This window comes from Glaciimonas sp. GNP009, from assembly GCF_054343755.1.
In genome coordinates this window covers 230,687-277,264 of record NZ_JBTGUV010000001.1, presented here as the reverse complement: position 1 = coordinate 277,264, position 46,578 = coordinate 230,687, and the positions used below count along the sequence as shown (strand labels likewise).

General features: G+C 55.6%; 37 protein-coding genes and 4 pseudogenes. 22 read left to right on the top strand and 19 right to left on the bottom strand.

Annotated features, from left to right (window positions below; translation table 11 throughout):
* Positions 1 to 699: 699 nt before the first annotated feature.
* A complete protein-coding gene (locus tag ACXX82_RS00895) occupies positions 700 to 1,737 on the bottom strand; it encodes a nucleotidyl transferase AbiEii/AbiGii toxin family protein (protein ID WP_458562155.1) in 1,038 nt (345 codons plus the stop codon).
* Positions 1,734 to 2,291, bottom strand: coding sequence for a type IV toxin-antitoxin system AbiEi family antitoxin (abiEi, locus tag ACXX82_RS00890; protein WP_458562154.1), 558 nt, complete (start codon positions 2,289 to 2,291; stop codon positions 1,734 to 1,736). Before abiEi ends, ACXX82_RS00895 begins: the two co-directional genes overlap by 4 nt.
* 577 nt (positions 2,292 to 2,868) lie before the next feature.
* On the opposite strand from abiEi, the gene ACXX82_RS00885 reads away from it, so the two are divergent.
* On the top strand, positions 2,869 to 4,215 hold the full coding sequence (locus ACXX82_RS00885) for a DUF3422 family protein (RefSeq protein WP_458562153.1): 1,347 nt from the start codon (positions 2,869 to 2,871) through the stop codon (positions 4,213 to 4,215).
* Between the two features lie 66 nt (positions 4,216 to 4,281).
* Here the strand turns inward: ACXX82_RS00885 and ACXX82_RS00880 are convergent.
* Positions 4,282 to 5,044, bottom strand: a protein-coding gene (locus tag ACXX82_RS00880) for an IS5 family transposase (RefSeq protein WP_458562152.1) whose coding sequence is annotated in 2 segments (ribosomal slippage) — positions 4,282 to 4,699 and positions 4,698 to 5,044 — 765 coding nt in all. Because the reading frame shifts where the segments join, the coding sequence is not laid out codon by codon here.
* A gap of 336 nt (positions 5,045 to 5,380) precedes the next feature.
* On the opposite strand from ACXX82_RS00880, the pseudogene ACXX82_RS00875 reads away from it, so the two are divergent.
* Positions 5,381 to 5,713: pseudogene (locus tag ACXX82_RS00875) on the top strand (transposase); the annotation flags it as partial.
* Between the two features lie 527 nt (positions 5,714 to 6,240).
* Here ACXX82_RS00875 and ACXX82_RS00870 read toward each other — a convergent pair.
* Positions 6,241 to 6,897 (bottom strand): GntR family transcriptional regulator, encoded by a 657-nt coding sequence (locus ACXX82_RS00870; protein ID WP_458562151.1) that lies wholly within the window; start codon positions 6,895 to 6,897, stop codon positions 6,241 to 6,243.
* A 147-nt stretch (positions 6,898 to 7,044) separates the two neighbouring features.
* On the opposite strand from ACXX82_RS00870, the gene ACXX82_RS00865 reads away from it, so the two are divergent.
* Positions 7,045 to 7,431 carry a VOC family protein gene (locus ACXX82_RS00865; protein ID WP_458562150.1) on the top strand — a complete coding sequence of 129 codons (387 nt, stop codon included), beginning with the start codon at positions 7,045 to 7,047 and terminating at the stop codon, positions 7,429 to 7,431.
* Positions 7,432 to 7,541: 110 nt separating this feature from the next.
* On the opposite strand, the gene ACXX82_RS00860 is transcribed toward ACXX82_RS00865, so the two are convergent.
* The 6 genes from ACXX82_RS00860 to ACXX82_RS00835 all read right to left on the bottom strand — a co-directional run bounded on the left by ACXX82_RS00860 (position 7,542) and on the right by ACXX82_RS00835 (position 13,888).
* Positions 7,542 to 8,798 carry a maltoporin gene (locus ACXX82_RS00860; RefSeq protein WP_458562149.1) on the bottom strand — a complete coding sequence of 419 codons (1,257 nt, stop codon included), beginning with the start codon at positions 8,796 to 8,798 and terminating at the stop codon, positions 7,542 to 7,544.
* 67 nt (positions 8,799 to 8,865) lie between these two features.
* Positions 8,866 to 9,627: an HpcH/HpaI aldolase family protein gene (locus ACXX82_RS00855; RefSeq protein ID WP_458562148.1), complete on the bottom strand. Its 762-nt coding sequence runs from the start codon at positions 9,625 to 9,627 to the stop codon at positions 8,866 to 8,868.
* An 83-nt stretch (positions 9,628 to 9,710) separates the two neighbouring features.
* Complete coding sequence (locus ACXX82_RS00850) at positions 9,711 to 10,883, bottom strand: Gfo/Idh/MocA family protein (protein ID WP_458562147.1); 1,173 nt, start codon at positions 10,881 to 10,883, stop codon at positions 9,711 to 9,713.
* 31 nt (positions 10,884 to 10,914) lie between these two features.
* Positions 10,915 to 11,943 (bottom strand): ABC transporter permease, encoded by a 1,029-nt coding sequence (locus tag ACXX82_RS00845; protein ID WP_458562146.1) that lies wholly within the window; start codon positions 11,941 to 11,943, stop codon positions 10,915 to 10,917.
* Positions 11,944 to 11,950: 7 nt separating this feature from the next.
* Positions 11,951 to 12,727, bottom strand: a complete 777-nt coding sequence (locus ACXX82_RS00840) for an ATP-binding cassette domain-containing protein (protein WP_458562145.1) — start codon at positions 12,725 to 12,727, stop codon at positions 11,951 to 11,953.
* A gap of 135 nt (positions 12,728 to 12,862) precedes the next feature.
* Positions 12,863 to 13,888, bottom strand: a complete 1,026-nt coding sequence (locus ACXX82_RS00835) for a sugar ABC transporter substrate-binding protein (protein WP_458562144.1) — start codon at positions 13,886 to 13,888, stop codon at positions 12,863 to 12,865.
* A gap of 190 nt (positions 13,889 to 14,078) precedes the next feature.
* Here ACXX82_RS00835 and ACXX82_RS00830 point away from each other — a divergent pair, with 190 nt between their 5' ends.
* From ACXX82_RS00830 to otnK, 3 genes are all read left to right on the top strand, one after another.
* Positions 14,079 to 15,197 (top strand): Gfo/Idh/MocA family protein, encoded by a 1,119-nt coding sequence (locus ACXX82_RS00830; protein WP_458562143.1) that lies wholly within the window; start codon positions 14,079 to 14,081, stop codon positions 15,195 to 15,197.
* A 1-nt stretch (position 15,198) separates the two neighbouring features.
* Positions 15,199 to 16,188, top strand: a complete 990-nt coding sequence (locus ACXX82_RS00825) for a Gfo/Idh/MocA family protein (RefSeq protein WP_458562142.1) — start codon at positions 15,199 to 15,201, stop codon at positions 16,186 to 16,188.
* Between the two features lie 195 nt (positions 16,189 to 16,383).
* Positions 16,384 to 17,682, top strand: a complete 1,299-nt coding sequence (gene otnK, locus ACXX82_RS00820; RefSeq protein ID WP_458562141.1) for a 3-oxo-tetronate kinase — start codon at positions 16,384 to 16,386, stop codon at positions 17,680 to 17,682.
* Positions 17,683 to 17,756: 74 nt separating this feature from the next.
* Here otnK and ACXX82_RS00815 read toward each other — a convergent pair whose 3' ends face one another.
* Together ACXX82_RS00815 and ACXX82_RS00810 are read right to left on the bottom strand one after the other, a co-directional pair.
* Complete coding sequence (locus ACXX82_RS00815) at positions 17,757 to 18,326, bottom strand: recombinase family protein (RefSeq protein WP_458562140.1); 570 nt, start codon at positions 18,324 to 18,326, stop codon at positions 17,757 to 17,759.
* A gap of 15 nt (positions 18,327 to 18,341) precedes the next feature.
* Positions 18,342 to 19,397, bottom strand: a complete 1,056-nt coding sequence (locus ACXX82_RS00810; protein ID WP_458562160.1) for a PDDEXK nuclease domain-containing protein — start codon at positions 19,395 to 19,397, stop codon at positions 18,342 to 18,344.
* 180 nt (positions 19,398 to 19,577) lie between these two features.
* On the opposite strand from ACXX82_RS00810, the pseudogene ACXX82_RS00805 reads away from it, so the two are divergent.
* From ACXX82_RS00805 to ACXX82_RS00770, 8 genes and pseudogenes are all read left to right on the top strand, one after another.
* Positions 19,578 to 22,544: pseudogene (locus ACXX82_RS00805) on the top strand (Tn3 family transposase).
* Positions 22,545 to 22,565: 21 nt separating this feature from the next.
* Positions 22,566 to 22,754: pseudogene (locus tag ACXX82_RS00800) on the top strand (IS5/IS1182 family transposase); the annotation flags it as partial.
* 134 nt (positions 22,755 to 22,888) lie between these two features.
* The gene (locus tag ACXX82_RS00795) at positions 22,889 to 23,215 is read left to right on the top strand and encodes a hypothetical protein (protein ID WP_458562139.1); all 327 of its coding nucleotides are present in this window, start codon (positions 22,889 to 22,891) and stop codon (positions 23,213 to 23,215) included.
* Positions 23,216 to 23,250: 35 nt separating this feature from the next.
* Complete coding sequence (locus ACXX82_RS00790) at positions 23,251 to 23,670, top strand: helix-turn-helix domain-containing protein (RefSeq protein ID WP_458562138.1); 420 nt, start codon at positions 23,251 to 23,253, stop codon at positions 23,668 to 23,670.
* Between the two features lie 53 nt (positions 23,671 to 23,723).
* Positions 23,724 to 24,146 carry a transposase gene (locus ACXX82_RS00785; protein ID WP_458562137.1) on the top strand — a complete coding sequence of 141 codons (423 nt, stop codon included), beginning with the start codon at positions 23,724 to 23,726 and terminating at the stop codon, positions 24,144 to 24,146.
* Positions 24,122 to 24,472, top strand: a complete 351-nt coding sequence (gene tnpB / locus ACXX82_RS00780) for an IS66 family insertion sequence element accessory protein TnpB (protein ID WP_458562136.1) — start codon at positions 24,122 to 24,124, stop codon at positions 24,470 to 24,472. The genes ACXX82_RS00785 and tnpB overlap by 25 nt, the downstream gene beginning before the upstream one ends.
* 121 nt (positions 24,473 to 24,593) lie before the next feature.
* Positions 24,594 to 26,156 (top strand): IS66 family transposase, encoded by a 1,563-nt coding sequence (gene tnpC / locus ACXX82_RS00775; protein WP_458562135.1) that lies wholly within the window; start codon positions 24,594 to 24,596, stop codon positions 26,154 to 26,156.
* A 46-nt stretch (positions 26,157 to 26,202) separates the two neighbouring features.
* Positions 26,203 to 26,889: pseudogene (locus ACXX82_RS00770) on the top strand (transposase); the annotation flags it as partial.
* A 424-nt stretch (positions 26,890 to 27,313) separates the two neighbouring features.
* On the opposite strand, the gene ACXX82_RS00765 reads toward ACXX82_RS00770, so the two are convergent.
* The 6 genes from ACXX82_RS00765 to ACXX82_RS00740 all read right to left on the bottom strand — a co-directional run bounded on the left by ACXX82_RS00765 (position 27,314) and on the right by ACXX82_RS00740 (position 35,019).
* Positions 27,314 to 28,120 carry an enoyl-CoA hydratase/isomerase family protein gene (locus ACXX82_RS00765; RefSeq protein ID WP_458562134.1) on the bottom strand — a complete coding sequence of 269 codons (807 nt, stop codon included), beginning with the start codon at positions 28,118 to 28,120 and terminating at the stop codon, positions 27,314 to 27,316.
* Between the two features lie 60 nt (positions 28,121 to 28,180).
* A complete protein-coding gene (locus ACXX82_RS00760) occupies positions 28,181 to 29,719 on the bottom strand; it encodes an AMP-binding protein (RefSeq protein WP_458562133.1) in 1,539 nt (512 codons plus the stop codon).
* A complete protein-coding gene (locus ACXX82_RS00755; RefSeq protein ID WP_458562132.1) occupies positions 29,712 to 30,230 on the bottom strand; it encodes a (2Fe-2S)-binding protein in 519 nt (172 codons plus the stop codon). Before ACXX82_RS00755 ends, ACXX82_RS00760 begins: the two co-directional genes overlap by 8 nt.
* Positions 30,227 to 31,045: an FAD binding domain-containing protein gene (locus ACXX82_RS00750; protein ID WP_458562131.1), complete on the bottom strand. Its 819-nt coding sequence runs from the start codon at positions 31,043 to 31,045 to the stop codon at positions 30,227 to 30,229. Before ACXX82_RS00750 ends, ACXX82_RS00755 begins: the two co-directional genes overlap by 4 nt.
* The gene (locus tag ACXX82_RS00745; RefSeq protein ID WP_458562159.1) at positions 31,042 to 34,041 is read right to left on the bottom strand and encodes a xanthine dehydrogenase family protein molybdopterin-binding subunit; all 3,000 of its coding nucleotides are present in this window, start codon (positions 34,039 to 34,041) and stop codon (positions 31,042 to 31,044) included. Before ACXX82_RS00745 ends, ACXX82_RS00750 begins: the two co-directional genes overlap by 4 nt.
* A gap of 120 nt (positions 34,042 to 34,161) precedes the next feature.
* Entirely contained in the window at positions 34,162 to 35,019 is an 858-nt protein-coding gene (locus ACXX82_RS00740) for a helix-turn-helix domain-containing protein (protein ID WP_458562130.1), read from the bottom strand.
* Between the two features lie 242 nt (positions 35,020 to 35,261).
* On the opposite strand from ACXX82_RS00740, the gene ACXX82_RS00735 reads away from it, so the two are divergent.
* From ACXX82_RS00735 to ACXX82_RS00710, 6 genes are all read left to right on the top strand, one after another.
* Positions 35,262 to 37,064, top strand: a complete 1,803-nt coding sequence (locus ACXX82_RS00735; protein WP_458562129.1) for a GMC family oxidoreductase — start codon at positions 35,262 to 35,264, stop codon at positions 37,062 to 37,064.
* A 79-nt stretch (positions 37,065 to 37,143) separates the two neighbouring features.
* Entirely contained in the window at positions 37,144 to 38,481 is a 1,338-nt protein-coding gene (locus tag ACXX82_RS00730; protein WP_458562128.1) for an MFS transporter, read from the top strand.
* A gap of 71 nt (positions 38,482 to 38,552) precedes the next feature.
* The gene (locus ACXX82_RS00725) at positions 38,553 to 39,311 is read left to right on the top strand and encodes a sterol desaturase family protein (protein WP_458562127.1); all 759 of its coding nucleotides are present in this window, start codon (positions 38,553 to 38,555) and stop codon (positions 39,309 to 39,311) included.
* A 116-nt stretch (positions 39,312 to 39,427) separates the two neighbouring features.
* Complete coding sequence (locus ACXX82_RS00720) at positions 39,428 to 40,888, top strand: UbiD family decarboxylase (RefSeq protein ID WP_458562126.1); 1,461 nt, start codon at positions 39,428 to 39,430, stop codon at positions 40,886 to 40,888.
* Positions 40,885 to 41,502: a UbiX family flavin prenyltransferase gene (locus ACXX82_RS00715; RefSeq protein ID WP_458562125.1), complete on the top strand. Its 618-nt coding sequence runs from the start codon at positions 40,885 to 40,887 to the stop codon at positions 41,500 to 41,502. The genes ACXX82_RS00720 and ACXX82_RS00715 overlap by 4 nt, the downstream gene beginning before the upstream one ends.
* Positions 41,503 to 41,558: 56 nt before the next feature.
* Positions 41,559 to 43,016, top strand: coding sequence for an aldehyde dehydrogenase family protein (locus ACXX82_RS00710; protein ID WP_458562124.1), 1,458 nt, complete (start codon positions 41,559 to 41,561; stop codon positions 43,014 to 43,016).
* 13 nt (positions 43,017 to 43,029) lie between these two features.
* Here ACXX82_RS00710 and ACXX82_RS00705 read toward each other — a convergent pair whose 3' ends face one another.
* Positions 43,030 to 43,986 (bottom strand): LysR family transcriptional regulator, encoded by a 957-nt coding sequence (locus tag ACXX82_RS00705; RefSeq protein WP_458562123.1) that lies wholly within the window; start codon positions 43,984 to 43,986, stop codon positions 43,030 to 43,032.
* A gap of 192 nt (positions 43,987 to 44,178) precedes the next feature.
* Here ACXX82_RS00705 and istA point away from each other — a divergent pair, with 192 nt between their 5' ends.
* Complete coding sequence (istA, locus tag ACXX82_RS00700) at positions 44,179 to 45,714, top strand: IS21 family transposase (protein WP_458562122.1); 1,536 nt, start codon at positions 44,179 to 44,181, stop codon at positions 45,712 to 45,714.
* Positions 45,715 to 45,749: 35 nt separating this feature from the next.
* Entirely contained in the window at positions 45,750 to 46,544 is a 795-nt protein-coding gene (gene istB / locus ACXX82_RS00695; RefSeq protein ID WP_458562121.1) for an IS21-like element helper ATPase IstB, read from the top strand.
* Positions 46,545 to 46,578: the final 34 nt, after the last annotated feature.

The following is a 46,578-nucleotide window of genomic DNA, read 5'->3' as shown; positions in this document are numbered from 1 at the left end:
GCTCACGATTCAATACGTCACGCGATGCTGAAATATTTTATATTATGGGTAAAAAGCGTCCGATACCTCGGTGCCGATCGGCGACGATACCTTGGTTAGTACGTTGACGCCTCTGGTGGAATTAGCAAAGTAAGTACGAGAAGCTGAATTTGAACAAGTTCTGTTGCTGTTACAAGAATGCTTTATTAACGAACCAAAAGTTGCGTGAAGAAATTAATTCCCCCCCCAAAAAACAATGCAAATTTAATAATTAATGTGTAGGCAAATTTACCTGCCTGGCTTTCTTGCAACTGCGTGTAGATGAATTTGCCTGACAAGTTCGCCAAATCTATGAATTTAAAGAACAAATGAGGAAAATTTTTCAACTTGTACGCGTGTAGACAAATTTACCATGACGTTGTCGTGAAATTTGCCGCGGTCTACGTGAGGGGAGCCCCGCTGATACAATACCATCCGGATTCGATAAACTTTCATAATTTCATAATTTCAATGTTGCAACATTGCCAGTTTATGCTGCCAGAAATACCAGTTTATGGGTACCGCTACACTGCACTCGTCTAAGCCGGACGAGGTCGGAAATGGGGCATGAGCGAAAACGCAAGAAAGAATCGCCTTACCATGAGTTCGCTTCAGCGAGCGCATGGCAACCCGTCGCTCGCGCCCAGCCACTCGATTAAACGCTGGCCCAAGGACGTGGCCTCAACGATCCTGCCCGGCATCTAGCTTGCGCTTGGCCTTTTGAGTTGTCGCCTTGATGGGGGCTTGGGGATCGGCAACCGGCGCAGTGGCCTGCGACGCAGCCATGACGGGCATCGCATCCAGGGCGGTCTGCATCTGGCTGAACAGGCCGCCCACCGACGACGCCAGGTAGTCGTCGTAGCCGGGCGCGCCGAGTGTTTTGGCGATCGTCGAGGAATCGACGAAGCGCGTCATCTGAGCCTTGAATTCAGGGCTTTTGACGATCTGAGGGATTTGCTTGATAGCGGACGCCAACAGCCCCGGGTAATCCACCACGCCGTAATCCTTGATCTTGGCGACGACGAGTTCTGGGACCAACTGGGCGCCGCGCGTCGCTATCCAGGCGAGGTCCCAGATGTCGCGGTGGCGGATCTTGGCCGAGTCGGGACCCACTGGCTCGCCCTTGTTGTCTAAGAGCGATGTCGGGAACGCCAGGATCTTGTCCGCCATGATCTCGTCGAGCGACTCGGCGTTGACCATCACCATGGGCATGCCGCCCAAGACGTCGTAATTGGCTTTTAGCGGGACTAGCTCGCGGGTGTGGGCTGGGATGTTGGCGATCTCCAGCTTGATTTTCTGCCTTGGCATCGCGGGATTCTCCGGCGAGGTCTCGATCGAAATCCACCACTTGTCGACCCTGACATTCTGGATGCCGGCCTCGCCCACCTTCGCCGGCTTGTTGTTGACCAAGACTTTCAGGCCGAAGCGCTTCCCGATGCGCTTCTCGACGCAATCCTTGATTTTCTGCATGCTCTCGGCGGAAAAGTTTACGCCGCCCGCGAAGTCGAGATCCTCGCTGAACCGATCCGATCCGCGGCAGAGGCGTAGCGAGGTGCCGCCTTGAAACACCAGGTCTTTGAGGAGGCCTTCCGCGTCGAGAGCTTGGAATATCTCGTAATGCAGCAACTCCTTCTCCACCACGGGCCGCATCGCCGACAGGCCAGGGTTGGCCATGGCAAGGTCGACCAGCTCGCTGAAATCCTTCATGTCCTCGCTCATGCGTCTTCTCCTTGTGATTCGTCTCCAAGTTCTCGTCGATCAATCATGTTGACATTGCGTCCGACGCGCAAGAGGTCCTTGATGGCCGCCTGCTTGGTGGCGATCCGGAGAGGCCGGCCCTTGGCAAGCATCGTGCGCTTGACGATCTCCGCGACGCCCCGCTTGGTGTGCGTGAATTCGATCGTGCCGAAGGGGGTTTTGACCACACCGCTTTTCCCCGTCGTCATCACGTTCATGCGATTGATGGGAATCTGAGAGATCGCCCCATACTCGGACAGGATCGATTCCAAGCTAACGTAGGATAGGCATCCTGGACGCAGCGCCTTGGCGATCTCTTCGGCGACCCAGCGATTTTTGCTGGTTGCGGACGGGTTTAGGTACAGCCCCTTGGCCACCCGTTGCAACAGGCCGTCGGCGACCATGCGCTGCAGTGACTTCTCCATGGCTTTCTCGCCCTCTTCGGGGAAGAGCTTCTCGATGTCGCGTCGGGCCATGACATGCACGCCTCGGCGGTCAAGCTCTGAAAGCTTCCGGATCAATTCGATTTTCTTCATCAAGTAATCTCCAACCCGATTTTCAAGTAGGGAACGGGTAGACTTATTGTAGACGCGGGCAAAAGCAAAGTCAACATCAAGTATTCGATTACCCTATATATTAGTAGGAAAAGAGAGCACTTAATGGGTGTGGCAACAATTTTTGCAACCTGATCACAGTGCAAACGATCTTCATTGAGTGCAGTTAAAACCGGAGGCAACCGACCAGGTAGAGTTAGCGACATATGTGCTTCCTCACGATCGATTAAAGCGGTTGTCATGGGATGATTATTGAGGCGCGAATTGACGACGGCGTTGGCCTGGTTGCCTCCGGTTTTAACTGCACTCATTGACTGCGTACCAGCGGAAAATGGGAGTAAAAACGATTGTTGTATCCGAAATTTGTTGACCACTGCAGCTCTTGCTGATACTTTCCAGCGGCTCCTGCAAACTCTACACTTGATCGATGCCGTTAACATTGCGCAATCATGTCCGCAGGGGAAATCGCCTTTCCGGACGGTGCCCTATGCTTGTCATATCGGACGATGTTTATAGGGTAATCGTACTTTTTGATACAGATTGATACGGTTAATTTTTAATGTCTATTACTTACTCTAGTCTGAATCATCCTTTGCGTATCCACTTGGCGGCTGAAGTGCATTCGCGCCCATTCTTGCGCCTTGATGCCCCTGAAAGGCTGACGCATCTGGCTATTTATTCGCATCAGGGCAGCGACGTTAGCGAAGGCAGTGCAAGCACTCATTATGAGATGTTGTCTGCGCTCTGCGTACATTTTGGCGTGGCCCGTCCCAGTGCGGAAACAAAATATTTTTTCTATGACTTCGGCCGATTTCGCCTGAAATGGGAATGTCATACAGAATTTTCCACCTATACGTTTGCCGAAAAACACGAAACCACGTTATTGCTAACGGATGCATTTTCCCGAGTCCCCTTATCCCATCTTCCACATGAATGGCTGCTTGGCCTGCGCGGAAAAATCATCGTGGCCGCACATGTTGTGCTGGATCGAAGCGATGTCGCTACAGACGTGGCTGCTCAAGACTTGCGGCAACTGTTTGAAGGCAACATGCTGGTAGTGGGCAGCCAGGTATTGCAAGGAGGGGAAATATGGACGGATTTCCAGATTCAGTCAGACGGTTTCAGTCGCTTTGTCGTGCGCGACGTGGGTCTGCGTGAGCAGCAGGCCGGACATTTGATCCAGCGCGTGTTGGAAATCGAAACCTACCGCATGATGGCATTGCTCGGTTTGCCACATGCGCAGAAATCGGCACCCATCTTGAATGTCATCGAAGCGGAGTTGGCCATGCTGACTGCAACCATGGTGGATACTGATGCATTATCTAGTTCATCCCTTATGGAAGTGGACGATGAACAGGCATTGTTACGCCAAATCACAGGCTTGGCCGCCCGTATTGAAAAACTTTCACTGGAGAACAGTTATCGCTTCTCTGCGTCGCAAGCATACTTCCGTATAGTGCAGTCACGCATTGAAGAACTACGCGAAATCCGAATCGAAGGCGTACCTACGGTGGGTGAATTCATGGATCGCCGCTTGGCACCCGCCATGAATACCTGTACCTCCACTGCCCGCAGACAAGAAGCATTGGCTGAACGCATTGCACATACCAATGACTTATTGCGTACACGGGTCGGCATTGTTCAGGAACAGCAAAACCGAAAAATTCTGCAATCCATGAATAAACGGGCTGCCCAGCAATTGCGCCTCCAGCAGGCAGTCGAAGGCTTATCTGTGGTGGCCATCTCGTACTACTTAGCTGGCTTATTCAATTATGCGGGGAAAGCAGCGAAAGGCGCAGGCTGGCCAATCAATCCAGATATCATGACAGGTATTCTGGTTCCGATAATCGCAATCGGCGTGTGGTTGGGCTTACGAAGTCTTCATAAAAATATTCACACATTGTGATTATTACTAGGGCGTGTCCCCAATTAGCGTTATTGTAAAAAAGTTAAACTATATAAGTGTCGCTATTTACGCCAGCCAAATGACCGATGCAGCGAGGTGAATAGCGGCAAGGAGATTTCGTGCTGACTTGTCATATCTGGTTGCAATGGCTCTGAATTGCTTAAGTTTGCAAAAGAATGTTTCCACCAAATGCCGTTCTTTGTAGAGATACTTGTCATAGTCACGCGGTTGTTTCCGATTCTTCTTCGAGGGTATTACCGCGGTTCTTCCGACCGCTTTCAACGGCGTGATCATGCGGGCATCGGCATCGTAAGCTTTGTCGGCCAGCACCATTGGCGCTGTTAACTCTGAGATCAACACTTCAGCTCCCTCAAGATCGGAACATTGACCTTGTGTCAGATAAAAATTCACCGGATTGCCCAACGCATCAACGGTGGCATGAATTTTGGTGCTCAAGCCACCACTGGAGCGGCCTATCGCTTCACGGGTCTTTTTTTTGAACACCCACCATGCCAGCGCTATGCTGATGGGCGCGCACGATCGTACTGTCTATCATCGCGTACTCGTTATCTGCCGCTTGCGCTAAGTAATCAAACACCTTCTCCCACACACCGTTCACCGCCCAACGAATAAAGCGCGTATGGACTGTTTTCCACAATCCAAATCGTTCCGGCAAATCGCGCCACGGTATTCCCGCACGATAGCGGTACAGCACCGCTTCAACAAATAAACGATTGTCTTTACCGGTCGCCCCAACATCGCCTGCTTTGCCCGGCAATAGCCATTTTATTTGCTCCCATTGCTCATCGCTCAGACTGTAACGTCTCACTGTCATTTCCAGTAACCTCTTATCCAATACTGCTTAATAGCAGCTTCAGCGAGAGTTTACAAGACCGTTAATTGGGGACAGGCCCTAATGTGAGACAGTGTCCTAACCTAATAAATATAGACAGCGACTTTAATATTGTCTTTTTTATCTGTTGAAACGGACCTGTCCGGTGTCTTTCAAGAAATTTTTTGCCTGAGAGTAAGTAGTCGGTGCTGAATAAATCCAAGGCGCGGCCTCTGGCATAGGTTTTCTGCGTAAAAGTTGTTGCCGAATTTGCAGGAATAGGGAATATGGAATATTTCCATTCACTTCCTTGCAAATTTTGTCGAGGTATTTATGGGTCCGAAACCTGAGGCTGTAGCTTCCGGGCAACTTCGTGGGTTCCCGCTGCTGAACCATTTGAATCCGCGCCATCCTCTGATCGAGTTGGCCGAACTAATTGATTTGGACGCCATTGATCGCGTTGCTTCCGAGCCATTTCAATCCAGGCGCGGTCGTCCGGCTCTGCGTCTACGACTAATCGCTGGTTTGCTGTATTTACAGCATGTCTATGATTTGTCGGATGAAGAAGTGGTCTGGAGCTGGGTCGAGAATTCCTACTGGCAGGTGTTTACGGGCGAGGCGTATTTGCAGATCGAGCCGCCCATTGATCCCTTCAGTCTGGGGAGAATAGGGGAAACGGAAAAAATAGTACGTTAAGTGTGACGTCACTGTTGACGCCGACGCTAAATTAACCAGTGCGCCGGAAATTATTGACCCATCAGCAATTTCGGCTAACGTAGGCCCAGCGCGGGAGATGGTCAGCCGTGCATGGGTCAGTCAAAATCGGCAACCTAGGTCAAAAACGCATCGGCATCACCATATGGGGCTTAAAAAGTGCTGTAACTCGTTATTTTGAAAAGAAGTTTAAATTTTCTGAGCTTTGGGCGTAGCTCCCTCATATTGGAGCAACTGGCCGCTTTAGGGTGCTAGGCCCGTCATTTATGGAAACTAACTACTCATCGGTTAATCAGTCTGCCAATAGTTCTCGACCGAGACTGTGTAAAAACGCATGCAGTTAACAAACGGCGAGAGACCATTTACAATAAATCCATTTGACCTGCGAGCGTTCTCGCTACAGTTTTTAAAAACGTTCACGAAGAGCTTTCAGCAAGGTAACCCGCGTAATTGGCTGCAGCTATCATTCGCTGCTGATGTTAAGTACCAGATCGGGTACGTCCGGCATAACGTATTTCGTAAGCGCGAATATAAGCGTTAGGTGAATCCGGCAAATGTGCTTTAACTACAGCAACCAATATCTCCCTGTCCGTCCCGCTCATCGCCGCTATGATCGCCAGATGATCCTTCTCAACTTTTTTCAAATGTCCGGGTTCTGCGTATTTAACGGCACGAATCAGATGCGCCTGTTTTGCGCATTCGATGATACTTTCGACTAACTTGGTGTTGTTACATGCAGAATACTGCGCTTGATGGAATTCAATATTCAGATAGAAAACTGAACGCAGATCTCCTGCTGCAATAGCAGCCGAATGACGCGCCTGAATTTCTTCCATATTGGTCAGTATCGCTTGCGGCGCTGGTAGCGGCGTTCGCATTGCGGCGGCGACTTCCAGTATCTCGCGCACCTCATAGATTTCAATGACCTCGGTAGGAGTTAATTCCCGCACAAATGCGCCGCGATTCGGGATGCGCGTAATTAATCCTGCCGACTCCAGGTCATCTAGCACATCGCGGATCACATGACGTTTGGCGTTGAAGCGCTCGGCAAGCTCCTCTTCGACTAGCTTCTCTTTTGAGTGGAGCACGCCAAACACAATTTCCTCCTCCAACTGCTGAACCAAATTTGCACGCATGACAGACCTTATGATTTCTAGCTATTAATTAACAATATTATTTTATAGATAATACCAAAAATCGTTGAATATTATGTCATTATTATTGTTGACAATATAGTCGACAAATTATACAGTAAGAACCCTATCATATCAAGGCGGCGTATCATGAGACTTAGCAAACTCGAGCACTACAATATAGAGACCGTAAAACCGGAGCAAACAGTCAAGTTTTACACAGAGGTATTAGGACTGGAAAACGCCCCGCATAAGCGACCGGATGTCGGTCGGCCCGGAACCTGGATTTATGTAGGGGACGTGGCTGCCATTCACATCAATTTTATCGAAATCGATCAGTCTGGCAAGACTGGCGCCATCGATCATATCGCTTTTGAAGGCCATGATTATCACGATTTCTGTCGCCATATCGGCAGCCTCGGAGTCCCATTTGAAACCGTCGAGTCGCCAGCACTAAAGTTGGCACAAATCTATGTCATGGATCCAAATGGTATTCGCATCGAAATCAATATTCGAGGCGAGGAAATCAGCGGCTAAAATATCTCACCGCCTTCTGCAGGAGACATAGACTATCTCCGCAGAATGCATGTTTTACGCGAAGAGGCGCAAGACCGTCTGATGGGGTCCGGCCTCTCACCATAAAAACCCTACCACCAGGTTTCCAATTGAATGCCTACACTGGAGCCATGCAATGCATTCCCGAACTCCCCGTTTCTTGCAAGAGTGGTGCTGCTGATTGCAGCATCTTGCGCTGCTTTATTCCATTTTGCATAAGTATAAAATACGCGCAGTTCCGGGCGACTAAAAAATGATTTGCCCATCGCCAGCGTTGGTGCAATCGTGAACTTGGTCAGAGTACGGGTTGGCCCGTTGCTAGGACTGACGACGTCGTGACCGAGATCAAATTGCATCTTGAAGTGTTCAGTGATCGCATAGACCGGACGCACGCCGAGCGAGAACCAGTTCTGGTTATAGGTAGGACTGGTCCGGCGTTCGTAGATAGTGTCGAACATGCCACTAAATTGTGGAGTAATTTGCCACAGTAAACTTTCACTAAACCGCCAACGCTTTGAATTACTATCCGGGAAAATCTGATCAACAAAATTGATAGTGTCGCCGGCACCTTGCCCATACTGAATGGCAGCCTTGTTATACCCACCGAACAGTTGGTCCTGTTTATGCAGCACGGTCACCGAAAAACCGTTGTGGCCATTAGGGACGCCATCGGGCTTTTGCATCAGCGACAAACCTACTGTTAAATTACCATTTGTATTAGTCTTAAACCCATCGACCTGAAAGTCGTGACGATTCGTCAGGTTGGGCTGAAATTGATTGTCTTGGCGAAAAAACGCATAACTATACTTTAAGCCATTGATGTCGACATTGTCGATACCGGTACCCAGGCCACTTGGATTCCAATAGAAATAATCGATGGTGTGGATATCATGGCGATGGTAATAAATCCGGCCGGCCCATATGCGCGCATCTTGGTTCAATCCGGGAATATTGGTTGCCTCCAGATAAGCTTGCGGTAGCCGCACCGCCCCATTAGTACTGACGTTAAAATGCGGAAGCACATTGTTTGGATTATATAAGCTCACCATGGCATCAGCACTGACCCTCAAACCATTGGTAAAGGTGAACAGTTTCTGTTTTACTTCCAGCTCGCTATAGTCTTCACACTCATTACCAAGTCGATATTTACTGCTCGCCCCGGCCAGCTGAAAACACGGTTGCGCACCGCTACCATTTCCCCCTATCGACGCACCCGTGCCTGCCCGCACATAACCATGAAATTCAAAACCATCCACCCCGGCAAAGCCGCTGCTGCTCACACCGTCGTCGGCATAAGCAACACTCAACACGGTCGTCGAAATGACGGCACAAATTATTTCTTTACGCACTTGTGTCTCCTGATTTAGTTATTTTTGCGCTGTACCGCGCTTTTTATGACTGACTATTTTTTGATTTTTACGCGCTGATTCGCATCTCCTCTATGAGTGCTCCGGTGGCCTTACGCAATAAACCGGCATCGTTCATGACGGTGACCAGGTCACAACCATGCGCTACCATCTCTCGTGCAAAAGTAGTATCGGGACAAAAGATTCCGACCCGCAAATTGTTCGTCCGGGCTACGCTGATAATTCGCGCAATTTCTCCAGATACACGCGGGGAAAGCGGATTGGTAATGCCCCCTTCAAGCGTCATCGACAGATCGCTTGGTCCTATATACAGACCATCCAAACCTGGCACGCTGGCAATCTGCTCCAGGTTAGTCAGGGCCAGCTCAGTTTCTATCATCGCCCACGACAATACAGCGTCGTCGGCACCATCGGCATAATCAGCTCCGCCGTACAGCAGGCCGCGCGCCGGACCAAAACTTCGCTCACCCATAGGCGGGTAGCGCATCGACCGCACAAATGCTTCGCACTGCTCGCGCGTGTCGATCATCGGGCAGATAACGCCGTAGGCGCCCATATCGAGCACTTTCTGTATCAGCCATGCAGTGTTACCCGGCACACGCACCATCGGTACCGCTGCGGTGGTTGAAATCGCCTGTAACATGGTCAACGCAGTTTCGACATCAAACATTCCATGCTGCAAATCAACTGTCACCGCGTCGTAAGGCAGATGCGCAACCACCTCTGCGCTGTAACTGGAACCTATTGATAGCCATGCATTTAACGCACATCGTCCTTGCAGCCAGACGTCCTGCAATCCATTTGCTCGCATACTGTTCTCCTGATCGAAATGTTCTACATTGAGGCGCGGCTCACCTTGTCGGTGAAGCGCGCTTCACAGTTGTCCTTGCACGGTTATTCCAATGATTGCCAGTGGCCATCCTTCTGATTAGATGCGGTAGCGGCCGCTATCATGCGCATGCCGGCAAGTCCATCGGCGACGGTGGGCAAATTCGCCATGATGTCTGCGGTGTCGCCACCGGTGCGAGCGGCCACCAGCGCCAGTGCCATTTCCGCATAGATGTTGGCAAACGCCAATGGATAACCTTCCGGATGGCCAGGGCGGAAACGCGATGAACGTGCCACGAAATCGGAAGTGCCGTCTTGACCGGACCGCAGTATCATTTCCGGCGTATTTAACGGTCTGAAATGCAGGTATTCGGCATTTTCTTCGCGCCATTCCAGCGCTGCCTGATCGCCATAAATCCGAAACGACAAGCCATGCTGGGTGCCTGTTGCGACATAGCTGGCCCACAAGCGGCCGACAGCTCCTTCCTTGTAATCAAAATCAAGATAGGCGTTGTCATATACTTCACGCCGCGGTGCCAGTGTCTGCATACGCGCAGACAGGCGCTGAGGCAACATGCCAGTGATATAGCTCATTAAATGATAGCCGTGCGAGCCGACCTCGCCAAGCAGCGCTTCCTTGCCCATCGATGCGGCACGAAAGCGCCAGTGTCGTTGTGCAGGGTCCTCAGGTTCAACTGAGACACCCGGGGCACCTCCGGCAAATTCCATTTCTATCATGCGTATCCTTCCCAGCGCGCCAGATCTGACCAGATCACGGGCATGGCGCACCATCGGAAAACCGGAATAACAATGTGTGAGGACAAATAAACGCCCCGACGAAGCCACGCGTGCGGCTAGTTCTTCGGCTTCCGCGACTGTCCTGGTTAACGGTTTTTCGCAGATGACATCGATACCCGCTTCAAGAAACGCCAGCGCAACGTCCTTGTGTATTTGCGGAGGCGTGGCGATCACCACTACGTCAATCCCATCTGCGCGCGCAGCTTCGCGTTTTGCCATCTCCCTATAATCGGCATAAATACGATCGGCAGATACCAGCAACGCCGCACCTGTGGCACGGGATACTTCCTGGTCAATCGAAAAAGCGCCAGCCACCAGTTCATAGTAACCGTCGGTCTGATAAGCAATCCTGTGGGTCTCGCCAATAACAGAGTCAAAGCCGCCGCCGACCATGCCCAGCCGCAAACGACGGCCAAGTTTCGATAAAATAGTTGAGTTCATTTCGTGATTTCCAATGGTGAGAAAAAGATGATTAATGTTGCCGGGCACGCACTTTGGTGCGGCTTTCTTCGTGAGCAACGCGGATCGTGTCGAGATAAACCGCGCCGATTAGCACTACACCCACTACGATTTGTTGCAAGAATGGCTCCATACCGAAAACGTTCAGCGCAAAGCGAATGGTCGCCATGACTAATGCGCCGGTAATCGCACCGGTAACGCTGCCACGCCCACCCATCAGACTTGCCCCACCTATGACGGCAGCAGCGATAGCATCGAGCTCGTAACCGAGTCCGATACCGGGATGGGCTGAATTGATGCGGGACGAAAGTACCAGCGCGGCACAGCCGACAGCGAGTCCGGCAAACATATATATTTTTATTTTCAGCCGCTTGACGTCAACTCCGGCACGTCTGACGCTTTCTTCACTTGCGCCCATGGCAAATGCATAGCGGCCCATAGGTCGTTGGGTGAATACATAGTGAGCGAGGATTGCAAAGACGGCGACGATCCAGATAGGGAATGGAATACCTAACAAGTCGCCGTTGCCAATGTAGCCAAACCAGTTAGGAAAGCCATACATCGAATAGCCGCCGGAAAATTTTAATGCTGTTCCCTGCGCGATCCCCATCATGCCTAGCGTCACAATAAATGCGGGAAGCCGACCGTATGCAATCAGGAAGCCGTTGATCGCGCCACCCAGCACACCAAGGCCAAGGGCAACTAACAGTCCGGCTCCCATAGGTACCCCGAACATCGTGGTTGAAATCGCCATGACGACCATGGAAAGCGACATCATCGTGCCAACTGAAAGATCGATTCCGCCGGAAATGATGACTAACGTCATACCGATGGCAAGCAGTGCGCTGATTGACGCCTGCAAACCGATGGTCATCAGGTTGGCGCTAGTAAAAAAAGCTGGATGAATGATCGTGACAACCAGCAAGATGACGATTAGCAGCAGCAGCGGGCCGATCTTGTCGAACAGTCTCCATAAAGAACTGGCGAACACACCTGCATCAGAGCTCTGCGAGAGACTTTTAGTAAGAATATTTTTAGACATATTGCACCTAGACAGGAAGGGGTGATGGGGCAGCAATCGGGGGCTTCATATCACCCGTAATAATCATGTTTGCCAATTCATCTTTGCTGACCGCAGAGGTGGCAATCTCTCCAATCTTGCGGCCGTTCTTCATGATCACGCAACGATCACTAACCTCCATAACATCGTGCATGTTATGGGTGACATAAATCACCGCCATACCACGTGCGCGCAACTCTCGCACCAGCGCTAGCACCTTGCGGGTCTGGGCCACGCCTAATGCAGCCGTCGGTTCATCCATGATGATGATGCGGCAATCGGCGTTTACCGCTTTGGCAATAGCCACTGATTGCCGTTGACCGCCTGACAGATCTTTGATCTTGACGTCCACGCTGGGTAGATCGACGGCCAGCTCCTTGAGCAACTCCGTCGCCCGGTTTCGCATGCGCGCCGTATCGAAAAATGATAGGCCGGGAAAAATCGACTTGCGCAGCTCGTGTCCTAAAAAAAGGTTGGCAACGACATCTAGATTGTCGCAAAGTGCCAGATCCTGAAATACGGTCTGAATCCCCGCTTCGAGCGCCGCTTTTGGTGTTGGAAAGACGACTTTTTCGCCGCCCACAAAGAGTTCGCCCTCTTCGGGTACATAAGTACCGGAAATAACTTTGATCAGCGTTGATTTTCCAGCGCCGTTATCGCCGAGCAAGGCCACAACTTCACCTGCATTGAAATCGACTGAGACATCGTCGAGCGCAAACAGCGCGCCGAATTGCTTCCGCACATGGCGGACGGAAAGAAGTGCCATAGACCCTCCAAAATGTAGTGGTGAATAATGTGTTGATTCGATAGCAATGAAGCGACGATTCCTAGCGAATGTCGCTTTTTTACGGATGTGTTTATATAGCTGCACCCGACTTAATGTGGTTTGCTAAAAACAAGCTCATCCCTTTTGGATGCCATTCGCTTTCGCGAAAGCATCGACGTTGAGCGGTGTCACCACAATCAATCCGGCATCAATATGTTTAGAAAAATCGGATGGCTGTTTTTCACCCTTCATCAGTTGTCCCAATATCTCAACCGCTTTACCGCCCATGACATCGGGATACACCGAAATTGTGGCTGACATCTTTCCAGCCCAGATTTGCCGGACCGCTTCGGCGACACCATCGAAGCCGACAATTTTGACATCAGAAAATTTCTTGGCTTGCACCGCGTTACCGCTGGCTTCTGCCTTCTTCGCTGCACGATCAAGCACCTGACGGGCACCGATTCCCATCATGTCTGAGGCAGCGAAGATGAGGTCAAGATCAGGGTGAGCGGCAATGATTCCTTCAGTGGCTTGCACGCCACCCGGCAAGGTCCAATGCCCGGTAATGGAACTTACTAGTTGGATACCTGGGTATTTTTTGAGCGACTCATGGAAACCTTGCGTGCGCTGGGCAGCGGTTGAGCCGCCGGGTTCACCTTCCAGCATTGCCGCTTTGCCTTTTCCTGCGATCAGCTTAGCGCCGTAATCTGCCGCAGCGCCTGATGCTCTAAGATTATCGCCATCAATCAATGTGACGTACGCGTCGCCATCTGTCTTGCTGTCGACCAACACTACAAAAATGCCAGCCTGCTTCGCCTTGCGGAGTACATTGCCCAAACCACGCTCGACGACCGGCGCAAGGACAATGCCCCCAAATTCGCCGCGAGCGATAAGAGCTTCGATAGTGTTAATTTGATCCAGAATAGCGACGTCGTTACGCGATCCGAAGCGCTCGGTCGGTATACCTAATTTGGCTGCAGCACGTTCTGCCGCCTCGACAATCTTGATCTGGAAGACATCATTGATGAGCGTCTTAGGCATGATGGCAATTTTTTTACCTGAACTGGCCACGGCACCAAATACGCCGCTGCAGGTTAATACGGCGGTGGCACCTAGTAAGACCTGTCCAAAACGTCGTCGTGAAAACTCTGTACTCATGCCCGTCTCCTTTTATGAATGCGCCCTTCAAATGAGGTGCGTTATGCTTAGTATAGAACTCCCAACAACTTTGTCAACAATTTGTTTGACATTTAAACCGAAGCTCATCATGATAGAACTTGATACAAGAGGTGCAACAGACCGAGCGACTCGGACACTGCGCCATATTCAACCCTGAGGAGAAAATATAATGATTAAAATTGGCTTGATTGGCGCGGGCTTCATCGGACAAATGCATGCGCTGGCATTTCGCAATGCATCTATGGCCAGCTGGTCACCCAAGATTGATATCAGTCTGGTGGCGATAGCCGACCAAAATTTGGAACTCGCCGCGGAGGCGCAGAAACGTTATGGTTTTGAGCGCATCACTGGTGACTGGCGTGAAGTGGCGAATGCCACGGATATCGACCTGCTCATCAACTGCGGACCGAATCATCTTCATGCGGAACCAACGATTGCAGCTGCGAAAGCGGGTAAAGCAGTATTTTGTGAAAAACCCCTGGCAGGCTCCGCGGACGAGGCCTACCAGCTATGGAAAAACGTCGAGGCGACACGTGCCACCGCGATGTGCGCCTTCATGCACAGATCGATTCCGGCACTCAATCTGGCACGCGAAATGATTAAATCGGGCGAACTCGGAGAAATTCGCCATTACCGTTCGCGCTTCCTGCTCAATATGGTGACGGGCGACCCTTTATCCTGGCGTTTCAGCCGATCACAGGCTGGCCTTGGTGCGCTCGGGGACTTAGGATCACACCATGTCGATCAGGCGCGTTTCCTGGTTGGCGAAGTAACCTCTGTAGCGGCCATGACCAATACCTGGACCAAAGATCCTGCCGGCAAAATCACCGACGTCAACGACGATTCTTTTATTTGCGCCGCTCAGCTCGACAATGGCGCCAGCGCTTCTTTTGAAGCTTCACGCGTGGCCAGTGCCCATAATCTGGGAGGGTTCATTGAGGTTGATGGCACCAAACGTTCTATCGCTTTCCATATGGAGCGGCTCAACGAACTCGTTATCTATGAACCAAAACGCGGCCCGCGTACCCAGATGGTGACTCAGGCAGAGCATCCCTATAGTGATTTCTGGTTGCCAATTGGTATCCAGGGTCAGCACCCCCTCGGCTGGAACGAATGCTTTGCCCATCAGGCGCGACACATGCTGGAAGCCATCGCCGCAGGTAAGCCGGTTGCTCCTCGGGCGACTTTCGAGGACGGCTACCGGGTCGCCGAAATTGTGGAGACTATCGCCCGTTCAGCGCAGTCACGCACATTCGAAACCGTGAAATTTCGCTCGCAAGGAGTTTAAAGTGATTAACTTTGCCATTATTGGAACCGGATGGATAGGCGGCATTCACGCCCAGCGCTTGCAGCAATGCGCGGGGGCGACGCTTGCTTGCGTGTTCGACGTTAATCCTGAAGCAAGCCGGGTCTTCGCCGAACGGCACGGCTGCCAGAGTGCAGCATCTCTGGAAGAAGCTTGTGAGAGAGCGGACGCCGTCATCATCGCTTCCTCAACGACTTCCCATAAAGAAGTCGCGTTGGTATGTATCGCCGCAGGCAAGCCGTTCCTGATGGAGAAGCCGGTAGCGCATGATCTGGATTCGGCGATTATTGTCAGAGATGCGGCACATCGCGCGGGTGTTGTCGCCAGCGTCGGCTTCAATCGACGCTTTGATGCGCGATATACACGCATTCGCGAAGCGGTAGCGACGGGACAGCTGGGACGTCTTGAAAGCTTGCGCTTTACCGTTAAAACGGCAACCCCGCCGTCGCCTGAATTTCTGAAGAGCTCTGGTGGACTGTTCGGAGAGTTCGGCATTCATTTTTTCGATCTGGCACGCTGGATTTCAGGCGAGGAACCAGTGGAAGTGTTTGCCACCGGCTCCACACTGATCGATCAGGCTTATGCCGATATCGGTCAAATCGACACCGGTGCCGTAATCGTGCGCATGCAAAGCGGCGCGTTGTTCCAGCTCGATATCGGCTGGCGCGCGACGTACGGGCATGATGAGCGCCTCGACGTATTCGGTTCCAAGGGCGTATTGACTTCCGGTGACCCTGCGATCAACTTGGTTTTGGCCGATGATGCGATCTCACAAAGTAACAGTCGCACGCATTTACCAGATTGGTTTGAACGATTTGACGCGACCTATCTTACTGAGCTTTCAGCATTTGTATATGCACTCAACCATGGCATCCTGCCGTCTCCTTCGCTGCATGACGGAGTGGTTGCCCAAACGCTGGTGGAGGCAGCCTATAAATCGATCGCGATAAACGCACCAATCCGATTGGCGTGAACGTCTTCTTTGCGTTGTTTTTCTGATATTTAATTGCGGTGCAGGCGTAGATTTGGTTTCGTTAGCGAAGATGCAGTAGAACTCTGCTGATATCTATTCATGGTTCCCAAACAGCATTAAAACGTCTAGCCCGTGAGATTGCGTATTGCTGAAAGTTAACCAGACTTACTCATTGTAAAATTTCCATATAACGACATGACAAATTCCATCCTGCTCGGCTGCATCGCCGATGATTTTACCGGCGGTACCGATCTAGCTAATATGCTGGTACGCGAAGGTATGCGCACAGTGCAAACCATCGGTGTGCCTGATCTGGCACCGACAAATGTCGACGCCATTGTGATTGCACTGAAATCACGTACGATGCCAGCGCATCAGGCTGTCGCGGAATCGTTAATCGCACTGGCGTGGTTGCGAAAACAGGGATGTCGTCAAATTTTCTTTAAATACTGCTCCACTTTTGATTCGACTGCCCAGGGTAACATCGGGCAAGTCACAGATGCCCTACTCGATGCATTAGGTACGGATTTCACGATTGCTTGCCCGGCATTTCCAGAAACTGGTCGTACCTTGTATCGCGGCCGTCTGTTTATTCACGACCAGCTACTCAACGAAGCGGGGATGCAAAACCATCCCCTGACGCCGATGACTGACGCTAATCTGGTACGTGTATTACAACAACAAACCACTGCTAAAGTAGGTCTGGTTGGCTATCCGGTAGTGGCGCAAGGTAGTCCTGCAATTGGTGCTGAAATGACCTCTCTACGCAAACAGGGTGTGCGCATGGCGATCGTTGATGCACTGGAAAATTCGGATTTATATGCCATAGGCGCTGCCTGCGTAGATTTAGCTTTAGTTACTGGTGGTTCCGGCATCGCTTTAGGTCTGCCTGCTAACTTTGTCCGAGCCGGCCTGTTAAGCCCACAGCAAAGTGCTCAGGCCAGCGAATTACCTGCGATTAATGGGTGGTCCGCAGTGCTGGCTGGCAGCGCTTCAATAGCGACTAATGCGCAAGTCTCTTCATGGAAGGAAAAACATCCATCCTTTCACATTGATGCGTTAGCCGTGGCCCGGGGCGAACCGGTGGTGGCAAACGCACTGGCGTTTGCACACCAGTATCTGGCAATACAAGCACCGCTGATTTACGCCACCACTACCCCAGTTCAAGTCAAACAGGTACAGTCTGAACTCGGCGCAGAAAGGGCGGGTGCGTTAATTGAAAATACCTTAGCTGAAATTGCCATCGGTTTGCTTCATCTAGGTGTGCGGCGCTTCGTAGTGGCGGGGGGAGAAACCTCCGGCGCGGTGGTGAAGGCGCTCAATATCACGACATTGCGAATAGGCAAGCAAATTGAGCCAGGTGTACCAGCGACCGTGTCAACGGGCGGTGTACCGTTAGCACTGGCACTTAAATCGGGCAATTTTGGTTCTATAGATTTTTTTGAAAAAGCACTGCATCAACTTGGAGATACGAGAATCAAGGATCTCGCTTAAGCGCCTATAAAATTCGACTTCATTTAATGTAATTGGGTAGAACAGATGAAGCGGAAAAATAGTACGTTAAGCTTCTATGACTGCTTTTCTAGCCTATTTCGGGCCAATAGCCGAGCAATGGTGGACGGATGCACATTGAAAAGTCGAGCAGCATCAGCAGCCGTTTTTTGACTGGAGCCGACCAAGTGAAGAATTTCTTTTTGTTGTCTTGGCGTGAGCTTGGGTCTGCGACCACCGATGCGACCTTCCTCACGGGCGGCCAACAAGCCGCTACGCGTGCGCTCGCGTAGCATGGCACGCTCGAACTCAGCGAACGAACCAACGATTTGCATCATCATTCGTCCTGCCGGTGAAGTCGTGTCGATGGCTTCGGTCATGCTGAGGAAACCAGCCCCCGCCAGCTCGATTTTCTCCATCAGTGCCAGCACGTCCTTGAGCGAGCGCGACAGACGATCGAGCTTCCAGACCACCAGCACGTCATCTTTGCGCAACTGATCGAGTAGGCGGCTCAATTCGGGGCGGGCCCAGCGGCCCGCAGATGCTTTTTCTTCAAATATCCTTCCGCATCCGGCTGCATGCAACGCGGTAATCTGTGCCGCGTTGTCTTGGTCCTGGGTGGAGACTCGGGCATAACCTATTCGCATGATCTGGTCTTTTCCTTACTCATCTTCAGTCTCCGTCGGGCCGAGTCGATTCTCCAGCCGCGCCTTCGATAGCGTCACCGCTTCATGGAGCTTTTGTTCCAGCAATTGCCGAGACGGCAAGCCGGTCAGGTATTCGGCGACATGGATGCCGCTTTGGCCAAGTTCCAGCAATTCTATCTGTTCACGGTTCTTCCCCGTGCACAATATGATCCCCAGCGGCGGTGCTTCGTCGGGTTCTTGTTCATATTTGGCAAGCCAACGCAGGTAAAGCTCCATCTGGCCTTTATCAGCAGCCTTGAATTCGCCCAGTTTCAGCTCGATCGCAACCAGACGTTTCAAACGGCGGTTGTAGAACAGCAAGTCGATGTAAAAATCATTATTATCAATTTGCAGCCGTTTTTGGCGAGCGACAAAGCTGAAGCCTGCGCCCAACTCCAGCAGGAAATTTTCCAACTCACGCAGAATGGCGTCTTCGAGGTCTCTTTCAAGGTAGCGATCCTGCAACCCAAGAAAGTCCAAGACATAGGGATCTTTTAGCACAAGATTAGGGCCCAGAATTCCTTGATTTCGCAGCGTCGCCAGTTCGGTTGTCAGCAATTCGTCGGGCTTGCGCGAGAGCGCGGTGCGCTCGAACAGCATGGAATCGAGCCGGCCCTGCAAGGTGCGGGTACTCCAGCCTTCGCTGCGACACATTTCCAGATAGAACTCGCGTTTAAGGGGATCGTCAATGTAGATCAGGCTGCGAAAATGGGTCCAACTCAATTGTCTACTCAGTGCGTAGACAATTTCCTCCGCCTCGAATATTTCGGCAAAGCGCAACATGTGACGTAGATTTTTGGTGCTAAGTCCACGACCATGATCGACCTCCAACTGTCGCGCCAGCATAGCGACGATCTGCTCTCCATAGCCAGCTCGTTCACCTTGGAGTATCTCAGTGTGTATGCGTCGACCGATGCGCCAGTAGAGCATCGTTAAAGCCGAGTTAACCGTCGCCGCCAGCCCAGCCTGCGCTTCGTTGATCAGTATGCGAATGTCGGTGACCAGTCCAGTGGCCGTTTCTTTCACTTGCATGCCTTGAGAATTCACAGGGTTACTCCTCGATACGGTATGTGTCACAAACCTGTTGCCAATCGAAGCCATTATGCAATACATTTATGCACCATGCAACCGCTACAGAGATGGTGTGCGACGATCTGGTTGCATAAAGGTTCGTTTGCGCAACGCGTCCCATCCATGCTCACAGGAGCCCGCATGCCCCGCCGTTCCATCCTGTCCGCCACCGAGCGGGGAAATCTGATGGACTTGTCCGGAGAGCAAGACGATCTAATCCAACACTACAGCTTCACGGCGTCCGATTTGTCCCTGATCCGGCAGCGTCGCGGCGACGCCAACCGCATCGGCTTCGCCGTTCAGCTTTGCCTGCTACGTTATCCGGGCTACGCGCTGGCCAGCGACATGCCGGTACCGTCTCCGGTAATCCAGTGGATCGCCCGCCAGATACGAAGTAATGCCGCCGCCTGGCCGCAGTACGGCGTTCGCGATGAAACGCGACGCGAACACTTTCAAGAACTGCGCACCTACCTCAGCCTGTCCGCGTTCAGTGTGTCGGATTTCCGCAGCCTGGTGCACAGCCTTGCCGATCTCGCCATGCAGACCGATAAAGGTCTGGTGCTCGCGACTCAGGCCTTGGAGACATTGCGACAGCGACACACCATTCTGCCGGCGCTGACTGTCATTGAGCGGGCCTGCGCGGAAGCGGTGACACGTGCCAACCGGCACATTTACCGGGCACTGCTGGAACCTCTGGAGCCGCACCATCTGCGCGAATTGGACAACCTGCTCAACGTTGCGCCGGACATCAATACCACCTGGCTGGTATGGCTGTGCCAGTCGCCATTGAGGCCAAATTCCCGTTACGTGCGGGCGCACATCGAGCGCCTGAAGATATCCCAGTCGCTCGCTTTGCCGGACGGGATCGGCCGCCAGATCCACCAGAACCGACTGCTGAAAATGGCACGGGAGGGCGCACAAATGACGCCGCGAGATCTGGAAGATTTCGAGGACAAGCGGCGTTACGCAACTTTGGTCGCGCTGGTGATTGAGGGCATGGCCACCGTCATCGACGAGCTGATCGACCTGCACGACCGGATCATGGTGAAACTTTTCAACGCCGCCAAGAACAAGCATCAGCAAGCGTTCCAGAAGCAGGGCCAGGCCTTTAATGATAAGGTGCGGCTGTATTCGAAGGTTGGCCGGGCGCTGGTCGAAGCGAAAGAATCCGGCGGCGATCCGTATGCCGCGATCGAAACAGTGCTTCCGTGGAGCGAGTTCGAACGAAGCGTCACCGAAGCAGCCCAGCTCGCCCAGCCACAGACCTTCGACTATCTGCACCTAATCGGGGAACAGTACGGCACACTACGTCGGTACACCCCCGAGTTCCTGGACGTGCTCAAGCTGAAGGCGGCACCGGCAGCGCAAACGATCCTGGACGCCATCAACGTGGTACGCCAGATGAACACGACCGGATCGAGCAAAGTGCCAGAGGATACCCCGACCTCATTCGTCAAGGCGCGGTGGAAGCCGCTGGTCATCACCGATGAGGGTATCGATCGCCGTTTCTACGAAATCTGCGTTCTCTCGGAGCTGAAAAACGCCCTGCGCTCAGGGGACATCTGGGTTGAGGGTTCGCGCCAGTTCAGAGATTTCGAGGACTACTTGCTGCCGCTGGACAAATTCACGGCGCTCAGGAGGGCGCGTGCGCTGCCCATTGCAATTAACCCGGACCTTGACCAGTACCTTCTGGAACGCGTGCTCTTATTGAACCAGCAACTGGCCATGGTCAACCGGCTTGCGCTGGCCAACGCGCTGCCCGATGCGATCATCACCGACACAGGATTAAAAATCACACCACAGGATCCAGTAGTGCCAGTATCGGCGCAGACGCTGATCGACCAGGCCAGCAATCTGTTGCCACGCATCAAAATTACCGAGCTGCTGATGGACGCGGACGACTGGACCGGTTTCACCCGTCATTTCGTACATCTGAAAAGCGGCGCCCAGGTTCAGGACCGGACGCTGTTGCTTTCGGCGATCCTGGCCGATGCGATCAACCTCGGCCTGACCAAGATGGCGGAATCGAGCCCGGGAGCGAATTACTCCAAGCTGTCGTGGCTGCAGGCCTGGCACATTCGGGACGAGACGTATTCGGCCGGTCTGGCCGATCTCGTCAATGTCCAGATTCGCCACCCATTTGCCGTGCACTGGGGCGACGGCAGCACCTCGTCGTCGGATGGACAGCGTTTCCGCACCAGCGGCCGGGCCGAAAGCACCGGCCACATCAATCCGAAGTGCGGGGCCGAGCCGGGAAAGATGGTCTACACCCATATTTCGGACACGTACGCACCGTTCAGTACCAAGATGGTCAACGTCGGCACGCGCGACTCGACCTACGTGCTCGACGGGCTGCTTTACCATGAGTCGGACCTGCGTATCGAGGAACATTACACGGACACGGCCGGCTTCACCGACCACGTGTTCGCGTTGATGCACATGCATGGATTTCGCTTCGCGCCGCGCATCCGCGACCTGGGCGACACGAAGTTGTACATTCCAGGCCTAATCTCCGACTACCCGGGTTTAAAGGCCATGATCGGCGGCACTCTGAACATCAAGCATGTGCGCGCGCAGTGGGACGAGATCCTGCGCCTTGCGTCGTCTATCAAGCACGGCACCGTCACCGCATCGCTCATGCTGCGCAAGCTTGGCAGCTACCCGCGCCAGAATGGCCTAGCGATCGCGCTGCGCGAGTGGGGCCGCATCGAGCGAACGTTGTTCATCCTCGACTGGCTGTAGAACGTCGAACTGCGCCGGCGTGTGCATGCAGGGTTAAACAAGGGGGAGGCGCGCAACGCCTTGGCCAGGGCGGTCTTCATCCACCAACTTGGCGAGATCAGGGACCGGACGTTCGAGCAGCAGCGGTACCGGGCCAGCGGCCTTAATCTGGTGACGGCGGCGATTGTGCTGTGGAATACCGTTTACCTGGAACGGGCTGCTCAGGCGTTGCGCGGCGGTGGCAGTTTGAAAGACGACTCCCTGCAGCGGTACATGTCACCGCTGGGCTGGGAGCACATCAACCTGACCGGCGATTACGTTTGGCGCCAGAACCGGAAAGTCGATGAGGGGCAATTTCGATCGCTACGGACGGGGGAATATCCTTAACGTACTATTTTTTCCGTTTCCCCTATTCTCCCCAGTCTAAGCCGTTGGCGCAAGCGCCTGGGCGAAGTCGGCATGAAAGAATTGCTGGCGCAGAGCGTTGAGGTGGCCAAACGGGCTACGGTCATCAAGCCCGCCAGCGTCAAACGCGTGATTGTCGATACGACGGTCATGGAGAAAGCGATTGTCCATCCGATCGACTCGCGCTTGCTGGCCCCCCCTGTGTCAGACTAGTTGTCGCCTCCCCTTAAAGAGCAATCTCTTATAAATACCGCGACCGATGAAATCGGAGCTTAAAAGAAATCAGTGCGGAATTAAACCTTGGTTTATCGACGCTGACAAGATGGATGAGGAACGCGGCGCTAGCAGCGCCGTCATCGCCATTACAAGGTGCGCAGCGTCCACAAGATTGGACAGTGCAAGAACGCCTTGCCGCCCTTGCTGAAAGTCATCGTTTAGCTGGTGAAGAATTAAATGCGTGGTGTAGAAATCGGGGATTATTTGCCTATCATCTGAGCCAATGGAGAACCCAGTTTTGCAAGCTGAGTTGTGATGGCCTGGACACCAACGCCATCGACAATCGCACGTTGAAACAAGAAAACGTGCGCTTGCAACGCGAATTACAGCGCAAAGAAAAAGCCTTAGCGGAGGCAGCGGCGTTACTGATACTATAAAAAAAGTTCCAAGCGCTGTGGGAGGACGCGGAAAAATGACGTCCCATTCAGAGCGCGAACACATCCTAGTTTTAGTAGCAGAAGCGGTCAATTCTGGCGCACGACAGAGTCAATCTTGCGTACTCATTACCCTGTCAGAACGCACTTTGCAGCGCTGGCAAAACGATCGCATTTCAGGCACGGCGGACCGTCGTCCAGCGCGGATACAAGCGCCTAAAAACAGCTTGAGCATGTTGGAACGCCAACGGTTGTTAGCCGTTGCCAATTCGGCGCAATTTGGCCATCTGCTACCCAGCCAGATCGTGCCACGCCTAGCCGATCAAGGGCAGTATATTGCCTCAGAGTCGACCTTCTATCGGGTACTTAAAGTAGCTAATCAGTGCGAGCATCGTGGTGCAGAAAGACCTGCAAAAGCGCGCCATAAACGTAAGCGATCCATTAAGCACGTCTGGTAAAACGCATCAAGAGTAGCGAAGATGGTGTCCACGTCAACAAGAGGTGGACACCTATGGTAGAGAATCACTCAGTATTATCGTGCGCTCTGGTCATCAAGCGCTTGCGAAACGGTCGTTGTCAGTATGACCCTCGCGCCAAGCGCGAATTAGTGGAAGCCGGTTTGCGACCGGGTGTATCGGTGGCCAAACTGGCGTATCAGCACGCCCTCAATGCTAATTTGTTGCGCAAGTGGATCGTCCAGTATCAGCGCGAAGGGGGTGCGGCATCCACTACGGTGGGGTGCGTGCCAGCGATTGCCTCTGCGTTTATCCCCGTGGTGGCGGTTAGCGCCGCAGCGCCGGTGACGGTTGCGACGCTGCGTGCCAGATTACCCAACGGCGTTGAGATCGATACCAGCTGCCCGGCTTGCGATGACTTATTCTCGCTCCTTCAGATGCTCTGCCAATTGCCATGTTCCGCTTCGACCCGGGACTGAAGGTATTTCTGCACCGGGATGCAGTCGATGGCCGCAAGAGCATTAACGGACTTGCCGCATTAGTGGAGCAGGCCTTGGGGCTCAATCCGTTTGCGGCTGCGGTCTATGTCTTCTGCAACAAGCGCCGCGACCGTATCAAACTCTTGCTCTGGGATCGCACCGGATTCTGGCTTCTGTTAAAGCGCCTGGAAGCAGACCGGTTCGCATGGCCACGCGAGGTGGCAATGCTGGAACTGACGGTCGAGCAATTACACTGGCTGCTCGATGGCATTGACCTGACGGCCATGCGCAAACACCCGCACCGCAGCTATGAACGCGCCAGTTAATTTCTTTCGCTGACTAAAACAGCGTTATTTCACCCGGTTGTTGTGGGCAAACGACGGGTGATGGCATGATTTAAAAATGACGTAAACCTACGGCGTGATGAAATCCGCTATGTTAACGTTCATGACCAGTTCCCCTCTTACTGCCGAACAATCCCGTGCGCTCATTGCTGAGCTTGATGCGGTACGTGGCGAACTGCGGGTTACGCAAGTCGAGCGCGATCTGCTCAAGGAACAACTCAAAGCCTTTCAGCGCCGATTATTTGGTGCCAAGAGCGAAGCCCGCAGCGCCGATCAACGTGACCTGTTTCTCAATGAGGCAGAGGCGCTGGCCGCAAACACTGCCCTGCCATCGCAAGAGAGCGACGTAGAAATTACCGTTCCCGGTCATTTGCGCAAGAAACCGGGCCGCAAGCCGCTGGACCCGGCGTTGCCACGCGAAGTCATTCGCACCACGTTGCCAAAATCGGCCCGTGTTTGCGCGCATGATGGCGCGATACTGGTGGAAATCGGCGTGGAAGTCAGCGAGCAACTCGATATTATTCCGCAGCAAGTACGTGTGATTCGGCATGAGCGGGTGAAATATGCCTGTCCCTGCTGCGATCAAAGCATCAAAGTTACCCCGGCTCGCTTGCGCATTATTCCCAAGGGATTGTTCACCGAAGCCGCGCTGGCCTGGTTCATTACCGCCAAATTCATCGACGGCTTGCCGCTGTACCGGATTGCGGCGTTAATCAAACACTTTGGCGGCGATATCTCGCGCAATACCCTGGCCGCCAGTGTGGTGCGCATCGGGATTGCTGTTCAACCGCTGATTAATTTACTGCGCGATCATTTGCTCGACAGTGAGGTCGTATTTGGCGATGAAACGGTGGTGCAGGTACTCAAGGAGCCCGGGCGCGCAGCCCAAACCAGGAGTTATATGTGGATTCAGATGAACGGCGGCGTCGGTCCGCCGGTACGGCTATTCGGCTATGCGCCAGGACGCAGTACCCAACATGGGGCCGATCTCTGGGCCGGCGTGCGCACGGGCGCTGCGTTAATGACCGACGGCTATGCGCCGTATAACGCGATATCGGCCGTCAATGGACTTGTCCATTTAGCGTGCTGGGCGCATGTGAGAAGGTATTTTATTGAAGCCGAAGCCGTACTGCCCAGGGAAGCGCGCAGTGCGCAGCAGCCAGCCACGCAATTCATTACTCTGATCGGTAAACTGTACGCGGCAGAATCTCGTGCCAGCACATTGACGGCGCTGCAACGACAACGTTTGCGCATGAAATACAGCAAAGCGGTGTTGGCAGCGATCAAAGTCTTGCTCGACCATCATCTGGCAACGACTGCGCCGAGCGGATTGCTGGGCAAAGCCTTGCAGTATCTGGCAGGGCAATGGCCCAAACTCACGCGCTATGTCGAGAACGGCACCTGGCCGATCGATAATAATGTGGCCGAGAACACGATTCGGCCGTTCGTGATCGGGCGCAAGAATTGGCTATTTGCCGATACCGTTGGTGGCGCAAAAGCCAGTGCCAATCTGTACTCATTGATTGAAACGTGCAAGGCGGGAAATATTGACGCTTACCAATATCTCACCGAAATGTTCACGGCACTGCCTTATGCCAATACTGTCGATGACTACGAAGCGCTGTTGCCCTGGAATCTGCAGCTGAAGAACCAGGCACCGGCATAAATCAATTTATGCCGCAAGGGACGTGGATGATTGATCGCTTACCCATAAACCGCGTGCTTTGTCAGCTACTGCGCCCAATCAATTGCTCAGTTGGGACATCACGTATTTGCCTACCCAGATCAAAGGAATCTATTTTTATCTGTATCTCTTCATGGATATTTTTAGTCGCAAAATCGTCGGCTGGCAGATCTATGAAACGGAAAGTAGCGAACAAGCTAGCGAGGTGATGGTGGACATTTGTCACCGAAATAATATTGCGCCAAATCAAGTGGTACTGCATTCGGACAACGGCAGTCCAATGAAGGGCGCGACCATGCTGGCCACGCTACAAATGTTGGGCGTCATACCGTCGTTTAGTCGGCCTGCCGTTAGCAATGACAACCCGTATTCTGAATCCCTATTTAAAACCATGAAATATCGGCCAGCCTATCCATAACAACCATTTGAAAGTCTCATCCAGGCAAGGCAGTGGGTAGGCACTTTCGCGCAGCGGTATAACGAAGAGCACCGTCACAGCGCTATCGGTTTCGTTACCCCAGCACAGCGCCACGCTGGCTTCGATGTTGCCATATTAAATGCACGCATCGATGTCTATCAAACCGCAAAAGCGAAACACCCAGAGCGCTGGAGTGGCGCTACGCGCAACTGGCAGCCAGTTCAGATTGTGCATTTGAATCCAGAAACAAATGAACCCAGAAAGGAACTCTACACAGATATCAAAATGGCCGCATAAATTTTATCTTTAGGCGACAACTAGCTTGAAAATTTCCGAAAGCGCGACAGAACCGTTTTAACTGCACTCCGGCGAAACTTGCAGCTTATTACAGAAAATGAGCGAACTGCGTGAACACTTAAGCCAATTCCTTAAACTTTTACGTCAGTGTGCTCAGCCAGAACTCCAGCCTTTTTAACACTCCCACTGAGGGAGTCCATATATATCACATTCATCAAACTGTAGGTCCGAGCAGCTCAACTATATCGTCGCAGAACAACGAAGGAGGATATGCTCAATTTTAAAACAATGCGTTTCCCGACCGATGTAAATTTGGTCTACATTCATTTATACGATGCTTATCCGCTTAGCTACGACGCATCGAGGAAATGATGGCCGGTGCGGTTACCGCCGCTCATAGCGGCGCATCTCGAAGACTGACTAGTCAGCAGCCGCTGAAGTTGGGTGCACGCTTCTGGTGGAATGCTTCGACGCCCTCGCGGAAGTCGTCCGATGCGCGCAACCGGCTGTAGCAATGCCCCTCGAGCTCGATGGCAATCGCCAGAGTAGTGTCTTCGGTATCGTTGAGCAGCTTCTTGGCGGTGCGCTGGGCAATCGGCGAAAACGCCCGCAGCTCCTCGACTAGCGCATCGGTGGCGCGTTCGAGTTCAGCATCAGCCACACACTCGGTAGCGATGCCCCAGTCGTATGCCTGCTGGCCGGAAATGCGGCGCGAACGCATTACAACATCTTTGGTACGCGTGATACCAACCATTTTCTGCAGCCGGGCCGACCCGCCGGAACCGGGGATCTGTCCCAGCTTCTGCTCGGGTAGTGCATAGCGCGTTGTTTCTGAGACGATGCGGAAGTCGCACGCCAGCGAAAGCTCGAAGCCGACGCCGAAGCAGAAGCCACGATTGGCTACGATCACCGGCTTGCTGCAGCGTGCTGGCGCGGCGATGTTCCAGGCCAGTTTCGAGACGTGCTCCGGCGTCGCGTCAAGGAAGCCGCGGATGTCGCCGCCGCTGGAGAAGTGCTCGCCGATGGCGCGCAGCACGATCACGCGTACCGTCGGATTCTCGTCGAGCGATTCGAACACCAACCGTAGCTGATCGCGCTGTGCCATCGAGATGATGTTGAACGGTGAACGGTCAAACACAATGTCGGCGCGCTCGCGCTCGGCATCAATGATCACCGAAAAACCGTCGAGTTGCTTAAGAAGGGTTTGCGCAGGGTGTGAGAGCTGGGTCATGGTGAGTCCTTTTTTGAATGCCATTGAAAGTTAGATGGGGTATGAAATGAGGCGATAGATTTACTGCGCGGGTTCCACTTCGTACTCGTGGGCCACCAGCTTGCGACGCAACAACTTTCCGACCGGCGAGCGCGGCACCTCGACCACGAACACGAAGGCGCGCGGCCGCTTGAAATTTGCCAGACCGGAGGCACGGCAGTGGACGTCGAGTTCGGCCTCGGTTACTGCAGCCCGGCGCTTGATGAACGCGGTCACGCATTGGCCCCAGCGTGCATCGGGTAGGCCAACTACCGCCACTTCGTCGACCGCCGGGTGCAACGATAGCAGGCTCTCGATCTCCACCGGCGAAATGTTTTCTCCGCCGCTGATGATCATGTCGTCGGTGCGGCCAGAAACGAACAGGTCGCCGTCCTTATCGATGTAGCCGGTGTCGCCGGTGAAATACCAGCCTCCACGCAGCGATTTGGCATCAGCGTCCGGGCGCTTCCAGTAGCCTTCGAATGACTCGTCACCGGCCAGGTCGGCGATGATCTCGCCCTCCTCATAGCGCGCTGCTGCGAGCTCCGGGTCGCCGCCGTCGAGGCGCACCACACGGATACGTTGGTTGATACCGCCTCGGCCCGCGCTACCGGGCTTTTTCGCGGCGTCTGAATCGATACTGAAGGTATAGACCTCGGAAGAGCCGTAGTGGTTGACGAAAAGCGCCGGGCGAAAGAGAGTATTGAGCTTTTTGAGCAGCGCTTCGTTCATTGAAGCCCCGGCGAAACCGAGCTTGCGCACCGAAGATAGGTCGGTACCGGCGCAGTCCGGGTGAGCCACGACGTCGTGGTACAACGTAGGCACCAGATACAGGTTGGTGATGCGCTCCGCTTCGATGGCCGCCAGCACCGCCGACGGATCGAACTTCGGCACACAGACGAAACAACCGTCGACGAGCGTCATCGCCAGCAGCGAGCGTACCCCCATTGTGTGATAGAGCGGCATCACACCAAGCGTGCGCTCATTTCGTCCATATAGGTTCTGGGCGACGTGGGCCAGCGCCGCCGAACGCTCGTGGCGGTGGCGGCGCGGCACTCCTTTCGGCTTGCCGGTGGTGCCAGAAGTGTACAACATCAGCGACCAGTCGTCCGCTCCCGTGCTAAGCAACTGCACCGGCCCCGGCCCTTGCAGCAGATCTTCGAACGACAGCGTGGCGCCAGCCGCAACATCAACCTCGCCCACCGCGATGCGCTGCAAGGATTGCGCCACGGTCGACTGCGCTACGGCATCGGCTGAGACGTCCTGAAACACGATTGCGCGCGCCTCGGCGTCACTGGCACAATAATCGAGTTCATCCGGCTTGGCGCGCCAGTTGAGCGGCGTCACGATCACCCCGGCAAACTGACAGGCCCAATGCAGGGTCGCCATCTCCCAACGGTTCTGCAGGAGCACCACCAGATGGTCGCCGCGCTGCAAGCCGATCGCCTGCAGTCCTCCGGCCAGCGCCTTCACTTTTTCGAACCACCCGGCGTAGCTCAGGCGGAGGTCGCCGTCGACCAACGCGATCTGGTCCGGACTGCGCTCGGTTGACGCCAGGAAACTGCGGCCCAAATCAAGCATGTTCGATCCTCCCGCTGCGCTGCGCTGCAACTTCGAGCACGGCTTTAACGATGTTGGTGTATCCGGTACATCGGCACAGGTGGCCCGACAGCATCTCGCGCACCTGCTGTTCTGTCGGCGTGGACACCAGTTCCAGGAAGTGGCTGCATGACATAAGGATACCGGCTGTGCAAAATCCGCACTGCAGCGCATGGTTACGCTTGAACGCCTGCTGCAGGTCGCCCAGTTCATTACCAGCTACCGCGTCGCGGTTCAGCCCCTCGACGGTATCAACCTCGCGGCCGTCGGCCTGCACTGCAAGCTGCATGCACGAGCGCTGCGCCACGCCGTCGACGAGCACGGTGCAGGCGCCGCAAATGCCATGCTCGCAGCCGACGTGGGTGCCGGTCGCGCCAAGACTATGGCGCAGAAAGTCCGACAGCAGCATGCGCGCTTCGGCCGGAGCGCTGCGCGCCACCCCGTTCAGGATCAGCGTAATTGGATACGCTAGATTTTTTTCGTAGAGTTTCATGCGCTTGCCTTTGCTATTAATTGGCGCCCTAGTTGGCGCACCAGATGGCGCCGGTATTCGGCGCTGGCGTGGGTATCGCCCTGGGCTTCGAGCTCCCACGCAAAATCGTTGATCGCGCTTTCGAGGTCGGCGCCTGCCAGACGCGGCCAGCGCTTGCGTTGCGGCCGATCGGCAACACCACCTACCGTCAGCTCGATCGCAGCATCGGTCACAACCGCAGCCAGCGCCGCGATGGCGAAGTCGCCATGCCGCATCGATACCTCCTCAAAGGCATAGCGGGCGCCCTGCTGGAGCAGCGGAAACCGTACTTGCTCGACGATCTCGCCGGGCTTGATGGCCGTCATCAGCATGCCTCGAAAGAATTGCTCGGCCTTCAGCACTCGCCGGCCTACCTTCGAGCGCAACACCACCTCCCCTTGGAGCGCAGTCAGGCACAAGGGCAGCTCGGCGCTCGGGTCGGCATGGGCTACTGAGCCACACACGGTGCCACGGTTGCGGATTTGAAAATGAGAGATCCAGGGGAACACCAGATTCAGCAGCGGCACCTCGACCGCCAAGGTAGCGCGGTTCTCTACGCTGGCCTGGGTCGCGGCGGCGCCAATCACAAGGTTGTTATTTTCGATGCGGATATAATCAAGGTCGTGGCAGCGCGAGATGTCGATAAGCATGGCCGGTTGCGCCAAGCGGATATTCAACATCGCCATCAACGACTGACCGCCAGCAAGGATTTTCGCCTCTTCGCCATGCTGGGCCAGCAGGCTGACGGTTTCCTCTGCACTGTCAGCGCGGATGTAATCGAATGCAGCAGGTTTCATTGCGCTCCTCCAAATGCCTGCAGCAGGCGTTGCCACCAGGACAAACGAAGTGCGGCCCCCTTGCCGCCAGCCTGTCGACCAAGTTGTTCAAACAGCTGGTTCAACACGATCTTGGCCGCGCCTTCGAGCATGCGGCCGCCGACTGCCGCGACCTTGCCACTAACCGCCACGCTGTAGTCGTACGACAGGTGGGTACCGCCGTCGGCTGCATCCAGTCGGATCCGGCCAGCACCCTCGGCCGAACCGAGCGTGCTGACGCCCTTACCGCCAAGAGACAACCCATGCGGCGGATCGAAGTCAGACAGGCGAATTTCCGCGGCATATCGCGCCTTTACCAGGCCAATGCCGATAGTGACATCAGCGCGGTAGTGGTGCGGCCCGACCTGTACGAGCGCATGGCAGCCAGGAATCACCTTCACCAACGCATCTGGGTCGAGCAGCACGGCGTACACCTGTTCCGGAGTGGCTGGCAGGTCGACTGCGCCGGACATGGCCAACGCTTGACCGCCCTGAGGTGCCTTTATCGCTATTGCGGAGCGCGGCTTGCTCGGCGGTGGATCGGCGAAACCGAGCAGCGCATGCAACCGCGACGGCGTCATCGGCAGGCGCAGGTCGATCACGCCAATGGCGTCGGCCACCGCGTTGGCAATGCATACCGGGGTGCTCATGTTGTTGCCCTCACCCAGACCCTTGGCACCCAGCGGCGTAAACGGCGACAGTGTTTCAATGTGCACGATTACCGGCTCGGGTACTTCGCAACTGGTCGGCACCAGATAGTCGGCGAAGGTGCCAGACTGAAAGCTACCGTCGCTGCCGTAAGCAAATTCTTCCATCAGCGCGGCGCCGAGGCCTTGCGCGAATGCACCGCGGATCTGGCCGTCGGCCAAGCCCGGATTGAGAATGCGACCGGCGTCGTGGGAGGTGACGTAGCGGTCGATGCGCACCTTGCCAGTGGCCTTGTCGACTTCAACGGCACAGATGTCGAATACGAAACCGTAGGCGGCAGAACTATTGATGACGTCGTTTTCGTCCGGCGCCTGGAGCTGCTCCGGGGTCCAGAACACGGTTTCGCGCACGCCCGGTGCCATGCCGTCCGGCAAGCCAGCCGGCGACCAATGCGCGCCGCCAGCCACGCGGTGAAACGGCACATTGCGCGCGGGATTGTCGCGCACAAATATTTTACCGCCGGCAAATACTAGCTTATCCGGCGTGGCGTCGAGCATCGGCGCGGCGATCAGCGCCAGCTTGGCGCGCACCTTAATGGCGGTCAGGTGCACCGTTCCCGCCACCGCGCCAGCGAAGCGGCTCGAGTAATTACCGGCTGCGATGGACCAGCCGTCTTTTTGCGTATCCAGCTCGGCGTTAACCATGATGGCCGAAGGTTCGAGGCCCAACACGTCAGCGACCACCTGGCCGACCACAGTGCGGTGGCCCTGTCCTTGCGGCACAGAATCGATCATCACGCTGACGCTGCCGAGCGCATCGACGGCGACGGTGGCGCTTGTGTTGGCGCCGTTCTTCGGCCCGGCCTTGGCACGTTCCGCCGGTGTCAGCGCAGTGGTAATGTAGCCCATATTCGAAATCGACGGCTCGACGATGGCCGCGTAGCCTATGCCATACAGCCTGCCCTCGGCGCGGGCAGCATCGCGCCTCGCTTTCAGTTCGGAGAGGCCACCCTGCTCGACCGCCAGTGCGATCGACAACTGGTAGTTGCCGGAATCGAACAGTGAGCCAGCTGGCGCGCGGTAGGGGAAGGCGTCGGCTTGAACCAAGTTGCGTTTGATGACCTCGAGCGGATCAAGGTCGAGTTCGATGGCGATGCGCTGCATCAGGCGCTCAAGCGCAAAGTATACCTGTGGCCCGCCGAAGCCGCGCACTAGGCCAGACGGCGTCTTGTTGGTCAGAACGACTTGGTTATGCACGGCTAGGTGGCGGGTCTTGTAGGCGCCGGTCAGCATACCGTGCATGCGGTAGAACGTGGCTGGCTCGGGCGCACGCAGGTACGCGCCGCAATCGTCGACCTGATGGTAGCGCAACGCGGTGATGTCGCCGTCCAGGGTTAACGCCGCTTCGATCGTGGTGACCCGGTTAGTGGAAGACACCGAACCCTGCAGGTGCTCAAGCCGGTCTTCGATCCATTTGACTGGCGCGCCGGCCTTGCGCGACGCCAGACACAGCAGCACTATATAGGTTGACACCGCCTGCTTGGTGCCGAAGCTGCCACCCGAGTCGCGCGGTGAGCGCAGCCGCAGCTTGGTGCCGGAAACCTTCAGTGATCGTGCCATCACCGGGTGTAGCGCGAACGGCCCCTGGAAATTCGACAGCACGTCGTAGCCCTCCTCGCCCGCCAGGTATTCCGCCACCACCGCGAAGCACTCAATCGGGGTGCAGGAGTTGCGGGGGTAACGGACTTTGATCGACACGGTACGTTCAGCGGCGGCGAATGCCGCTTCCGGCTCGCCATACCTGAAGTGACGGTCGTTAACCAGGTTCGATCCGACTGCCGGATGCAACACCGGAGCATCAAGCGCCAGCGCGGCCTCGGGGTCGACCACCGCCGCCAGCTGGCGGTAGCTCACCTTGATAAGGTCAAGCGCGTCCTCCGCGAGGTAGCGACTCTCGGCCATTACCACCGCCACCGGTTCACCGACGTAGCGGGCGCGCTCCATGGCGAGGCACCAGTGTTCCATCGCCTGCTTGACGCCGACCGCGAACGGCGTTGCCCAAGCGGCAACGTCGGCGCCAGTCAGCACCGCGCGCACACCAGCCAAGGCCAAAGCATCGCTGCTGTCGATCGATAAGATCTCGGCGTGGCCGTGGGGCGAACGCAGGATAGCAGCGTGAAGGGTCCCGGGCTTGACACCGATATCGTCGGTGAAGCTGCCGCGGCCAGACAGCAGCGCGGCGTCCTCGACACGGGTCGCAGCCCGGCCGACGTGGCCTTGCAGCGTAGAGTGCGTCGGCGTGGCCTTATCCTCGGCGGGCAATGAAATGATCTGGTTCACGGTGGCAGCCTTTTTGCAGCATGATTCGTGCGAAAAGTATATGCCCAACTTGCAAGAAGAGCGTTACCGGGGAGTGAGGAGAATTACCGTACAGTCTTTTTTTTTCGGGGTTCAGGTTTGATAGTCGTACAGGTCGACGACCTTGCGGTACTGGCTCGGAAGCGCACCCAGGTGTTGCTGAAAAAAGCGGGTGAAATGGCTCTGGGCGCTAAAGCCCAGGCTTTCGGACAGGCTGATCAGCGAGTTGCGGGTTTGGGCCACGCCGTTGATAGCCGCTTCGATGCGCAGCACATTGGCGTACAAACTGGGGGTTAGGCTCGTATCTTGTTGAAATAACTTAAAAAAGTGGGCGCGCGAAAGACAAGCCTCTGCGGCCAGCTTATCGATGTCGAGTTCTGTGCCAACGTTCGCGCGCATGTACGACAGCGAGCGTCTGATCCGCGCATCGGGTACGTGCGACAGCGCGACGTTACGCAGCTTGTTGAACGTGCGCCACTCCGAGAACGTATCGATCACCGCAAGCATTAGGTTCGACAGTAGCATATCAAGCTGTTGAGCACTTAGTTGTTCAGCGTGCAGCATCTGCATGGCCAGCTGGTTGGCCAATGTGCTGACAGACTTTGCTATCTCCACGCAAGCCTGAGGGAAGAAACCGGGACTGCCGCTCGAAATAAATGCTCTTTCGATTTGGCCAAGCCACATCGGTTCGATATACAAGGCCAGGATAACGGTGCCGGGTGCATCCGGGTTGTGGTGGGTGTACGCGTGAGGCTCCCAAGAGTTCACCAGCACGACCGTCTTGTCGGTCAACGGGTAGAGCTTGTCGCGCACCGAAAAGAATGTATCCTCGCCGCTCACCTTGATCAAAACATGGCACTGAGAATGGCCGTGGGTGACCAAGGGTCGATCCATGTCGAGCAAGGCGACCCGTCCAAACTTCCCCAGCAAAATACGTACTGCAGCCGACATTTCCTCTCCCCAACTACTTGCGTCGAATTTGGCGCGCTGATGCCCCACTCGATTTATCATTCACTTTTTTAGCTTCTGTAGGTCTTAGTAACTTGGCCGCAGAATAAGTCACAATCATCGCATACATTTTGCAGAGAGGCCAGACTAGGCCCGCATGCATCTATCAATTTTTATGATATCAAACATAAATAATTATTAATATAACAGATGGAAATTACAGGCTATTCTCGTTTCATAAGCGGATGACTCCAAGTTCAGGAGCCGGCAGTCGACTCGCACATCAAAAAATACAGGAGACTATTGTGCAGACCTCAGATGAAAAATTCGACTACATCATCGTCGGTGGCGGCTCGGCAGGCTGCGTGTTGGCAAACCGACTGTCGGCTATCCCTAGCGTGCGGGTCGCACTGATCGAAGCCGGCCCCGACACCCCGCCGGGTGCCGTCCCCAAGGAAATTCTCGACAGCTATCCAATGCCTCTGTTCTGTGGCGACCGCTATATCTGGCCAAATTTGAAGGCGAAGGCGACCCCCACTGCCCCGCTCAAGGTCTACGAACAGGGCAAGGTGATGGGCGGCGGATCAAGCATCAATGTACAGGCGGCAAATCGCGGATTGCCGCGCGACTACGACGATTGGGCTGCACACGGCGCCACCGGCTGGGCTTGGAAGGATGTCCTACCGTACTTTCGTAAACTCGAACGCGACGTCGACTTCGGCGAGTCGGCGCTGCACGGCGGTAGTGGGCCAGTGCCGATACGGCGCATCCGTCCCGACACCTGGCCGCCATTTTGTACTACCTTCGCAGACGGTCTGCAGCGCAGCGGCCTGCCGTTTCTAGAAGATCAGAACGGCGACTTCGGTGACGGTATGTTTTCGGCCGCATTTTCGAACCTGGACGACCAGCGCGTCTCCACCGCGGCAGCCTACTTGGACCCGGCGACGCGGGCGCGCCCCAACCTGAAGATTCTTGCCAGTACCAACGTAGAACGCATTACGGTACAAAACGGCACTGCGCGCGGCGTGCTCGCGGTTGATGCTCAAGGGATGCGCATACAGTTCAACGCCGACGAAGTGATCCTCTGTGCCGGCGCGTTGCAGTCGCCCACCTTGCTCTTGCACGCCGGCATAGGCGATGCAAGGGCGCTGACTGGGTTGGGTATTGGCGTCGTCGCCGACCGGCCCGGCGTCGGCCGTAATCTGCAAGACCACCCATCGCTCACCTTCTGCCACTTTCTTGAGCCCGAATTCCGTATGCCGCTAGCCCGGCGCCGCGCCAGCATGACCGCGGCGCGCTTCTCATCAAACCTCGCCGGTTGCGACGCTTCCGACATGTACATGTCGAGCGCCACCCGAGCCGCCTGGCATAAGCTGGGTAACCGGCTCGGCCTATTCTTTTTGTGGTGTAATCGGCCGTTCTCGCGCGGCCAGGTTCAACTTACCTCGCGCGATCCGATGACGGCGCCCCAAATCGACCTGAACCTGCTCTCCGACGAACGCGACGTGCTCCGTCTCGCCATTGGCGTGCGCAAGCTGGCCCAGGTGGTCCAGCAAACTGCACTGCACCGTCACCCGGACGATTTTTTCCCGGCTGCATTTTCGCCGCGCGTCAAGGCGCTGAGCCGCTTCACCAACACCAACGCGGCCCTGACCACGGTCCTCGGTGCCATGCTCGATACACCGGCGCCCCTGCGGCGTTGGATCATCGAGACATTCGTCACTGGCGGCCAACGCATGTCGGCGCTACTGGCTGACGAACAGGCGTTGCATGCTTTCATTCGCAAGAACGTGTTCGGGGTATGGCACGCAAGCGGCACCTGCCGCATGGGTCTGGCCGCTGACCGCAGCGCCGTCACCGATCATGAAGGACGCGTTCATGAAGTGGCGAATCTGCGTGTGGTCGACGCGTCGCTGATGCCAAGCCTGCCTTCGGCAAATACGAACATCCCCACCATCATGATGGCGGAAAAGATTGCTGACGCAATTGTTGCGCGCTATCCCGCGCGCAATACGCTGCGTCAGGAAGAGGCAACCGCAGATCGCTGATATTCAAAAGCGACGGTTGATATCGTAGTAAAAACCCGGCGCGCTCTGGCGCGGCGAATACTTATAAGAGGAGACGGAAATGTCTGCAGTCATCACTCAAAACACACTCGACGCGCGGGAAAATAACCGCCATGTGCTCAGGGCGGTTATTGCCTCCTGTGTCGGTTGGTCGCTCGACCTGTTTGACCTGTTTATTCTGCTGTTTGTGGCGCCGGTGATTGGCCGCCTGTTTTTCCCTTCCGAAAATACGATGTGGTCGCTGGCAGCAGTCTACGCCTCGTTCGGCGTCACCTTGCTCATGCGCCCCCTCGGCTCAGCGCTGTTTGGATCTTACGCGGATGTACATGGCCGCAAGCGCGCAATGATCGTGTCCATGATCGGCGTGGGTGTATCGACAGCTCTGTTCGGCGTGCTACCAACCGTTAAGACGGTCGGTGTTGCCGCTCCGATACTGTTCATTATCATGCGGCTGATCCAAGGCGTGTTCGTTGGCGGCGTCGTGGCGTCGACCCACACGATCGGCACCGAGTCTGTGGCGCCGCGCTGGCGTGGCGCTGTGTCCGGCCTGATCGGCGGCGGCGGCTCAGGTCTCGGCGCCCTGTTCGCGTCCCTCGCCTTTTACATCATGTCGGCGATTTTTCCGGGCGACGCATTCGATGAATGGGGCTGGCGCTGTATGTTCTTCACAGGCATTATCAGCGCGGTGCTGGGCATCACGATCTTCAGCAAACTGGAAGAATCTCCGATGTTCAAAAAGATGCAGGAAACCAAGAAACTCGCCAAGGCGAAACGTTCGCCGATCCGAACCCTTTTTTCGCGCGACTACCGCTCTATCCTGTTCGTGAACCTGCTGCTAACAATCGGCGCCGGCAGCGGTTACTACTTGACCTCCGGCTTCCTGCCGACTTTCCTGAAGGTCGTCAACCACACGCGTGGGGAAACCGCGGGTTTCATCATGATGATCGCCAGTGTATCCGTCATCTTCGCGTCGGTGAGCGCCGGCCACCTAAGCACCCTCATCGGTCGCAAAAAAACCTTCCTGCTAGTTGGGGTTGCACGCCTGATCCTGTTGCCGTTAATCGCACTGACGCTGCCAGGCGTGACCGATACCATGGCGCTGGTGCTTTATGTCGTCCTCTTCAGCATGCTGGGAAGCGCCGGTTATGCGCCACTCCTGATATTCTTGAATGAGCGTTTCCCGACCGCTATCCGGGCCACCGGCACCGGCCTGTCGTGGAACATCGGCTTTGCCATCGGCGGTATCCTGCCCACATTCGTGTCGCTCGCTTCCCCGATGCCAAAGGATGTGCCGATGACGCTAGCGCTTTTCTTGGGTGGAATCAGCGTAATTTTCCTGATCGGCGCACTCGTCGTACCCGAGACGCTCGGCAACCTCGACAAGCCTGACGCTGTCTGAACTGAACCACCCGCCGCATGGTCCCGCACACGGGGCGATGCGGCACTCATACGCACCAGAGGCCACACATCATGCATCTTAAAGATCAGAAAATACGCCAACGGTCAAACCGCTTCCGCGAAGAATACCTCGCTGATACCCCCCGCTGGTATAAGGGCGAATTGCACCTTGGGTTCACGCTGCTATTCACCGGTAGCGTGATTGCCTATTGCGTATATCAGCTCGGCATTACCAGCTGGCAGGAACGGCTAGTCGCGATACCAATCTTCTTGTTCGGCAACTGGGCTGAGTGGTCCGCACACCGCTACTTGCTACACCGTCCGAGCAAGTATTTCAACGCGGTGTACAAACGCCACTGCGCCACGCACCACCAGTTCTTCACTCACGTGACGCTCGACTACGAAGACCACAAGGCATGGCGCGCGCTGCTGTTTCCTCCATTCGCACCGGTGATGTTCGTGCTGGCCGCTCTCCCGCCGGCGCTGCTGGTCGGTTGGTTATGGTCGGCCAACACCGGCTACATCGCGATGATCACCATGGCTGGCTATTTCTTGATGTATGAAGCGCTGCATGCCCTCTCGCACGTGGTAAATAGCCCATTTCTCGACAGTATCCCGTTAGTAAACTCGGTGCGCCGCATGCATGTGATCCACCACCATCCGGAACTGATGGCAACACGCAACTTCAACCTGACGTTCCCGATCTGCGATGCTTTGTTCGGAACAAGCGACCTGGAAAAAGGACTGATGGGAACGCTATTTCACGGCAGCGGACACGACAAGATGAGGGTGGAAGAGCGTCGGGTCGTTGGAATCGACGAACGAGATTAGGTCGTGCCTAAGCGCCCCGCCGCGTGGGGCGTAAAGTATTAGGGCGCAAATTTAGCGCGGACGACAGCGCCCCCCGGCAACGCCAGCCACCCGCAGGACAATCAAAGGATACGATAATGAAAAACTGTAATTTTCCACTGGGCAAGGCCGCCGATCTGCGGCAGTGGCTGGCGCACCTTGACGCCACAGGTCGCCTGGCGGTCATCCGTGACTGCGTGCCGCTCAAGCACCGGCTGGCAGCAATTGCCAAGCGCCTCGATGGCAAACAGGCTGCTTTCTTCCCGAAACCGGATGGACACGCAATCCCGGTCGTCTCCGGCTTTATGTCACGCCGTTCCTGGATTGCGGAAGCGATGAACGTCGAGCAGTCCGCGTTGCTGGCGGCTTTCCGCTGCGCTGCCGATAACCCACTACCATGGCACGAGGTCGCTGCCGCGGACGCGCCGTGTCAGCAAGTCGTGCACCGCGACATCGACATGCAGGCGCTATTGCCAATCCCCACTCATAGCGAACACGACAACGGTCCGTATATCACGGCTGGCTTGGTGATCGCCCGTAATCCGGTGACCGGGATCCAGAACGTGTCGATCAACCGCATTCAGGTGCACGCTAAGGACAGAATGGCGATCCTGATGCTGCCGCGTCACCTGCTTACGTTCTACCAACAGGCCGAAGCCAACAACCAATCGCTCGACGTGGCCGTAGTGATCGGCGCAGATCCGCTGACCTTGCTGGCCTCTCAAGCCATCACCCCGATCGACCATGATGAACTGGAGATTGCCGGCGCCCTGCACGGCGCACCGCTACCGGTCGTGAAGTGCCTGACCAGCGAGGTGCGCGTGCCGGCTAATGCTGAGATCGTCATCGAAGGCAAACTGCTGCCCCGAGTACGCGAACCCGAAGGACCATTCGGCGAATTCCCAAAATACTACAGCGCCCGGGAAAACCGCGAAGTGATCGTGGTCGAGGCGATCACCCACCGCACCAATCCGATCTTTCATACCATCGTGCCGGCCGAAATGGAGCATCTGCTGCTCGGTTCGATCCCGCGCGAAGCGACGCTGCTCGCGCACCTGCAGCGTAGCTTCCCCGGCGTGCTAGACGTTCATCTATCGATTGGCGGCGTCGGCCGGTATCACCTGTTTGTCAAGTTCAGCAAGCGCCGCGAGGGCGAGCCAAAGAATGTGATCCTGTGCGCGTTCGGCGCCCACTATGATATCAAGCAAGTGACGGTAGTCGACGATGATGTCGATGTGCACGATTCGCTGCAGGTCGAATGGGCGGTCGCCACGCGGTTTCAGGCCGACCGCGACCTGATCGTAATCGCCGGGGCCCAAGGCTCGGTGCTCGATCCTTCGACAACCGTCGGCATGAATGGTCCAGATGGCGAGGCCCCGCCAGCGCACCAGCAGGGCATCAGCGCCAAGATGGGCCTGGACGCCACCAAACCCGTCTCCTCCCCTGGGCATGTATTTACCAAAGTGCGCATCCCTGGAGAAAACGAGATAGACCTCGACCAAGAAATCGTCAGGGGCGCCACCGTCAACTGGGCCGACAATAAGGCGACGACGCCATGAATGCAAGTGTGCCAAAGCCACGCCTGATCGTCGCCATCACAGGTGCCAGCGGCGCCATCTTTGGGGTACGCCTACTCGAACAACTACGCGCATCGGGGGCCTGCGAAAGCCACTTGGTCATCTCGTCATCGGGCGTAATGACCGCGCAGCAAGAACTTGGGATGAAACGCGGCGAAATCGAACTGCTGGCCGACGTGGTCCATAACGTCAAGGATATCGGTGCCACAATCGCGAGCGGGTCGTTTCAGTCGGCCGGTATGGTGGTTGCACCGTGTTCTATGAGGACGCTGGCCAGCATCGCCCACGGCCTCGCCGACAACCTGATCAGCCGCGCCGCCGACGTCATCCTAAAAGAACGCCGGCGCCTGATATTGCTCGCCCGTGAAACGCCGCTTAACCTGGCACACCTGCGCAACATGACCAGTGTGACCGAGATGGGCGGTATCATTTTTCCTCCAGTACCGGCCTTCTACACGCAACCGCAGACGATCGACGACCTCGTCAACCATACGGTCGGCCGCCTGCTCGACTTGTTCTCGCTCCCTCACAGCGAACTCGTGAAACGCTGGGAAGGAATGCAGAAACAGGTGCCGACTGCCGGTCAGGAACTCTAAACCTCCCGCACTGATCTACGCGCACACTATTCAAATTACAAGGAAAACTCGTCGACATGAGCAATCTGCACGCACTCAATTTCATCGATGGCCAGTGGCAAGCTGCGAGCAACCACGCCACCGGCCAAAGCGTCAATCCGGCCAACGCTAACGTCATCGGTACGTATGCCGACAGTGGCAGCGACGATGCACGCCTTGCCATCGCCGCAGCAAGGGAGGCTTTTGAAACGTCGCTTTGGGCGCACGACGCGCGCTTGCGTCAGATGACACTGCTGCAATGGGCTGACCGGCTGGAGCGGCGCCCCGAACTGGCGCTGCTGCTGACTCAGGAAAACGGCAAGATAATGGCGCAGTCGCACGGCGAAATGACCGCGGCGATCTCCGAGATCCGCTACTATGCCGGACTAACCCGCCATATCCAGGGACACTTCATGGAAGTCGAACCTGGCGCATATTCGGCCACGCTGCGCGAAGCGGCTGGGGTCGCCGCCCTGATCATTCCATGGAATGCGCCTATCGTCCTGCTGATCCGCTCACTGGCACCGGCTTTGGCCGCCGGCTGCACGGTGGTGGTCAAGCCCGCGTACCAGACAGCGCAGATCACCACTCAGGTTTTGCGCGACCTGGCGGCGATCAAGACCTTGCCGCGCGGCGTGCTGAACTTGGTGCTCGAAAGCGGCAACGAAGTTGCTCAAGAGTTGGTGTCCTCCACCGACGTGGACGTGCTCAGCTTTACCGGATCGAACGGGACCGGGCAGCGCATCATGGCGGCTGCGGCACCGACGATGAAGAAGCTGTCGCTGGAACTGGGCGGAAAATCATGCTGTCTGGTGTTTCCGGACGCCTTGGCCGATACAGCAATCATCGCTAAACGCATCGCGGCTGCAGCCACTGTCATCTCCGGCCAACAGTGCACCGCCGCACGCCGCGTGCTGGTGCATGCATCGCGCTATGACGACATGAAGCGGGCGCTAAAGAACGCGCTCGAATCGATCGTGGTTGCGTCTGGCGATTCTGCGGGCGCCGACATGGGACCGCTGATCGACGCCGCCGCGCTGGCCAGCGTCGGCGGTGCCGTGGACCGCGCGCTCGATGTTTGCGATGAAGTTGTTGTGCGGGGTCGGCGGCTCGGCGGCAAACTGGCGGTAGGCAACTTCCTAACGCCAAGTCTGGTGGCCCACGACGATTCAAATGCTTTCTTTTCTCAGGAAGAGATCTTCGGTCCGTTCGTCGTACTCGAGAAATTTGGGGACGAAAAAGAAGCCGTTGCACGCGCCAATAACACCGTGTTTGGCTTGTCGGCCAGCATTTGGACCGCCGATGGTGACCGCAGTATGCGTATTGCGCGAGCCTTACGCAACGGCACCGTCTGGGTCAATGACCACAACCGACTATTTGCCGAGGCGGAGACCGGCGGTTACCGCCGCAGTGGAATCGGGCGCTTGCATGGTTACGAGGGTTTGGCGGACTTCCTTGAAACCAAGCACATCTTTCGCAACGCCGGAGTCGCGTAAAGCGGCGCACTGACTATTCGCTATGGTGGTTGGCGCCTTGCGTTGCCTTGGCTGACTCCGGTTCATGCTTTTGCCTGCGCAGGAGCATGTTCTGGGACAGCATGGCAATGAAAAGCTTGGTCGCCTGGTTTAATGGACGGCGCGGGTTCGCGACACTTACCACTTGCCTGATCAGGCGCGGCGACAAGATAGTATGCGAGTACAAGCTGCCTGCGCTCAGTTGGCGGTGCACTGCGATATGCGGGACGATTGTAGCAAGCTGGGTTTGTTCGACCAGTTTAATCGTCGTGACCAGTGAATCGATCTCGAATTTTGGTATAAGTTCGACATTCTCGCTTTGTGCGAAACTATCAATATTGCTTCGCAAACCATGGCCGCGTGTCGGTAATACCAATTGCAGACCGAGCGAGGACAGCTGCTGCAGCGTCAGTTGCGGCGGCACGGTGCCCTCATGCGCTGCGCTGGTAATGAGCACCATCTCTTCATCGACAATGTGTTCGACGTCCAGCGCCAGCAGACAACGCGGTTTGTTGACGATTGCCGCATCGAGCTGACCGCCCGACACCCAGTCGATGAGCGTGTTCGTGTAGCCGTCGGCTACCTTGACGCTGACATCCGGGTATTCATTCGAAAATTTACTTAACGTTTCGACCAGCACGCCCTCGGTAATGGAAGCGATCAGGCCGATACTGACATGGCCGCGGATAGTCTCATCATTGCTGAGTAACTGAGCGTGCGCACTCGAGAAGTCGCGCATAATCGGCAAGAATAGACGATACATCTGGCGGCCCGCCGCGGTCGGCACCATCCCTCGCCTGCTACGCTCGAACAATCGCTGGCCAATCTGCTCCTCGAGCCTGGCGATTTGCATGCTCAGCGCAGGCTGTACTATGTTCAGTCGATGCGCGGCACGGGTCACCGTACCATCTTCAAAGAGGGAAATAAAGTAATGAATCTGACGAAATTCCATGAGTGTGTGCGATAGATCCGCACGAAATTGTTAGGGTCTTTCCATTTTAGCGCATGTAAACCTAAGTATAAATGCCGCGTGAATAATGTACCGGATAGCGCACTTGAAACGGCCGTGAATGGCGCGTTAAAAGTGTACCAATCCCAGCCTGTAGTCTTATGCCCTTGATGGTGCATAAGAAAGGCGGAAAGGATGTTTCCCGTGGACATATACGTCAAAGTACGTCGCGCCGTGATGGTCGAGAACAAGAGTGAGCGTGCGGTTGCGCGCTACTTCGGTATCCATCGCAATACCGTCAGGAAGATGTGCCAGTTCGCGGCACCGCCGGGATATCGGCGAGCGCCGGCCCCGGTCTCTCCGACGCTGGCACCGTTCGCAGCTATCATCGACGCCATTCTGGAGGCCGATAAGCAAGTCCATGTGAAACAGCGCCATACGGCGGTACGTATCCGCGAACGATTACGTGACGAGCATGGCTACGACGGTAGCTACACCCTGGTGCGCGAGTACGTCAACGGTGTGGCCAGCCGGCAGAAGGAAGTGTTCATGCCACTGGCGCATCGCCCCGGCCATGCCCAGGTCGATTTTGGCGAAGCCGACGGGTACATCGGCGGCAAGAAGGTCCGCTTCCACTATTTCTGCCTGGACATGCCGCATTCGGATGCGTGTTTCGTCAAGGCGTATCCGACCGAAGACACGGAAGCCTTTCTGGACGGTCATCTTGCTGCCTTCGCGTTTCTCGGTGGCGTGCCGCAATCAATTCTGTACGACAACACCAGGATTGCAGTGGCCAAGATATTAGGCGATGGCCAGCGCCGACGGACCCATGCCTTTGCCGAATTGCAGAGCTACTACCTGTTTGACGACAAATTCGGACGTCCCGCCAAAGGTAACGACAAGGGTAAAGTGGAAGGACTGGTCGGCTACAGCCGACGCCACTTCATGGTGCCATTGCCGGTGGCAGATGACTTCGCTGCATTGAATAGCCAATTGCTGGACGGCTGCCTGAAACGTCAGCGTGCCGTGCTGCGTGGTCAATCCGACATCATCGGCCAGCGCCTCATCCATGACCGGGCGGCATTGATGCCGTTGCCGGTAACGCTCTATGACGCCAGTCACAAGCAAACCAGCCGGGTGTCATCGCAATCGTTGGTCCGTTACCGCACCAACGACTATTCGGTACCGACGCAATACGGTCATCAGGCGGTGCTGGTCAAAGGCACCGTCGACTGGGTCGACATCTATCTGGTTGGCAATCCGGAGTGCATTGCGCACCATCGTCGCAGTTATGCCAAAGCGGACTTCGTGGTGAACCCGCTGCACTATCTGGCGTTGCTGGAGAGGAAGCCGCGTGCGCTTGACCAGGCTGCACCGCTGCAAGAGTGGGCATTACCAGCGGCCTTCGAGCGATTGCGACGCCTGCTGGAAGCGCGCATGGACAAGCGTGGGCGCAAGGAATATATCCAGGTCCTGCGGCTGCTGGAAACTTTTAGTATCGGGCAAGTCGAACATGCCATTGGCCAGGCCCATCATCTGGGCGTGCTCAGCTTTGATGCCATCAAACACCTAGTATTGTGCGCCATCGAACGACGACCACCCAAGCTGGATTTAACCCTGTATCCGTATTTGCCGAACGCCACGGTCGGCACGACCGATGCCGGCAGCTACCTCAGCTTGCTCAGCGGGAATGCGCTACTGACGCAACCTGTTACCGGAGACCTCGCATGAACGCCAACAGCGCGGCGCTGTCGGAGACCACCACGGTGGCACCGCAGGTACTGTTGGTCAACCACTTCAAAGCCCTGAAGCTGCCGACCTTTGCCCGGGAGTATGAGAAGGTCGGCGCCGACTGCGCGCGTGAAGGCGTAGATTACCCACGCTATTTATTACGGTTGTGCGAACTCGAACGTATCGACCGTGAACGCCGCACGATGGAGCGGCGCATCCGTCTGGCCAGGTTTCCGGTGACCAAGAGTCTGGATACCTTCGACTTCATGGCGATGCCAACCTTAAACAAATCCCTGGTGCTCGAACTGACACGCTGTGAGTGGATTGATAAGCGCGAGAACGTCATCGCGTTAGGACCTTCGGGTGTTGGCAAGACGCATACTGCGCTGGCACTAGGATTAGCTGCCTGTCAGAAAGGACACAGCGTTGCCTTTACGACGGCCGCCGCCCTGGTCCATGAACTGATGGAAGCGCGTGACGAGAAACGACTGCGTGCCTTGCAAAAGCAACTGACTAACGTGAAGTTACTGATTGTCGATGAACTGGGCTATGTGCCGTTCACAGCGGTCGGTGCGGAATTGTTGTTTGAGGTCTTTAGCCGACGCTATGAGCACGGTGCCACGCTGGTGACCTCGAATTTACCGTTTGACGAGTGGACCAGCGTCCTCGGTTCGGAGCGGCTGACTGGCGCCTTGCTTGACCGGCTTACCCATCACGTCCACATCCTGGAAATGAACGGCGAATCGTATCGATTGGCCACTAGCAAGAAACGGCAACAGCGCAATGTCAAACCAAACAGCACTGCTGAAAAAGGAGGGGCCACCCCGTAAAAGCAACGTCTTGAGGGAACGGGCTACGCTGCGC

What these genes read in the sequence shown, in the direction of transcription:
- ACXX82_RS00735 (WP_458562129.1), top strand. Translation starts at nt 35,262, where the DNA reads ATGACTCCAAGTTCAGGAGCCGGCAGTCGACTCGCACATCAAAAAATA.
- otnK (WP_458562141.1), top strand. Translation starts at nt 16,384, where the DNA reads ATGACAAATTCCATCCTGCTCGGCTGCATCGCCGATGATTTTACCGGC.
- tnpC (WP_458562135.1), top strand. Translation starts at nt 24,594, where the DNA reads ATGACCAGTTCCCCTCTTACTGCCGAACAATCCCGTGCGCTCATTGCT.
- ACXX82_RS00830 (WP_458562143.1), top strand. Translation starts at nt 14,079, where the DNA reads ATGATTAAAATTGGCTTGATTGGCGCGGGCTTCATCGGACAAATGCAT.
- ACXX82_RS00795 (WP_458562139.1), top strand. Translation starts at nt 22,889, where the DNA reads ATGAGGAACGCGGCGCTAGCAGCGCCGTCATCGCCATTACAAGGTGCG.
- ACXX82_RS00760 (WP_458562133.1), bottom strand. Translation starts at nt 29,719, where the DNA reads ATGCTTGATTTGGGCCGCAGTTTCCTGGCGTCAACCGAGCGCAGTCCG.
- ACXX82_RS00855 (WP_458562148.1), bottom strand. Translation starts at nt 9,627, where the DNA reads ATGCGAGCAAATGGATTGCAGGACGTCTGGCTGCAAGGACGATGTGCG.
- ACXX82_RS00765 (WP_458562134.1), bottom strand. Translation starts at nt 28,120, where the DNA reads ATGACCCAGCTCTCACACCCTGCGCAAACCCTTCTTAAGCAACTCGAC.
- ACXX82_RS00815 (WP_458562140.1), bottom strand. Translation starts at nt 18,326, where the DNA reads ATGCGAATAGGTTATGCCCGAGTCTCCACCCAGGACCAAGACAACGCG.
- ACXX82_RS00730 (WP_458562128.1), top strand. Translation starts at nt 37,144, where the DNA reads ATGTCTGCAGTCATCACTCAAAACACACTCGACGCGCGGGAAAATAAC.
- ACXX82_RS00750 (WP_458562131.1), bottom strand. Translation starts at nt 31,045, where the DNA reads ATGAAACCTGCTGCATTCGATTACATCCGCGCTGACAGTGCAGAGGAA.
- ACXX82_RS00895 (WP_458562155.1), bottom strand. Translation starts at nt 1,737, where the DNA reads ATGAGCGAGGACATGAAGGATTTCAGCGAGCTGGTCGACCTTGCCATG.
- istA (WP_458562122.1), top strand. Translation starts at nt 44,179, where the DNA reads ATGTTTCCCGTGGACATATACGTCAAAGTACGTCGCGCCGTGATGGTC.
- abiEi (WP_458562154.1), bottom strand. Translation starts at nt 2,291, where the DNA reads ATGAAGAAAATCGAATTGATCCGGAAGCTTTCAGAGCTTGACCGCCGA.
- ACXX82_RS00715 (WP_458562125.1), top strand. Translation starts at nt 40,885, where the DNA reads ATGAATGCAAGTGTGCCAAAGCCACGCCTGATCGTCGCCATCACAGGT.
- ACXX82_RS00850 (WP_458562147.1), bottom strand. Translation starts at nt 10,883, where the DNA reads ATGAACTCAACTATTTTATCGAAACTTGGCCGTCGTTTGCGGCTGGGC.
- ACXX82_RS00790 (WP_458562138.1), top strand. Translation starts at nt 23,251, where the DNA reads ATGACGTCCCATTCAGAGCGCGAACACATCCTAGTTTTAGTAGCAGAA.
- ACXX82_RS00865 (WP_458562150.1), top strand. Translation starts at nt 7,045, where the DNA reads ATGAGACTTAGCAAACTCGAGCACTACAATATAGAGACCGTAAAACCG.
- ACXX82_RS00835 (WP_458562144.1), bottom strand. Translation starts at nt 13,888, where the DNA reads ATGAGTACAGAGTTTTCACGACGACGTTTTGGACAGGTCTTACTAGGT.
- ACXX82_RS00845 (WP_458562146.1), bottom strand. Translation starts at nt 11,943, where the DNA reads ATGTCTAAAAATATTCTTACTAAAAGTCTCTCGCAGAGCTCTGATGCA.
- tnpB (WP_458562136.1), top strand. Translation starts at nt 24,122, where the DNA reads ATGTTCCGCTTCGACCCGGGACTGAAGGTATTTCTGCACCGGGATGCA.
- ACXX82_RS00720 (WP_458562126.1), top strand. Translation starts at nt 39,428, where the DNA reads ATGAAAAACTGTAATTTTCCACTGGGCAAGGCCGCCGATCTGCGGCAG.
- ACXX82_RS00785 (WP_458562137.1), top strand. Translation starts at nt 23,724, where the DNA reads ATGGTAGAGAATCACTCAGTATTATCGTGCGCTCTGGTCATCAAGCGC.
- ACXX82_RS00810 (WP_458562160.1), bottom strand. Translation starts at nt 19,397, where the DNA reads ATGCAAGTGAAAGAAACGGCCACTGGACTGGTCACCGACATTCGCATA.
- ACXX82_RS00885 (WP_458562153.1), top strand. Translation starts at nt 2,869, where the DNA reads ATGTCTATTACTTACTCTAGTCTGAATCATCCTTTGCGTATCCACTTG.
- ACXX82_RS00725 (WP_458562127.1), top strand. Translation starts at nt 38,553, where the DNA reads ATGCATCTTAAAGATCAGAAAATACGCCAACGGTCAAACCGCTTCCGC.
- ACXX82_RS00870 (WP_458562151.1), bottom strand. Translation starts at nt 6,897, where the DNA reads ATGCGTGCAAATTTGGTTCAGCAGTTGGAGGAGGAAATTGTGTTTGGC.
- ACXX82_RS00705 (WP_458562123.1), bottom strand. Translation starts at nt 43,986, where the DNA reads ATGGAATTTCGTCAGATTCATTACTTTATTTCCCTCTTTGAAGATGGT.
- ACXX82_RS00755 (WP_458562132.1), bottom strand. Translation starts at nt 30,230, where the DNA reads ATGAAACTCTACGAAAAAAATCTAGCGTATCCAATTACGCTGATCCTG.
- ACXX82_RS00710 (WP_458562124.1), top strand. Translation starts at nt 41,559, where the DNA reads ATGAGCAATCTGCACGCACTCAATTTCATCGATGGCCAGTGGCAAGCT.
- ACXX82_RS00840 (WP_458562145.1), bottom strand. Translation starts at nt 12,727, where the DNA reads ATGGCACTTCTTTCCGTCCGCCATGTGCGGAAGCAATTCGGCGCGCTG.
- ACXX82_RS00740 (WP_458562130.1), bottom strand. Translation starts at nt 35,019, where the DNA reads ATGTCGGCTGCAGTACGTATTTTGCTGGGGAAGTTTGGACGGGTCGCC.